51 protein-coding genes, 1 tRNA gene and 5 pseudogenes (1 of these 57 only partly in view) are annotated in these 55710 nt (G+C 63.4%); 16 read left to right on the top strand and 41 right to left on the bottom strand.

Features of this window, described 5'->3' with window-relative positions:
- Positions 1-18: 18 nt before the first annotated feature.
- Positions 19-1515, bottom strand: coding sequence for a CoA-acylating methylmalonate-semialdehyde dehydrogenase (locus tag NMG70_RS22905; protein WP_254026633.1), 1497 nt, complete (start codon positions 1513-1515; stop codon positions 19-21).
- Positions 1516-1885: 370 nt separating this feature from the next.
- On the opposite strand from NMG70_RS22905, the gene NMG70_RS22910 reads away from it, so the two are divergent.
- On the top strand, positions 1886-2767 hold the full coding sequence (locus NMG70_RS22910) for a LysR family transcriptional regulator (protein WP_254026634.1): 882 nt from the start codon (positions 1886-1888) through the stop codon (positions 2765-2767).
- Between the two features lie 137 nt (positions 2768-2904).
- Here the strand turns inward: NMG70_RS22910 and NMG70_RS22915 are convergent, their stop codons facing one another.
- The 8 genes from NMG70_RS22915 to rsfS all read right to left on the bottom strand — a co-directional run bounded on the left by NMG70_RS22915 (position 2905) and on the right by rsfS (position 11234).
- On the bottom strand, positions 2905-4161 hold the full coding sequence (locus tag NMG70_RS22915; protein WP_254026635.1) for a D-amino acid dehydrogenase: 1257 nt from the start codon (positions 4159-4161) through the stop codon (positions 2905-2907).
- Between the two features lie 163 nt (positions 4162-4324).
- The gene (alr, locus tag NMG70_RS22920) at positions 4325-5476 is read right to left on the bottom strand and encodes an alanine racemase (protein ID WP_254026636.1); all 1152 of its coding nucleotides are present in this window, start codon (positions 5474-5476) and stop codon (positions 4325-4327) included.
- Between the two features lie 89 nt (positions 5477-5565).
- Entirely contained in the window at positions 5566-6087 is a 522-nt protein-coding gene (locus NMG70_RS22925) for an RNA pyrophosphohydrolase (protein WP_254026637.1), read from the bottom strand.
- A gap of 2 nt (positions 6088-6089) precedes the next feature.
- Positions 6090-7286: a divergent polysaccharide deacetylase family protein gene (locus NMG70_RS22930; RefSeq protein ID WP_254026638.1), complete on the bottom strand. Its 1197-nt coding sequence runs from the start codon at positions 7284-7286 to the stop codon at positions 6090-6092.
- Positions 7287-7434: 148 nt separating this feature from the next.
- Complete coding sequence (locus NMG70_RS22935; RefSeq protein WP_254018651.1) at positions 7435-8760, bottom strand: S41 family peptidase; 1326 nt, start codon at positions 8758-8760, stop codon at positions 7435-7437.
- Between the two features lies 1 nt (position 8761).
- A complete protein-coding gene (locus NMG70_RS22940) occupies positions 8762-10123 on the bottom strand; it encodes a murein hydrolase activator EnvC family protein (RefSeq protein ID WP_254026639.1) in 1362 nt (453 codons plus the stop codon).
- 144 nt (positions 10124-10267) lie between these two features.
- Entirely contained in the window at positions 10268-10750 is a 483-nt protein-coding gene (gene rlmH / locus NMG70_RS22945) for a 23S rRNA (pseudouridine(1915)-N(3))-methyltransferase RlmH (protein ID WP_254026640.1), read from the bottom strand.
- A gap of 106 nt (positions 10751-10856) precedes the next feature.
- Positions 10857-11234, bottom strand: a complete 378-nt coding sequence (gene rsfS, locus NMG70_RS22950) for a ribosome silencing factor (protein ID WP_023800052.1) — start codon at positions 11232-11234, stop codon at positions 10857-10859.
- 240 nt (positions 11235-11474) lie between these two features.
- Here rsfS and NMG70_RS22955 point away from each other — a divergent pair, with 240 nt between their 5' ends.
- Positions 11475-12329: a mechanosensitive ion channel family protein gene (locus NMG70_RS22955; protein WP_254026641.1), complete on the top strand. Its 855-nt coding sequence runs from the start codon at positions 11475-11477 to the stop codon at positions 12327-12329.
- Between the two features lie 22 nt (positions 12330-12351).
- Here the strand turns inward: NMG70_RS22955 and NMG70_RS22960 are convergent, their stop codons facing one another.
- The 5 genes and pseudogenes from NMG70_RS22960 to obgE form a co-directional block, all read right to left on the bottom strand.
- Positions 12352-13632 carry an MFS transporter gene (locus NMG70_RS22960; RefSeq protein WP_254026642.1) on the bottom strand — a complete coding sequence of 427 codons (1281 nt, stop codon included), beginning with the start codon at positions 13630-13632 and terminating at the stop codon, positions 12352-12354.
- A gap of 94 nt (positions 13633-13726) precedes the next feature.
- Positions 13727-14314: a nicotinate-nucleotide adenylyltransferase gene (locus NMG70_RS22965; protein ID WP_254026720.1), complete on the bottom strand. Its 588-nt coding sequence runs from the start codon at positions 14312-14314 to the stop codon at positions 13727-13729.
- A 264-nt stretch (positions 14315-14578) separates the two neighbouring features.
- A complete protein-coding gene (locus NMG70_RS22970; RefSeq protein ID WP_254026643.1) occupies positions 14579-15865 on the bottom strand; it encodes a glutamate-5-semialdehyde dehydrogenase in 1287 nt (428 codons plus the stop codon).
- Positions 15866-15997: 132 nt separating this feature from the next.
- Positions 15998-17134, bottom strand: a pseudogene (gene proB / locus NMG70_RS22975) (glutamate 5-kinase); the annotation flags it as partial.
- A gap of 2 nt (positions 17135-17136) precedes the next feature.
- The gene (gene obgE / locus NMG70_RS22980; RefSeq protein ID WP_254026644.1) at positions 17137-18168 is read right to left on the bottom strand and encodes a GTPase ObgE; all 1032 of its coding nucleotides are present in this window, start codon (positions 18166-18168) and stop codon (positions 17137-17139) included.
- Positions 18169-18298: 130 nt separating this feature from the next.
- Here obgE and NMG70_RS33040 point away from each other — a divergent pair, with 130 nt between their 5' ends.
- Positions 18299-18643, top strand: a complete 345-nt coding sequence (locus NMG70_RS33040) for an endonuclease/exonuclease/phosphatase family protein (protein ID WP_367185578.1) — start codon at positions 18299-18301, stop codon at positions 18641-18643.
- Between the two features lie 121 nt (positions 18644-18764).
- Positions 18765-19166 (top strand): annotated as a pseudogene (locus tag NMG70_RS33045) (endonuclease/exonuclease/phosphatase family protein); the annotation flags it as partial.
- A gap of 284 nt (positions 19167-19450) precedes the next feature.
- Here the strand turns inward: NMG70_RS33045 and NMG70_RS22990 are convergent.
- From NMG70_RS22990 to NMG70_RS23000, 3 genes are all read right to left on the bottom strand, one after another.
- Positions 19451-20038, bottom strand: a complete 588-nt coding sequence (locus NMG70_RS22990) for a GNAT family N-acetyltransferase (protein ID WP_254026645.1) — start codon at positions 20036-20038, stop codon at positions 19451-19453.
- 119 nt (positions 20039-20157) lie between these two features.
- Entirely contained in the window at positions 20158-20427 is a 270-nt protein-coding gene (gene rpmA / locus NMG70_RS22995) for a 50S ribosomal protein L27 (RefSeq protein ID WP_254026646.1), read from the bottom strand.
- A gap of 99 nt (positions 20428-20526) precedes the next feature.
- Positions 20527-21216: a 50S ribosomal protein L21 gene (locus NMG70_RS23000; RefSeq protein ID WP_254026647.1), complete on the bottom strand. Its 690-nt coding sequence runs from the start codon at positions 21214-21216 to the stop codon at positions 20527-20529.
- 322 nt (positions 21217-21538) lie between these two features.
- Here NMG70_RS23000 and NMG70_RS23005 point away from each other — a divergent pair.
- A tRNA-Ser gene (locus tag NMG70_RS23005) sits at positions 21539-21628 on the top strand.
- A 38-nt stretch (positions 21629-21666) separates the two neighbouring features.
- Here the strand turns inward: NMG70_RS23005 and NMG70_RS33315 are convergent.
- Positions 21667-21850 (bottom strand): annotated as a pseudogene (locus NMG70_RS33315) (hypothetical protein); the annotation flags it as partial.
- Between the two features lie 206 nt (positions 21851-22056).
- On the opposite strand from NMG70_RS33315, the gene NMG70_RS23010 reads away from it, so the two are divergent.
- The 3 genes from NMG70_RS23010 (at position 22057) to NMG70_RS23020 (ending at position 24672) form a co-directional block, all read left to right on the top strand.
- On the top strand, positions 22057-23175 hold the full coding sequence (locus NMG70_RS23010; protein WP_254026648.1) for an alpha/beta hydrolase: 1119 nt from the start codon (positions 22057-22059) through the stop codon (positions 23173-23175).
- 123 nt (positions 23176-23298) lie between these two features.
- Positions 23299-23652: a cyclophilin-like fold protein gene (locus NMG70_RS23015; protein WP_254026649.1), complete on the top strand. Its 354-nt coding sequence runs from the start codon at positions 23299-23301 to the stop codon at positions 23650-23652.
- A gap of 126 nt (positions 23653-23778) precedes the next feature.
- Entirely contained in the window at positions 23779-24672 is an 894-nt protein-coding gene (locus NMG70_RS23020; protein WP_254026650.1) for a LysR family transcriptional regulator, read from the top strand.
- Positions 24673-24924: 252 nt separating this feature from the next.
- Here the strand turns inward: NMG70_RS23020 and NMG70_RS23025 are convergent, their stop codons facing one another.
- Positions 24925-25905, bottom strand: coding sequence for a Tim44 domain-containing protein (locus NMG70_RS23025; protein ID WP_254026721.1), 981 nt, complete (start codon positions 25903-25905; stop codon positions 24925-24927).
- Between the two features lie 308 nt (positions 25906-26213).
- Between NMG70_RS23025 and NMG70_RS23030 the strand changes: the two are divergent.
- Both NMG70_RS23030 and NMG70_RS23035 read left to right on the top strand, forming a co-directional pair.
- Positions 26214-27004, top strand: a pseudogene (locus tag NMG70_RS23030) (alpha/beta hydrolase).
- A 120-nt stretch (positions 27005-27124) separates the two neighbouring features.
- Positions 27125-27454 carry a hypothetical protein gene (locus tag NMG70_RS23035; RefSeq protein WP_254026651.1) on the top strand — a complete coding sequence of 110 codons (330 nt, stop codon included), beginning with the start codon at positions 27125-27127 and terminating at the stop codon, positions 27452-27454.
- 104 nt (positions 27455-27558) lie between these two features.
- Here the strand turns inward: NMG70_RS23035 and NMG70_RS23040 are convergent, their stop codons facing one another.
- The 3 genes and pseudogenes from NMG70_RS23040 to NMG70_RS23050 form a co-directional block, all read right to left on the bottom strand.
- Entirely contained in the window at positions 27559-27906 is a 348-nt protein-coding gene (locus tag NMG70_RS23040; RefSeq protein ID WP_254026652.1) for a type II toxin-antitoxin system PemK/MazF family toxin, read from the bottom strand.
- Positions 27903-28130, bottom strand: coding sequence for an antitoxin MazE family protein (locus tag NMG70_RS23045; protein WP_436798444.1), 228 nt, complete (start codon positions 28128-28130; stop codon positions 27903-27905). The genes NMG70_RS23040 and NMG70_RS23045 overlap by 4 nt, the downstream gene beginning before the upstream one ends.
- A 193-nt stretch (positions 28131-28323) precedes the next feature.
- Positions 28324-29376, bottom strand: a pseudogene (locus NMG70_RS23050) (hypothetical protein).
- Between the two features lie 178 nt (positions 29377-29554).
- On the opposite strand from NMG70_RS23050, the gene NMG70_RS23055 reads away from it, so the two are divergent.
- Positions 29555-30514 carry a DUF1186 domain-containing protein gene (locus NMG70_RS23055; RefSeq protein WP_254026654.1) on the top strand — a complete coding sequence of 320 codons (960 nt, stop codon included), beginning with the start codon at positions 29555-29557 and terminating at the stop codon, positions 30512-30514.
- 36 nt (positions 30515-30550) lie between these two features.
- Here the strand turns inward: NMG70_RS23055 and recQ are convergent, their stop codons facing one another.
- The 10 genes from recQ to uxaC form a co-directional block, all read right to left on the bottom strand.
- On the bottom strand, positions 30551-32395 hold the full coding sequence (gene recQ / locus NMG70_RS23060) for a DNA helicase RecQ (RefSeq protein ID WP_254026655.1): 1845 nt from the start codon (positions 32393-32395) through the stop codon (positions 30551-30553).
- Entirely contained in the window at positions 32395-32523 is a 129-nt protein-coding gene (locus NMG70_RS32695; RefSeq protein WP_301555176.1) for a hypothetical protein, read from the bottom strand. Before NMG70_RS32695 ends, recQ begins: the two co-directional genes overlap by 1 nt.
- A gap of 300 nt (positions 32524-32823) precedes the next feature.
- Positions 32824-33162 carry a cupin domain-containing protein gene (locus tag NMG70_RS23065; RefSeq protein ID WP_254026656.1) on the bottom strand — a complete coding sequence of 113 codons (339 nt, stop codon included), beginning with the start codon at positions 33160-33162 and terminating at the stop codon, positions 32824-32826.
- An 18-nt stretch (positions 33163-33180) separates the two neighbouring features.
- Positions 33181-33948: a 2-dehydro-3-deoxy-D-gluconate 5-dehydrogenase KduD gene (gene kduD / locus NMG70_RS23070; protein WP_254026657.1), complete on the bottom strand. Its 768-nt coding sequence runs from the start codon at positions 33946-33948 to the stop codon at positions 33181-33183.
- A complete protein-coding gene (gene kduI / locus NMG70_RS23075; protein WP_254026658.1) occupies positions 33945-34802 on the bottom strand; it encodes a 5-dehydro-4-deoxy-D-glucuronate isomerase in 858 nt (285 codons plus the stop codon). The genes kduD and kduI overlap by 4 nt, the downstream gene beginning before the upstream one ends.
- A 27-nt stretch (positions 34803-34829) precedes the next feature.
- Positions 34830-35606, bottom strand: coding sequence for a FadR/GntR family transcriptional regulator (locus tag NMG70_RS23080; protein WP_254026659.1), 777 nt, complete (start codon positions 35604-35606; stop codon positions 34830-34832).
- 9 nt (positions 35607-35615) lie between these two features.
- Positions 35616-36896, bottom strand: coding sequence for a TRAP transporter large permease (locus NMG70_RS23085; protein ID WP_254018672.1), 1281 nt, complete (start codon positions 36894-36896; stop codon positions 35616-35618).
- A gap of 4 nt (positions 36897-36900) precedes the next feature.
- Positions 36901-37428: a TRAP transporter small permease gene (locus NMG70_RS23090; protein ID WP_091600171.1), complete on the bottom strand. Its 528-nt coding sequence runs from the start codon at positions 37426-37428 to the stop codon at positions 36901-36903.
- 102 nt (positions 37429-37530) lie between these two features.
- Complete coding sequence (locus NMG70_RS23095; protein WP_254026660.1) at positions 37531-38508, bottom strand: TRAP transporter substrate-binding protein; 978 nt, start codon at positions 38506-38508, stop codon at positions 37531-37533.
- 36 nt (positions 38509-38544) lie between these two features.
- On the bottom strand, positions 38545-39954 hold the full coding sequence (gene uxaC, locus NMG70_RS23100) for a glucuronate isomerase (RefSeq protein WP_254026661.1): 1410 nt from the start codon (positions 39952-39954) through the stop codon (positions 38545-38547).
- Positions 39955-40116: 162 nt separating this feature from the next.
- On the opposite strand from uxaC, the gene NMG70_RS23105 reads away from it, so the two are divergent.
- Positions 40117-41601: a mannitol dehydrogenase family protein gene (locus NMG70_RS23105; protein ID WP_254026662.1), complete on the top strand. Its 1485-nt coding sequence runs from the start codon at positions 40117-40119 to the stop codon at positions 41599-41601.
- 207 nt (positions 41602-41808) lie between these two features.
- Here NMG70_RS23105 and NMG70_RS23110 read toward each other — a convergent pair whose 3' ends face one another.
- The 6 genes from NMG70_RS23110 to NMG70_RS23135 form a co-directional block, all read right to left on the bottom strand.
- The gene (locus NMG70_RS23110; protein WP_254026663.1) at positions 41809-42216 is read right to left on the bottom strand and encodes a F0F1 ATP synthase subunit epsilon; all 408 of its coding nucleotides are present in this window, start codon (positions 42214-42216) and stop codon (positions 41809-41811) included.
- 117 nt (positions 42217-42333) lie between these two features.
- Positions 42334-43917 carry a F0F1 ATP synthase subunit beta gene (atpD, locus tag NMG70_RS23115; RefSeq protein ID WP_254026664.1) on the bottom strand — a complete coding sequence of 528 codons (1584 nt, stop codon included), beginning with the start codon at positions 43915-43917 and terminating at the stop codon, positions 42334-42336.
- Positions 43918-43990: 73 nt separating this feature from the next.
- Positions 43991-44875, bottom strand: a complete 885-nt coding sequence (locus NMG70_RS23120; RefSeq protein WP_254026665.1) for a F0F1 ATP synthase subunit gamma — start codon at positions 44873-44875, stop codon at positions 43991-43993.
- 33 nt (positions 44876-44908) lie between these two features.
- Entirely contained in the window at positions 44909-46438 is a 1530-nt protein-coding gene (atpA, locus tag NMG70_RS23125) for a F0F1 ATP synthase subunit alpha (protein ID WP_023800086.1), read from the bottom strand.
- Positions 46438-46998 carry a F0F1 ATP synthase subunit delta gene (locus NMG70_RS23130; RefSeq protein ID WP_254026666.1) on the bottom strand — a complete coding sequence of 187 codons (561 nt, stop codon included), beginning with the start codon at positions 46996-46998 and terminating at the stop codon, positions 46438-46440. The genes atpA and NMG70_RS23130 overlap by 1 nt, the downstream gene beginning before the upstream one ends.
- 246 nt (positions 46999-47244) lie before the next feature.
- Entirely contained in the window at positions 47245-47640 is a 396-nt protein-coding gene (locus NMG70_RS23135; RefSeq protein ID WP_254026667.1) for an AGROH133_08824 family phage infection protein, read from the bottom strand.
- 343 nt (positions 47641-47983) lie between these two features.
- On the opposite strand from NMG70_RS23135, the gene NMG70_RS23140 reads away from it, so the two are divergent.
- On the top strand, positions 47984-48217 hold the full coding sequence (locus NMG70_RS23140) for a type II toxin-antitoxin system Phd/YefM family antitoxin (RefSeq protein WP_436798445.1): 234 nt from the start codon (positions 47984-47986) through the stop codon (positions 48215-48217).
- Positions 48214-48669, top strand: a complete 456-nt coding sequence (locus NMG70_RS23145) for a type II toxin-antitoxin system VapC family toxin (protein ID WP_254026669.1) — start codon at positions 48214-48216, stop codon at positions 48667-48669. Before NMG70_RS23140 ends, NMG70_RS23145 begins: the two co-directional genes overlap by 4 nt.
- A 122-nt stretch (positions 48670-48791) precedes the next feature.
- On the opposite strand, the gene NMG70_RS23150 is transcribed toward NMG70_RS23145, so the two are convergent.
- Positions 48792-50975: a primosomal protein N' gene (locus tag NMG70_RS23150; RefSeq protein ID WP_254026670.1), complete on the bottom strand. Its 2184-nt coding sequence runs from the start codon at positions 50973-50975 to the stop codon at positions 48792-48794.
- Positions 50976-51065: 90 nt separating this feature from the next.
- Between NMG70_RS23150 and fsa the strand changes: the two genes are divergently transcribed.
- Positions 51066-51719 (top strand): fructose-6-phosphate aldolase, encoded by a 654-nt coding sequence (gene fsa, locus NMG70_RS23155; protein WP_254018684.1) that lies wholly within the window; start codon positions 51066-51068, stop codon positions 51717-51719.
- 159 nt (positions 51720-51878) lie between these two features.
- Here the strand turns inward: fsa and lptE are convergent, their stop codons facing one another.
- Together lptE and leuS are read right to left on the bottom strand one after the other, a co-directional pair.
- Positions 51879-52466 carry an LPS assembly lipoprotein LptE gene (gene lptE, locus NMG70_RS23160; RefSeq protein WP_254026671.1) on the bottom strand — a complete coding sequence of 196 codons (588 nt, stop codon included), beginning with the start codon at positions 52464-52466 and terminating at the stop codon, positions 51879-51881.
- Positions 52453-55077 (bottom strand): leucine--tRNA ligase, encoded by a 2625-nt coding sequence (leuS, locus tag NMG70_RS23165; RefSeq protein WP_254026672.1) that lies wholly within the window; start codon positions 55075-55077, stop codon positions 52453-52455. Before leuS ends, lptE begins: the two co-directional genes overlap by 14 nt.
- A 144-nt stretch (positions 55078-55221) precedes the next feature.
- Between leuS and NMG70_RS23170 the strand changes: the two genes are divergently transcribed.
- Positions 55222-55710 carry the 5' portion of a YggS family pyridoxal phosphate-dependent enzyme gene (locus tag NMG70_RS23170; protein WP_254026673.1) on the top strand. Its footprint extends 174 nt past the window's final position, so 489 of the gene's 663 nt are visible here — the first part of the coding sequence; the start codon lies at positions 55222-55224; its stop codon lies off the right edge, out of view.

Raw genomic sequence — 55710 nt, forward strand, 5'->3', positions numbered from 1 at the left:
ACCTGAGCGTCCGACGCTCTAGTTCATCGTCGGGATGACGAATTCGGCGCCGTCCTTGACGCCGGACGGCCAGCGCGAGGTCACCGTCTTGGTCTTGGTGTAGAACCGGAATGCGTCCGGTCCGTGCTGGTTGAGGTCGCCGAAGGAAGACGCTTTCCAGCCGCCGAACGTATAGTAGGCGATCGGCACCGGGATCGGCACGTTGATACCGACCATGCCGACCTGAACCCTCGAGGCGAAGTCGCGGGCGGCATCGCCGTCGCGGGTGAAGATGGCGACGCCATTGCCCATTTCATGGTCGTTGGCGAGCTTGATCGCGTTCTCGTAAGTCGGCGCGCGCACCACCGAGAGCACCGGCCCAAAGATCTCTTCCTTGTAGATGCGCATGTCAGCCGTCACGTTGTCGAACAGGCAGCCACCCATATAGTAGCCGTTCTCATAGCCCTGCATGGAAAAGCCGCGTCCGTCGACGACCAGCTTGGCGCCTTCCCTAACGCCGGTATCGACATAGGACTTGACCCGCTCCAGTGCCTGCGCCGTCACCAGCGGCCCGAAATCGGCGGACGAATCCGTCGACGGGCCGACCTTCAGGCTTTCGACACGTGGCACCAGCTTTTCCATCAGCCGGTTGGCGGTATCGTTGCCGACCGGGACCGCCACCGAGATCGCCATGCAGCGCTCGCCGGCCGAGCCGTAGCCGGCGCCGATCAGCGCGTCGACGGTCTGGTCCATGTCGGCGTCGGGCATGATGATCATGTGGTTTTTGGCGCCGCCGAAGCACTGCACACGCTTGCCGGCCGCGCAGCCGCGCGAATAGATGTACTGGGCAATCGGCGTCGAGCCGACGAAGCCGATGGCCTTGATGTCGGGATCATCGAGGATGGCGTCTACCGCCTCCTTGTCGCCGTTGACGACGTTGAGAATGCCCGCTGGCAGGCCGGCCTCGATGAACAGCTCGGCGATGCGCATCGGCACTCCTGGGTCGCGCTCCGAAGGCTTCAGGATGAAGGCGTTGCCGCAAGCGATGGCCGGCGCGATCTTCCACAATGGGATCATCGCCGGAAAATTGAACGGCGTGATGCCGGCAACGACGCCGAGCGGCTGGCGCATCGAATAGACATCGATGCCGGGGCCGGCGCCGTCGGTGAACTCGCCCTTCATCATGTGCGGCGCGCCGATGCAAACCTCGACCACTTCCAGGCCGCGCTGGATGTCGCCCTTGGCGTCGGCGATGGTCTTGCCGTGTTCGCGCGCCAGAATGTCGGCCAAGGCATCATACTCCCGGGCGACCAGTTCGAGGAACTTCATCAGGACGCGCACGCGCCGCTGCGGATTGGTCGCCGCCCAGCTGGGCTGCGCCGCCTTGGCGTTTTCCACCGCCGCACGCAGTTCCGCCTGCGAAGCCAGCGCCACGGTGCCGCGCACCGTTCCGTCCATCGGCTGCATCACGTCCTGTTTGCGGCCGCTGGTCCCAGCGACACGCTTGCCGCCGATGAAATGACCGTATTCGATCATGGTTTCTCTCCCTGTATTTGTGATGCGGCATTGTCCGCCTTTGCGCCGCCGATGGCAACGTGAGCGGAAACGCAACCGTTGTGCGGAAAATAGATAGCGGTTGACTTAGGAGCATCAATTCCCGCAAATGGTAGTGCCCCCTCAAGGAATGACAGGTTGAGTTCCTTCGCGCCCCCCTCTGTCCTGCCGGACATCTCCCCCACGAGGGGGAAGATTGGCTGTCATCCCCGCTTTCGCCGACCCGCAACGTTGCAAGAAAGTCGCCGCCGGAGGGGTCGGCCGATCTCCCCCCAAGTGGGGGAGATGTCCGGCAGGACAGAGGGGGGCGCCGTAGAGCGCTGCCGTAATCCTCGTCATCCGGACCATCCTCATGAACTGGGATGACGTCCGCATCTTTCTTGCGGTGGCGCGTGCCGGCCAGATTCTCGGCGCCGCAAAGCGGCTGGAGCTCAACCACGCGACCGTCTCGCGCCGCGTCGCCGCACTCGAGGATGCGCTGCGCACAAAACTCTTTCGCCGGCTGACCACCGGCAGCGAGCTGACACCGGCGGGCGAGCGCTTCCTCGACATCGCCGAGCGCATGGAAGGCGACATGATCGCCGCACGCTCGACCGTGGCGGGCGAAGGCGACGACGTCTCCGGCACCGTGCGCATCGGCGCGCCTGATGGTTTCGGCGTCGCCTTCCTGGCCAAACGCCTCGGCGCACTGACGGCGCTTCACCGCGAACTCACCATCCAGCTGGTGCCGGTGCCGCGTTCCTTCTCGTTGTCCAGGCGCGAGGCCGACATCGCCATCACCGTGGAGCGACCGACGGAAGGCAGGCTGGTGGCGGGAAAGCTGGTCGACTACACGCTCGGCCTGTTCGCGTCCCGCGCCTATGCCGACGCGCATGGCCTGCCCCATGCGCCGGCCGAGCTTGGCCGGCACACGCTGATCGGCTATGTCCCGGACCTCATCGTCAGCCCCTCGCTCGACTATGCGGCCGAGTTCAGCGCCGACTGGCGCACGAGCTTCGCCATCTCCTCAGCGCTCGGCCAGGCCGAAGCGGTGCGCTCCGGCGCCGGCATCGGCATCCTGCACACCTTCGTCGCCCGCTCGATGCCGGAACTGGTGGCTGTCGACATCGTCGCGCCCATTCGCCGTGCCTACTGGCTGGTCTATCACGAATCGGTCCGGCCGCTGCGCCGCGTCCAGATCGTCGCGAGCTTCATCACCAAGGCGGTGGAACGGGAGCGAAGCCTGTTCGTCTGACGATATTCATCTGCGCACTTTAATTGTCATTGTCCTCAAAAACCGCTGCGCGGTTTCGGGGAAGTGTGTTGAACCTTGATCCCAAATTACGCGGCAAGTTTCTCACCCGCTCACATGCGTGAAGGATCCTTCCGATCTTACCGCTGGTATCGCTCCGGTCCGAGATCGCGGACATTGATGTCCGGCACCCGGCTGGAAATGATGTCGGCCAGGACCCTGGCCGAGCCGCAGGCCATGGTCCAGCCAAGCGTGCCGTGGCCGGTGTTGAGATAGAGGTTGGAAAACTCGGTACGGCCGATCAGCGGCGGCCCGTCCGGCGTCATCGGCCGCAACCCGCACCAGAAGGTCGCCGACCGCATGTCGCTGCTGCCTGGAAAAAGGTGGCCGAGCGAATGTTCGAGCGTGCGCCGCCGCGATTCATGCAGCGTCAGGTCAAAGCCGGAAATCTCCGCGGTGCCACCGACCCGGATGCGATCGCCGAGCCTGGTGATCGCCACCTTGTAAGTCTCGTCCATCACCGTCGAGACCGGTGCTGCGGCAGCATCCTTGATCGGCACGGTGATCGAATAACCCTTGACCGGATAGACCGGGATGGGTCGTTTCAGGCTGCGCATGAATTTTGCCGAATAGCTGCCCATCGCCATCACATAGGCGTCGGCGGCCTTCCAGCCTTTGCTCGTATTGATGTTGGCGATATGGTTGCGCTTGCGGACGATGCGCCGTATCTCCGTGTCGTATTCGAAGGTGACGCTGCGCGCCACGCAGAGCTCGGCCAGACGGTCAGTGAACATCTTGCAGTCACCGGTTTCATCGCCCGGCAGCCGCAGGCCGCCGACGAACTTTTCACGCACGGCTGCCAAGCCAGGCTCGGCCGCGATGCAGCCGTCGCGATCGAGGATCTCGTAGGGAACGCCATATGTCTTCAGCACCTCGACATCGCCTGAAGTGCCGTCGAGCTGCTGTTGCGTACGAAAAAGCTGCAGCGTTCCCTTGGTGCGCTCGTCATAGGCGATGCCGGTCGCCTCGCGCAGCGCTTTCAGCGTGTCGCGGCTGTATTCGGCCAAAGGCACCATCCGCGCCTTGTTCACCGCATAGCGCTCGGCCGTGCAGTTGCGCAGCATCCTGACCAGCCATACCCACATATGCGGATCGAGGGTCGGCCGCACCACCAGCGGACCATGCTTCATCAGCAGCCATTTGATCGCCTTCAGCGGGACGCCGGGGCCGGCCCAGGGTGAGGCGTAGCCGGGCGAGATCTCGCCGGCATTGGCAAAGCTGGTTTCCAGTGCCGGGCCCTTCTGGCGGTCGATCACCGTCACTTCATGGCCGGCCTCGGCCAGATAATAAGCAGTGGTGACCCCGATGACGCCGCCGCCCAGCACGAAGATCTTCATCGCATAGCTCTCCAGAACGATGTCTTGTCAGGGGTTTTGGGGGGCGGGGGCATCGTGGCTTTCTGTCTGCCGGATTTTACCGCGTCCGCCAAGTGCCCAAGCATGTCGCCCAGACCTACGCAGGCGGTTTTGGGACAACGACATGCCTGAAAAAGCCCGCGCGCTATCCATTCACATAGCGGCGGTGAAAGCGGCGTCCGAGGCTGGTCAGGATTTCATAGCCGATGGTGCCGGCATGGCCGGCCGCCTGGTCGACCGTCTGCGACGGGCCGATCAGTTCGACGAGGTCGCCCGCCTTCAGCCTGCCGGGCGGCAGGGCCGAAATGTCGAGAACGATCGAATCCATCGACACACGGCCCAGGAACGGCAAGCGCACATTTTCGAACCAAGCGGCCGAGGCCGCGCGTCGATGCCAGCCATCGGCATAGCCAAGCGAGATCGTTGCGGCGACCAGCGAATCGGTGACGTGAAAAAAGTGGCCATAGCCGACGCCGGCTCCCCTATCGAGGCTGCGCGTCTGGATGATTTTTGCTTGAAGCCGCACCACCGGCAGCATCGGATTTTCCTGTGCTGGCGTCGGATTGATGCCGTAGAGCGCTGCACCGGGCCGGGCGAGGTCGTAGTGAAAGGGCTGCCCAAGAAAGATGCCGGAGGAATTGGCGAGCGAGGCCGGCGCCTTTGGCAGCATCTTGCGCAGCCGCTCGAATTCCAGCCGCTGCTGCCCGTTGGCCGGATGCTCGGGTTCGTCGGCGCGAGCGAGATGGCTCATCACCAAGGTGACGTCGATGCCGTCGAAAGCCTGCGGGTCGGCAGCGACGGCCTCCACCTCGGCTGCCGCCATGCCGAGCCGCGACATGCCGCTGTCGACCTGGATTGCAGCCTTGAGCTTGCGGCCGGCCTGCTGCGCCGCCGCGCGCCAGGCGGCGAGTTGGCCGGCGCTGTTGATGACCACGCCCAGCTCCGCTTCGACGGCTTCGCTTTCAGCGCCCGGCTGAATGCCGTTCAGCACATGGATCGCCGCCCGTGCGCCGAGCGCCTGGCGCAGCAAGACCCCTTCGGTCAGATGCGCGACGAAAAAAATAGCGCAGCCTTCGGCCGCAAGCGCCGCCGCCACTCGCGCCCCGCCGAGCCCGTAGCCGTCGGCCTTGACGACACCGGCGCAGCCGACGCCGCCCAACCGCGCCTTGAGCCGCCGGTAATTTTCGCGGATGGCGCCCAGATCGATGGTCAATATGGCGCCGGCCGCCGCTTCGCTGATCGGCGCGGCTTTGACGGCGACCCTTTCAGAAAGAGATTTTTTGGAAGTGCCGTTCATGCCAATCCCGTCTGCAGCGGATTGGCCATCAATAAGGCCACCGCGGCGACGCAGCAACCGTGGTCGGCGCGAGCGCGGCTTGCGCCAAGCTACGCAATCAGATGCCGGAATGCCGCAACCACATCCTCATAGACCTGACGTTTGAACGGCACGATCAGGTCGGGCAATTCCTCCATTGGCCGCCAAGCCCATCTGTCGAACTCGGCGGTGTGGCCGCCCGGCGGCGGATTGATCTCTATCTCGCTCACGGCGCCGTGAAAGCGGAAGGCGAACCATTTTTGCGTCTGGCCGCGATACTTTCCCTTGAAGGCGATGCCGACGAGATGGGCCGGCAGGTCGTACAATATCCAGTTCGGCGCCTCATCCAGCAACGAGACGCTGCGCATGCCGGTTTCTTCGTAAAGCTCCCGCTGTGCCGCCTGCAGCGGCTCTTCGCCCTTGTCGATGCCACCCTGCGGCATCTGCCAGAGCTGCGTCGTGCCGGCGAATTCGCTGTCCGGCTCGGCAATGCGATGCCCGACCCAGACCAGCCCCTCTCCGTTGAGGACCATTGCTCCGACGCAGCGACGATAGGGCAGCGTCTCGGGGTCGACCGGTTTTTTCTTCGCCATGCTCAACCTTTTTCCGGATCCACCGCCACTGCCGAAATCGGCACGACCTCGATGCCGCGCTTCTTGGCCTCGATCATCCAGGATGCCACGGTATCGACCGTCAGGTCGAAGGCCGAGCCGATGCCGACGGCAAAGCCTTTCGCCCGCGCGGTGGCTTCCAGTTCGTCCAGCTTCTTCAATATGGCGCCGCGGTCCCGCACGGCGTCGATCGAAATGTCGCCGGCGGCGAACGGCACACCGTTCTTCAACGCCAGTTCGGGCGCCAGGCTGCGTGCCGACGAACCGTCGTCGACATAGGCTAGGCCGCGCCTGCCAAGCTCGGCCATCAGCGGCCCCATCGCCGCAGCATCCGCCGAAAAACGCGCGCCCATATAGTTCATGACGCCGGTGTAATTGGTCGTCCGCGACAGCGCCCATCGCAAATTCTCCAAATTCTCGTCCGGTGTCGCCACGACCGTCAGCGTGTTGCGGCCGGGATTGACATTCGGATAGTCGAACGGTTCGAGCGGCACCTGCATGACGATCTCATGGCCGCTCTGCCGCGCCGCCTGCATCCAGCGGCCGATGCTGTTGCCCTGCGGCGCGAAGCCCAGCGTCACTTCGGCCGGCAGCTTGGCGATGGCCGCCTGCGTGCCGGTCTGTGACACGGCAAGCCCGCCGATGATGATTGCCACGCGCGCACCTCGCGCACCGGACCACGGTCGCGCATAGACATCGAACGGCCGCCTGCCGTCGGCAGCACGAACCGGCAATGGACCGGTATCGCCGGATTCGACCAGCGCCCTGTCGGGAATATGCGCGACCCTCAGGTTCTGGCCGATCGTCGAAGGGTCGTGGATGACGATGGCCGCCCTGGGGGGTCCGTCGCCCGCTTCGGTCTGCATGTGGATGATCTGCGGCCCCGTCTTGGACCCGCCTGTCTTGGATATGCTCGCCTCGGACGCGGCTTCGGCGTTTGGCGCCGGCTCAGTGACCGGCGCTGCGGGGTCGACCGCCTCTATCGCCTTCGGCGTCGAAACGGCGACTTCTTCCGGCTTTCGAAACGGCCTTTCACGCAGCGCAATCGCGCCGGAGACGCCGATCACGGCCACCACCACGAGAGTTGCCGCGACCACACCAGCGCTGATCCTGCGGGCCGCGCGCGGCGGCCGGACGGCCTGCCCGAGTGGGCGTTCGATGTCACTACCGATGTCAGCCAAGCCGCATCCCCAGCCGCGGTCCCCGAATCAAACTGCCGAGGCCTTGCGGCCCCGGCAGCATTGCATCGCTTCGATCAGGCAGCCAGACCTGTTGTCCGGCTGATCGACGTTTCCTGGTTCAGCACAGCCCTACTGGTTCAGCACAGCCCTACTGGTTCAGCACGGCCTTGTCCGGATTCGGCGGGAACGCCGGATCGGTCTTCTCGCCGCGCAGCAACTGCTGGGCAAAGATGAGCTGCAGATCGTCTTTCGGCTCCGGCGGCACATAGGCTGCCGAGCCCGAACCGGCATCGCCCTCCTCGCTGCCCTTGATGTGGCCCTTGAGGTCCGACTCACCGCGCGTCAGGTCCCTGCCTTGCAGGTCCGGCGGCAACGGCTGGTCGACCTTGATGTCAGGCGTGATGCCCTTACCCTGGATCGACTTGCCGGACGGCGTGTAATAGAGCGCCGTCGTCAGGCGCAGCGCGCCGTTCTCGCCGAGCGGGACGATGGTCTGCACCGAACCCTTGCCGAAGGACTGCGTGCCGACCACCGTGGCGCGGCGCAGATCCTGCAGCGCGCCGGCGACGATTTCGGACGCACTGGCTGAGCCGCCATTGACGAGCACGACCAGCGGCTTGCCGTCGATATCGTCGCCCGGCCGCGCGTCGAAGCGGGTGACGTCCTTCGGATCGCGGCCGCGGGTCGAGACGATCTCGCCACGGTTGAGGAAGGCGTCGGACACGCTCACCGCCTGATCGAGCAACCCGCCCGGATTGAGGCGCAGATCAAGCACGTAGCCCTTGAGCTTTTCGTTCGGCACCTGCTTCTTGATGGTTTCGATGGCGCTCTCGAGATCATCATGGGTCTTTTCGGTGAAAGAGGTGATCTTGATGTAGCCGATGTCGTTCTCGACCCGGAACTTGACCGCCTTGACCTTGATGATGTCGCGCACCACCGTCAGCTCGATCGGCTTATCGGCGCCCTGACGCAGGATGGTGAGCTTGATCGGCGTGTTGACCAGCCCGCGCATCTTCTCGACCGCATCGTTGAGGCTCAGGCCGCGAACCTCCTCGCCGTCGATCTTGGCAATATAGTCGCCGGCAAGCACGCCCGCTTTGGCAGCCGGCGTATCGTCGATCGGCGTGATCACCTTGACCAGGTCATTCTCCATGGTGACCTCGATGCCGAGGCCGCCGAACTCGCCCTTGGTCTGCACGCGCATGTCCTGCGCCTCTTCGGCGTTCATATAGGAGGAGTGCGGGTCGAGCGAGGTAAGCATGCCGTTGATGGCGTTTTCGACCAGCGACTTGTCGTCGGGCGGCGTCACATACTGCGCCCGCACCCGCTCAAAAATATCCCCGAAGATCGCCAGTTGCTTATAGGTCTCGGAGCCCGCAGCGTTCGCCGTCGAGCCGGGCGCGCCATAGACCAGGCTCATCGCGGATGCGCCCATCAGCGCACCGGCAAACAGAAGCGACAGTTTCCGCATCATCTCACGTCCTTCCAGACAAACGGTCCGCCCACCATGGGGTCGGATCGACGGGTTTTCCATCCTTGCGGAACTCAACATAGAGTTCCGGCGTGGTATTTCCATTCTTCGATGCCGAGGTGCTCGCCACCCGGGCCTCTCCCATCGCGCCGACCGGCTCTCCTGCGAGCACCGACTGGCCAGACGCGACGCTGATTCTGCTCATCCCCGCGAGAACGACATGATAGCCGTCACCTGCGTTCAGGATCAAGAGTTGACCATAAGAGCGAAAAGGTCCCGCATAAAGTACATTTCCGTCCGCTGGCGCGGTGACGATGGCTCCCGATTGTGTCGCAACCATGTCACCGAGCATCACTGCGCCGTTACCGTCGCTGGCCCCGAACCGCCGCTTGATCTTGCCGGTGACGGGCAACGCGATCTGCCCCTGAAGCGCCGAAAACGGTGCAGCGGCAGCGAGCCGGTTGGCTTCTGGCACCGGCAGGGCCGCCAGTTCCGTCTGTGCCGGGGCCTCCTGGGCCGGGGCCGTCTGCGCCGGAGCCTTGTCGGCGTCCGCGGCCTTCTGCTCGGCTGCCTTCGCCGCGTCCGCCGCCTTGCGGGCGTTGTCGGCCTCGATCGAGGCGATCAGGTCCTTCAGGCTGCCGGCCTTGGCCGCCAGTGCTGCGGATCGCTGCTTTTCCGCCGCCACTGCCGTTTGCGTCTCGGCCTCGAGCTTCTGCTTGGCTTCGAGCAGCATGCCGAGCCGCTTCTTTTCCGCCGCCTGCTCGCCGACTGCCGCCGTCAGCCGCGCCCGCTCCGCCTCGATCGAGGCCGTCACCCGCGACTGCTCCTTGAGGTCCGCCAGCAATATCTCGGTCTGCTGGCGCAGTTCCGGCACCACGGCGCCGAGCAGGATGGCGCTGCGCACCGACGACAGCGCGTCCTCCGGCTTGACCAGGATGGCCGGCGGCGGATTGAGCCCCATGCGCTGCAGCGCGGCCAGCACCTCGGCCAGAACGTCGCGTCTGGCAGCCAGCGAGGCGCGGATTTTCTGCTCCTCGCCCTTAAGCCGTTCCAGCTTGGCGCCGATGTCCTCGATGTCCTGACCGAGCTTCTGCTCGGTCATCGCCGACTGGATCAGCGCCGCGGTGATCGAGGCATGGTCTTTCTTGACCGTCGCCATGTCGGCGGCGAGCTTGGCCAACCGCTCCGACGACAGCGTGATCTCCTTCGCTACCCGTTCGTATTCGGCGCGGCTCTGGTCCGGGTCAGGCGCCATGTCGAGCCTGTTCTGCGCCCACGCGGCACTGAACGACAGCATAAGCACCGCCGCTGCCAAGCCGCAGCCTGCGCGCCAAAAGCCCGTTCGCGATTTCCAACCCTCAGCCATGAAGCCCGACTCTATGCGTGGCTTCGTTAACGAACCATCAACCATGTTCGAGAGCCCGCCGACCGTAGTCAGCCTCATGACGCATTGAGGCGAAAATCCGGGCGACTCACGCCAATCCACCGATTCGGTTGAACCTGCAACGGTTCACGAGCGATGATAGGGATGGCCGGACAGGATTGTGGCTGTCCGGTAAAGCTGCTCGCCCAACATGACACGGACCAGCTGGTGCGGCCATGTCAGCGCGCCGAACGACACCATCAGGTCGGCCTGATCTCGCAGCGACTGGTCGTGACCGTCGGCACCGCCGATGGCGATGACAAGCGCCTTGCGGCCGCTATCACGCAACAGGCCGATGCGCCCAGCGAAATCCTCGGAGGAGAAGTTCTTGCCGCGTTCGTCGAGCAGCATCAGCGCGGCGCCAGGCTGCAACTGCGCCTGCAGTTTCTGGCCCTCTTCGCGGCGACGCTCGTTGGCGGTCTGGGCGCGGCCCTCCGCAATCTCAACGATCCCTGAGAATTCGAGCCCCACGGACTGGCCGCTCTTGGCGAAGCGCTCGAAATACCGGTCGGCGAGCAGCTTCTCGGGGCCGGCTTTCATCCGGCCCACGGCATGAACGACGATTTTCATCCCTGCCTCGAAGAGCCGCTAATGCATGTCACCAAAGCATGCCCTCGGGCCTGACCCGAGGGTGGTCACCGGTTTTGGGAAGCGACATGCATCAACCAAATACGGCTCAGTGGAGGGTCTCCTCCTCGAGGTCCGGCGCTTGCCACATCTTTTCGAGATTGTAGAAGTCGCGAACTTCGGGGCGGAAGACATGGACGATGATGTCGCCCGAATCGATCAGGACCCAGTCGGCGCCGGCCAGTCCCTCGACGCGCGCCGTGCCGAGCCCGGCATCTTTGAGCGCCTTGAGGAGATGATCGGCGACAGCCGAGACATGACGGTGCGATCGGCCGGACGCGATGACCATATAGTCACCGAGGCTCGATTTTCCCTGAATGTCGATTGAGACGATGTTTTCGGCCTTGGAGTCTTCCAGACTGGCAAGGACTGTCTTGATGGCGCGGGACACGGCGTCGTTTACGCTGATCCCGGCCGGCGAAGGCACGATGTCGGCCTTCTTCCACAGTGCTGTTCTCAGTGTATTTCCTTTCGCAGCAAGAACAACCAAATCACCCTTCAAAGCAGGTGACACCCCTTAGATAGGCAGAGTTGCGTTGCAGTTTCAAGACGGCGGCCCTGCCGTAGCCAACGAAGAGCCGTTCTTCCGGTTCCGCAGTTGAAGAAAAATCGGAACTCTTGTCGCCTGGCGTGGGTTATCGGCGCATTGACCAACCGGATCCCCCTCATGCCTGTCGACCCTCAGAACGCTCTCCTCACCGTGCAGTCCGGCCTTGCGCAGCTCAGCGCACTGATCGTCTCCTACTCGTTCTCGGCCATCGGCGCCGTCATCCTGCTGGTCCTCGGCTATATCGTCGCCGGTCTCGCCCGGCGCTCGATTTATGCCGGCCTCGGCCATATCCATGGGTTCGACGCGACGCTGCGCCACTTCTTCTCAAGGATCGTCCGCTACGCCATACTGATCCTCGTTGTCGTGATGGTGCTCGGCCAGTTCGGCGTGCAGACGACCTCGATCATTGCCGCCATTGGCGCCATCGGCCTGGCCATCGGCCTGGCGCTGCAAGGCACGCTGCAGAACATTGCCGCCGGCATCATGCTGCTGGCGCTTCGGCCGTTCCGCATCGGTGAATATGTCGAGGTCGGCGTCATTTCCGGGACCATCGAGGAAATCGGCCTGTTCGCTACTCAGTTGCGGACAGTCGAAGGCGTCTACGTCCTCGCCCCCAATTCGACGCTGTGGAACCTGCCAGTCCGCAACTATACGCGCAACGGTGTCCGCCGCGCCGACATCACGCTGACCATCGGTTCCTGGAACGATATCGATCTCGCTCAAAAGGCCATGCTGGGCGTCGCCGCCGCCGACCGACGCGTCAGGCGAGAGCCGGCGCCGATTGCCTTTGTGGCGACCGTCGGCGACAGCAACGTCGCCATCACCTTGCGCTACTGGACCTCGGCTGCCGATTTCTTCGCCACCCAGATCGATCTCACCAAACGCGCCAAGCAGGCCTTCGACAGCGAAGGCATTTCCATACCCGCGCCACCGCCGGAAGCACCGCGGCAGGAAACCGTCACCAGACAGTGAGATGATCATCCGGCATAGCTACTTATCCGCGCGGCTGCTCTTCGGACGGAAAGGCAAGATCGACGGGCAGGGGTGCCTGCGCCGTCATCGGCGCGAAATTGCCGGTCTCGGCCGCGGGAACAGGCGACATCGCCACCACACGCCACAGCACGAACAGGCAAAAAACGGTGGCAATGACGACGGCCACATGGATGAAAGCTTGCGTTCCGTAGACGGCAGAAAGCCCGGTCACGATGCCGGGCACGACGAAGCCGGACAGCGACCACGCAAACAGCAGCGAACTGGACAGCGCCACCATGTCGTCCTTGCCGGCGCGGTCGGCGGCATGCGCGCTGGCCAACGAATAGATCGATTCCGACGCGCCGGCCCAGACCACATAGATGACGACCAGCGCCGCCAGCGCACCACCATCGAAGCCGAGGGCAAACAGGCCCGCCGCCATGGCAAGCGCCGAGGCGGCGACCAGCACAAAGCGCCGGTCGGTGCGGTCGGAAATCCATCCGAGCGGGATCTGCAGGATCAATGTACCGATCGGCATTGCCGACAACAGCAGTGCCACATCGGCCTGGCTGTAGCCCTTGGCCGTAGCATGGATCGGCGCAAAGCCTGAAATCGTCATCGACAGGCCGCCGACGGCAAGCATGCCGGCGACGCCGACCGGCGAAATCCGCCAGGCCCGGCCAAGCGCCACCGACGCCGCCTGCGGCGGCGGCGGCTGGGCGAGCCGCGTCAGCCCGACGGGGAGGATCGACAGCCCGGTGAAGGCGATGCCGACCAGCGGCGCGTCCGCAGCCCTTATGTCGATCAGCGCCAGTGTCGAGTAGCCGACACCGAGCCCGGCGACATAGGCGACGTAGAAGAAGGCCATGACCCTGCCGCGTATGGTGTTGGCGATGACGTCGTTCAGCCAGCTCTGCGCCACGATGAACAGGCCGCATATGGCAAAGCCGTAGAGCGCGCGTGCCGCGATCCACGACAGCGGGTGCGGTCCGGCCCCAACGGCGGCGTTGGACAGCACGATCAACGCCGACAGCACCATGAACGCGCGGGCATGGCCGACGCGCCGTACCAGCGGACCGGTCAGGATGCAGCCTGCCAGGCCGCCGGCCGAAAGTCCGGTGACGATCAGCCCGGCCCAGGTCGGATCGAAGCCCTCGGCGCCGAGCCGGACCGGGATATAGGCGAACATCAGTCCGTTGCCGACGGCTACCAGCGCCATCGACAGGACGATGCTGGCAATGGCGATCGCCGGGGTTGGCGGGTTGCCCTGCGCCGGGTCGCGTCTGGTCTGGAGAATCGTCATGCCCGCGCAGGATCGCCTACTCGGCGGCGAATGGCCGCCGCAAAAGCGACATCAGCGGTCTTCCCTTCTCCCCTTGTTGTGGGAGAAGGAGACCCTATCCTTTCGCCATTTTGCGGATCGCGGTCGACGACAGCGACGAGCGCGGGCCGTGGATGAAGGTCCAGGCCGGCGCCTTCATGCGGGCGAGCCGCGGCGCGTCGCCTTCGTCGACACGCGCGTAGTCGAAGGTCTTGGCGACGACCGACGACAGGAACGACAGCGTCGCGCCAGGGCGGTCGACAACCGCGATCGGAAACGTCATCACGATCTGGCGCCAGCGCTGCCAGCGATGGAAATCGCGAAGCGAATCGGCGCCCATGATCCAGACGAAGTCGACGCCCGGGTTGCGCGCCTTGACCAGGGCCAGCGTGTCGGCGGTGAAGCGGACATGATGGGTCGCCTCGAAGGCGGTGACCTTGACCTTCGGGTTCCGGGCGATCTGCTCGGACAGGCGCAGCCGCTCGGCCAGCGGCGCCAGTTCCCGCGCGCTCTTGAGCGGATTGCCCGGCGTCACCATCCACCAAAGCTGATCGAGCGCCAGGCGTCTGAGCGCGATCTCTGCGACCAGCGCATGGCCGGCATGGGCAGGATTGAACGAGCCGCCAAACAGCCCGACGGCCAGGCCCTTTTCGGCATGCGGCATTTTTAGATAGTGGGAGGGGACGGTGGGGTCGGAAGGGGAGAGCATCGTGCTAGGCGCCCCCCTCTGCCCTGCCCTCTTTGCCAAACATTGGCATCTCCCCCTCAAGGGGGGAGATTGGCGGCTTCATCACAGGCGCAAATCTTGCAGCGCCGGCGATTGGCGAAAACAGAAACGACAGCCAATCTCCCCTCTTGCGGGGGAGATGTCCGGCAGGACAGAGGGGGGTGGCTGGGCGCAAACTTCAAGCCCCAGTAGCGAAAAAGCTCAAGGCCTCACCTGTCCTGTCCCGCGCACGCGGTACTTGAACGAGGTCAGTTGCTCGACACCGACCGGGCCGCGGGCATGCATCTTGCCGGTGGCGATGCCGATCTCGGCGCCCATGCCGAATTCGCCGCCATCGGCGAATTGCGTCGAGGCATTGTGCAGAAGGATCGCCGAATCGATCTCGTTGAAGAACCGTTCGACAGCGTCGGCATCCTCGGCGACGATCGCCTCGGTGTGGTGCGAGGAAAAATTCTCGATGTGCTCGATGGCGCCGGCAACGCCATCGACCAGCTTTACCGCGATGATGGCATCGAGATATTCGCTCACCCAGTCGGCGTCGGTCGCAGGCCGTGCGTCAGCAAACACTTTCAGCACCTCGCCGTCGGCGTGGATTTCGCACCCGGCGGCGCGCAATGCTTCGAGGATCGGCGTGAGATGGGTGGCGGCAACAGCGCGGTCGACCAGCAGCGTCTCGGCCGCGCCGCAGACGCCGGTGCGCCGCATCTTGGCGTTGACCGCGATCCTGACCGCCATGTCGAGATCAGCCGAGCGGTCGATGTAGAGATGGCAGATGCCTTCGAGATGAGCAAAGACCGGCACCCGAGCCTCGTTCTGGACGCGTTCGACCAGGTTCTTGCCGCCGCGCGGAATGATCACGTCGATGTTGCTGGAAAGTCCTTTCAGCATCTCGCCGACGGCGGCGCGGTCGGCGGTCGGCACCAGTTGGATGGCATCCTGCGGCAGCTTGGCCGCATTCAGCCCTTCGACCAGGCAGGCATGGATCGCCGCCGAGGAGTTGAGCGAATCCGAGCCGCCGCGCAGGATCACCGGATTGCCGGCCTTGAGGCAGAGCGCGCCGGCATCGGCGGTCACGTTCGGCCGGCTTTCGTAGATGACGCCAACAACGCCGAGCGGCGTGCGCACGCGCTCGATATGCAGGCCGTTCGGCCGGTCCCATGCGGCAATGACATCGCCGACCGGATCGCGCAACCCGGCGATTTCACTGATGCCGTCGGCCATGGCACGGATGCGGGCGGGATCAAGCTTCAGCCGGTCCATGAAAGAAGCCGAAAGCCCCGACTGCTCGCCATTTTTGATGTCGATGGCGTTGGCGTCGAGAATATCCTGCTCGTGGCGAAGGATCGCCTGCGCCATACCGATCAACGCGGCGTGCTTGCGCTCGGCTGTGGCGACGGCCAGCGGTCGGGCGGCAGCGCGGGCGCGGCGGCCGATATCGGCCATCAGCGCCACCGTATCGTCCCGGGATTTTTCATGCAGCTTCAGCATGGCTCATTCTCCGCTATGCTCCTCGTCACTGACCGCTTGCTCAGCGGCCTGTACTTGGTCGCCGGCCCCTACTTGGTCGCCGGCCCGTACTTGGTCACCGGCCCGTACTTGGTCACCGGCCCGTACTTGGTCACCGGCCCGTACTTGGTCACCGGAATGGCTCACCACAAGGTCGTCGCGGTGGATCATCGCCGATCGCGCTTCATAGCCGAGCACCGTTTCGATCTCGGCTGTTTTCAAGCCAGCGATCCTTACGGCATCGGCGGCATCGTAGGCAACCAGTCCGCGCGCGATCTCACGGCCTTCGGGCGACAGGATCGCCACCGTGTCGCCGCGCGAGAAATTGCCGCTGACCAGCTTGACACCGGCCGGCAGCAGCGATTTGCCCGACAGCAGCGCGCCGATGGCGCCGGCATCGACGGTCAGCCGGCCTGCCGGTTCGAGCTGCCCGGCGATCCATGTCTTGTAGCCCTTGACCGGATTGGCGCTCGGCCGGAAGAACGTCGCCCGCTCGCCACGCTCGATCGCCATCAGCGGCGACAGCCGCGTGCCTGATGTGATGATCATGGCGGTGCCGGCGGCGGTGGCGATCTTGCCGGCGTCGAGCTTGGTGCGCATACCGCCGCGTGAAAACTCCGAAGCAGCCGCACCCGCCATCGCCTCGATGTCAGGAGTGATGCGGTCGACGACAGCAATGAACCTGGCATGCTGGTCGCGTGCCGGCGGCGCCGTGTAGAGCCCGTCAATGTCGGAGAGCAGCACCAAAAGGTCCGCGCCCATCATCGTCGCCACCCGCGCCGCCAGCCGGTCATTGTCGCCATAGCGGATTTCGGAAGTCGCCACCGTATCGTTCTCGTTGATGACCGGCACCGCCTTCATTTTGAGCAGCGTCGAGATCGTCGCGCGCGCATTGAGATAGCGGCGGCGCTCTTCGGTGTCGCCGAGCGTCAGCAGGATCTGGCCCGATTTCAGGCCGCCCTTGCCGAGCGCATCCGACCAGGCGCCGGCCAGCGCAATCTGCCCGACCGCCGCCGCCGCCTGGCTTTCCTCGAGCTTCAGCGCCCGCTTGCCGAGGCCCAAAATAGTGCGGCCAAGCGCGATGGCGCCGGACGACACGACGAGGATCTCGGCACCGCCTTCGGCCAACACACCGATGTCGTCGGCAAGCGAGGCCAGCCAGTCGCGCTTCAGGCCGGTCGTGCGGTCGACAAGCAGCGCCGAGCCGATCTTGACGGTGATGCGCCGGTATTTTTTCAGCTGCGCGGCCATAGCTATTTGTTCCAGCGCGTCTCGACCGGAGTGGCGACAGCTTCGCGCGCCTCGGCGACGACCGCCATCAGCGCGCGCAGAACCGCCTCGACGCCTTCGCCGGTGACGGCGGACAAAAGCATCGGCGCGCGGCCGACGGCGCGTTTCAGCGAAGCGACCTTCGTCTTGCGTGCGTCGGCATCGAGCGTGTCGACCTGGGAAAGTGCTACGATCTCGACCTTCTCGACCAGCCCATGGCCATAGGCGTCGAGTTCGGCGCGCACGGTCTTGTAGGCCTTCCCCGGATTTTCTTCCTGCGCGGAGACGAGGTGCAGGAGGACCCGCGTGCGTTCGACATGTCCGAGGAAACGGTCGCCGATGCCGACGCCTTCATGTGCGCCTTCGATCAGGCCGGGAACATCGGCGATGACGAATTCGCGCCCGTCGATACGGGCCACACCGAGGCCCGGATGCAGCGTGGTGAAGGGATAGTCGGCAATCTTCGGCTTGGCTGCGGTCACGGCTGCCAGAAAAGTCGACTTGCCGGCATTGGGCAGGCCGACCAGGCCGGCATCGGCGATCAGCTTGAGCCGGAGCCAGATATTGAACTCTTCGCCCGGCTGACCCGGATTGGCGCGGCGCGGCGCCTGGTTGGTCGAGGTCTTGAAATGCTGGTTGCCAAAGCCGCCATTGCCGCCCTTGGCCAGCAGGAAGCGTTGGCCGACCACGGTCAGGTCGCAGATCAGCGTCTCGTTATCCTCGGCAAAGACCTGCGTTCCCGCCGGCACTTTCAGCGTCACGTCGGCGCCCTTGGCGCCGGTCATGTTGCGGCCCATGCCGTGCGTGCCGGTCTTGGCCTTGAAATGCTGCTGATAGCGATAATCGATCAGCGTATTCAGCCCATCGACCGCCTCCACCCAGACATCGCCGCCGCGGCCGCCGTCGCCGCCGTCCGGACCGCCGAATTCGATGAACTTTTCGCGCCGGAACGACACCGAACCGGCGCCACCGTCGCCGGAGCGGACATAGACCTTGGCTTGATCGAGAAATTTCATCGTATTGCTGAGTTTCTGCTAGTGGCCTTGCGGCATTGCTCTAACGTTCGGCACTGCTCTAAACCAAGGCGGGGCGAAGGGCGAGGCTGTTTATCAACATGGCCCCAGTCTGAACATCGCCGGAGTCGCAATGCAGCTTGTAACCTACAACATCCACTACGGCGTCGGTCTTGACGGCCGCTACGATGTCGGCCGCATCGCCGATGCCGTGCGCGGCGCCGACGTGATCGCGCTGCAGGAGGTCTCGCGCAACAATCCCAACAATGGCGGCCGCGACATGGTGGCCGAGCTCGGCGACGCCCTGCCCGAATACTTCGCCGTCTACGGCAGCAATTTCGAGGCCGATGTCGGCTCGCGCCTGGAAAACGGCCGCGCCGTCACCACCACCTTCCAGCTCGGCAACATGGTGCTGTCAAAACCCCCGTTCATCTGTCGCGCAATCTCCTCTTGCCGCGCAGCCGCAGTTTCGAAGTGATGAATTTCCAGCGCGGCGCGCTGGAGGCGCTTATCGAGACGCCGCTTGGTTTCATCCGCTTCTATTCCACCCATCTCGACCATCGCAGCCCGGTCGAACGCGCCAGCCAGATCGCGTTTCTGCGCCGGCGCCTGTTGAACTATGCGATCGAGGCGGCGCGCTGTCGGGCGTCGCCGAAGTCGGCCTGCCGGACCTGCCTTATCCCGAAGGCTTCGTCGTCATGGGCGACTTCAACATGCTGGCCGGATCGCCGGAATATGTCGAACTGGCCGGCCGCCTGGATCACGAGTTCGGCATGCCGGTGACCGCCGATCTTGCCGTCGATGTGGCCCTGCGCCTTGCCGCCGCAGACGCCGATCTCGTCACCTGGGTCGACCCCAAGCGGCCTGACGACGCCAGCCGCCACAAGCGCATCGATTATGTCTTCACCAGCGCCTCGCTGGCCAAATCGCTGAAGCGCCGGTGGGTCGACCGGCAAGCAGTCGGTTCGGACCACCTGCCGGTCTGGGTCGAGATGGTTTGACCTCATGTCCGGTCCGAATGTTTGGTTTCAGCGCAATGCGCCGAGGTGTGTTGAGATTCAGGTCAGGCCGCGCCGAGAGTGGTGGCTTCCGAGAACCGGAGCGGAGCGTACTTAGAGTACGTGAGCCCGCGCATGACCCCGAAATCGAGATCGATTTCGGAAAGGTCATGCGCAAAAATCAAAGTTCTACAGCGTCCTTTGCGCGCCCCATAGGGCGCGCGGCGCTGTAGGGAAGCGCAGGAAACCGCCATTCGCAGGCCGGCCTCACCTGAATATCGACATGCCTAGAAATGGACCCAGTTCCTGAGGCTGGTCCAGGTCTTGCGATCGAGACGGTAGCGCTCGACCGGCACCTGGCCGGCGACGATCGAGTTCAGCATGCCCTGGCCGGCATATTGGAAGCCGCATTTGTGGATGACCCGGCGCGAGGCCGGATTGATGACCCGCGTCGAGGCATGCAGTACCTGGACAGCCGTCCTCTGGAAGGCGAGGTCGACGAGCGCATGCGCGGCCTCCGTCGCATAGCCGCGCTTCCAGTAGGGCTCGCCGATCCAGTAGCCGAGCTCCAGCCCGCGATCGGTGGTGTTGAGGCCGGCACAACCGACGAAAGTTTCGGTACCGGCAAGCGTCAAGGCATAGGCGATCCCGGCCCGGCGCGACACCGTCATCGCCAGGAAGACGCGTGCCTCGGCCTCGCCATAGGGGTGCGGCATGCGGGCCAGCATTTCGGCGACGTGGCGGTTGTCGGCGAGCACCACCAGTTGCTCGATATCGCTTTCGCGCGGCGGCCGCAGGACCAGCCGCTCGGTCACCAGGACCGGACAATCTATCGCGTAACTTTCACCGTCTGTGTCTTCCGCTTCGGCAACCATGTCAGTCCTCCAGGCACAAGAAAAAGGGGGAAATGGAAACCCATCTCCCCTGATCCATTTCCTGGCTTGGCCAGACACCGGTTCCCGAGATGGGTGCCGGTGTTCTCGTACGGAACCGGCTACTCCGCGGCCTTCGTCATCGGGTTCACCGATACGTAGGTTCGGCCATTGGCTTTTTTGTTGAAGGTGACTGCGCCAGCTTCGAGCGCAAACAGCGTGTGATCCGTGCCAATGCCGACATTGGTGCCAGGATGCCACGTCGTGCCACGCTGACGAATAATGATGTTGCCCGGAATCACGGTTTCGCCGCCGAACTTTTTCACGCCGAGCCGCTTGGAATGGGAGTCGCGACCATTGCGCGACGAACCGCCAGCTTTCTTGTGTGCCATTTAACTAACTCCGATGCGCCGCTAGGCGCTTGAAAGGTCTTATGAACGCGTTCGCGTTCCGTTTCAAGTCCGATCCGGCGACGATTGCGCCGGCTCGCTTTACTTCTTCGCCAATTCCTTGGCCTGCTCGCGCCAGTCCATGATCTGGTCGGCGCTGAACGGCATATGCTCGTCGATCCTGGCGACATCCTTGTCGGACAGCTTGGCGATCTGGGCGAAGGTCGTGATGCCCTGCTCGTTCAACTGGCCGGCCGCAACCGGGCCGATGCCCTTGATCACGGTCAGATCGTCCGCCTCGCCCTTCGGCGCCTTGAACAGCGGAGCGGCGGTTTCGGTTGCCTTGGCCTCGGCTTCCTTCGGCGCAGCCTCTGCCTTGGCTTCCTTCTTCGGCGCGGCTTCAGCCTTGGCCTCGGCCTTTGCAGAAACTTCGGCCTTCGCCTCGGTTTTGGCCGCGGCCTTCTTCGTCGGCTTGGCACCATCCAGCAGGATCTCGGCGATCCGCACGGTGGTCAAAAGCTGGCGATGGCCGATCTTGCGGCGCGAATTCTGCCGGCGGCGCTTCTTGAAGGCGATGACGGTGCGGTTCTTGCCCTGTTCGACGACTTCGGCGGTGACCAAGGCGCCGTCGACGAACGGCGCGCCGAACGTGACATTCTCGCCCTCGCCATGCGCGAGCACGTGGCCGATCTCGACGATATCGCCGACCTGGCCTTCGACTTTTTCGATCTTCAAGAGATCGTTGGCGGCGACGCGATACTGCTTGCCGCCCGTTTTGATGACTGCGAACATTTTTTGCCTTTCGCTGTTCGGTCGGCCTTGATGAACCGCTTCAGGCGGTTCGGCCGTCTTTTTGTCAGTCTGCGGGTTCAAAAAACAAGCGGCGCGGAAGAACCCTCCACGCCGATTGCGCCCTGTCCCTAACCGAAGGTTCGGCGCGAGTCAAGGCAAGCGGCCGAAAGCAAGACGGTGCCGGTAGCACAGGCGGCGGAGGTGTCGAAGAACGAGCGATACGGCCCGAAGAGAAGCCCGATATCAGGCAGATTGGCCCTTGTAACCTGTCCGCCCAGCCGTTATCTAGTGCGCCGCGCCGGCAACGGCGGACCATGACCGCGGAGAGGTGGCAGAGTGGTCGAATGCACCGCACTCGAAATGCGGCATGGGTGCAAGCCCATCGGGGGTTCGAATCCCTCCCTCTCCGCCATTTACCGCCGGGTCCATTCTGGACACATAGGTTACGGTTCATACCGGGGACATGGGTGACATCCTCGTGCCGAACGGGTTGTCGTTTGGTTGCAATGCCCTCTGCTCCAGGTCGAAATATTCCAGATCATAGTGTATGAAGCCAAATGCCGTCGTCGAACTCGGTGATGCCGAGCCTTTGACCGGCGAGCACGGTGATCTTCGTCCTGTGCATGCAGACGCGGCGGTGGTGAACCTGTTCACCTTCGAGACCGGCCCTTGCGCTAGCTGCGATTGATGAATCTTCCTCATGACGGCATGCGGATTTTGCCGCCTAATCGATCGCCGCCGTCGTCGCTATTCTATTTCAGACATTCGCAACACTGCCGCGCATGCCGAGGAAATGAGCGGCATGCCTGCGACAGTTCAGGACGATCAATGGAGACAGGCATGAACAAGCAGATCGAAATCGAGAGCACGGCGCAACCGCAGTCCAGTGTCGACTTTGGCCGGCGTGATCTGCTGAAGCTGACCGGCGCCGGCGTTGCCGCCCTCGGTGCGGCGTCGCTGTTCAACATCCCCTTCGCAAAGGCTCAAGACATGTCCAACGGCGCCAACAACTTCTACACCAGCGATAAGGTGACGCTCGAAAAGATTGGCTTCAAGAGCCAATACGAGATGAACGTCGCGGGCAATCTGTTCATTCCCAAAGACCTCAACCGCAATGCGCGCCATCCGGCGCTCGTCGTCGGACATCCGATGGGGGCGGTGAAGGAGCAGAGCGCAAATCTCTATGCCACCAAGATGGCCGAACAGGGCTTCGTCGCCATGTCCATCGACCTGCCGTTCTGGGGCGAAAGCGAGGGCGAGGCTCGCCAGATCGTTTCGCCTGACGTTTACGCCGAAGCGTTCAGCGCCGCGGTCGATTTCCTGGGCACGCGACCTTTCGTCGACAGAAATCGCATCGGCGCGATCGGCGTCTGCGGCAGCGGCAGCTTCGTCATCAGCGCGGCCAAGATCGACCCGCGGATCCGCGCCGTCGCGACCGTCAGCATGTACGATATGGGGGCCGCCAACCGCAACGCGCTTAACCAATCGCTGAGCGTCGAGCAGCGCAAGCAGACCATTGCTGCAGCTGCCGAGCGGCGCTGGGCCGAGTTTGAAGGCGGCGCGGTCGAATATACCAGCGGCACGGTGCATGAGCTGACCGCCGACACCCATCCGATCCAGCGGGAATTCTATGACTTCTACCGCACGTCGCGGGGTGAATTCACGCCCGCCAGTGCAAACCCGCAGATCACCACGCATCCGACGCTGACCAGCAATGTCAAGTTCATGAATTTTTACCCGTTCAACGACATCGAGACGATCTCGCCGCGTCCGATGCTGTTCATCGCCGGCGATCAGGCTCACTCCCGCGAGTTCAGCGAGGATGCCTACAAGCGAGCGGCCGAGCCGAAGGAGCTTGTGTGGGTTTCCGGCGCCGGGCACGTCGACCTCTACGATCGCGTCGATCTGATCCCGTTCGACAAGCTGACCAGCTTCTTCAATCAGCACCTCTCCGCGTGAGCGGCGCGATGGAGCCTGTACCGGACGGAACAGGCTCCATCAGCATAGATCGGGAGATACCACGGCATGCTGAAACTATTGCTGAGCTCCGCTGTTATCGCACTCGGAACGGTTGGATCTGCCATGGCTCAAGAACGCATTCGCATTTCTTCGGATTGGGGCGAGGTCACAGCCGATCTCGCCGATAACGAGGCCGCAAAATCTCTGGCGCAGATGCTGCCGCTCACGATCGAGATGTCTGATCATCTGCGCCAGGAAAAGACCGGCAATCTGCCTTCCGCCTTGCCCGAGCTGGCGCGGCAGCGCGACTTCTCCGTCGGCACGCTTGGGCTGTGGAGTTCCGATCATTTCGTAATCTACTATCGCAGCGGTCGCCTCCCGGCGCCTGGCATCATTGTGCTCGGGCAGGTCGCTGGCGACGCCTCGATATTTGATCGTCCCGGCCCCGTCACTGTCCGCGCCGAACGCGTCGACTGAACCTGCGCAATCCGCTCCCAGCTCGTCGCCGGAGGGCGAGCGGCGGATCTGCCGCTAAATAAAGTCTCTGTGTTCGCCTTCGTTTATCCGGTATAATCGAGTTCCGGCTATCAGAAGGATTCATGAGTGTCGCGGCAGAATGTCAACGATCTGCTCGCGTTCCTGGCTGTTGCTCGGGAGCGCAGCTTTACGCGCGCCGCAGCCCGGTTCGGCATATCGCAATCGGCGCTAAGCCACACTATCCGTCAACTCGAAGCGCGCCTTGGCGTTCGCCTGCTCACACGCACGACGCGCGCGGTGGCTCCCACGGAGGCGGGAGAAAGACTTTTGCAGCGGATTGGGCCGCACTTTGACCAGATCGAAGTCGAGGTCGATGCCCTGAACGAACTGAGAGAAAAGCCCGCCGGAACCATCCGGCTCTCAGCGCCTGACTATGCCATCAGCAGCATCCTTTGGCCCAAGCTGAAACGCTTTCTCCCGAAATATCCCGACATCAAGGTGGAACTCCTGCTCGACAACGGCCTCACCGACATCGTGACGGAGCGCTTTGACGCCGGGATCCGCATGGGCGAGCAGCTTGCGAAAGACATGATTTCCGCTCGCATCGGACCGGATTTCCGGTTCGCGGTCGTCGGCGAAAAATCCTATTTTGCCGAGCATCCCGCGCCGGAGAGGCCGCAGGATCTCGTGCAGCACAATTGCATCAACTACCGTTTTCCAACGTCCGGGGCTCTTTATGTGTGGGAGTTCGAGGAGAACGGCCGCGAGATCAAAATTCGCGCCGATGGGCAGCTCGTCTTCAACAACATCTTTCATGTCCTGGACGCCGCGCTCGCCGGCCGCGGCCTCGGCTATGTTCCGGAAGAAATAGCCCTTCCTCACATCGCCAAAGGCCGGCTGGCGCGGGTCCTGGAAGGTTGGTCGCCATATTGGGATGGCTACCATCTCTATTATCCGAGCCGCCGGCAATCCTCGCCTGCTTTCGTTACCCTGGTCGATGCGCTGCGCCATCGCGAGTAACTATCGCTGCCGCGGGCTCCGACGTTCTTGCCACTGAAAGTCACACAACGAAGGGCGACGACAACCGTCGATACATCATGGCTCGCAAAAGGACGTGAACGGCCGAGGCTGCAGCGTATCAGCTAATGCATGTCGCGCAAAAGCATGCCCTCGGGCCAGGACCCGAGGGTGCGCAGCGGTTTTGCGATGACGACAAGCATAAAAACAACAAACTAAAGCGCGTCGCATGAGGCCGCTCAAACGCGACGCGCTTTAGGGCTGCTGTATCGCCGCGAGCTTCCAGTCGCCGCCGTTCTGGCGGGTGAAAGTCCACAGTTCGGTTGTTTCCGTCGGCCGATCGGCTTCGCCGGCGACGATCTTGCCGCTGGCGCGATCGCGCGTCACGTCAACAGACTCATAGCGCAAGGCAGCCGTCGCGTAGTCGCGACCATCTTCCCGCCAGCTCTCCGCAATATCGGCCTCCAGCAGGCTGACGTTCGACACCTCGTTCCTGATGCCCTTTTTAGCATTGTCGGCAAGTTCTTCGGACAGGTACGACACCATCTCGGGGGTCGCCAGCCGCCGCAAGCCGGCATGGTCTTCACGCCCGAATGCTTCCTGAACTTCGGTCAACCGCTGCTGGAATGTGTCGAGGTCGGTCGGCGTCATTGTAATTTCATCGGAGGCTGGTGCTGTCCGGCCAAATCCAGACCCGATGCCTGGAATGGGGAAAGACGAGACGTTGTCCGCCTCGCGCTGGGCTGCCGCGTTTCGCCCAAAGTTGTCCATGCCCCGCGGAACACCGGCCATGGCGGGCGCCTGGTTGCGTGCCGATTGCGACCGGAAAAAGCGGATGGCCAGCATGATCGCGCCGCCGATCAGCAGCCCTTGCAGCAGCAGGCCGAAAATGCCGGCCAAGCCGCCGAACCCCTGGCCCAAAAGAAGTCCGATCAGACCGCCGAGCAGCAGCCCGCGCATCATCGAACCGCCGAGGCCGCTGAACAATCCTGGTCGTTGGGCTGCCGGCGTCTGGCGGGCAGCATTGTTCGTAGCGGTGTTAGGCGTCATCGAGCGCTCGACCGGCGCGGTCGGCTGTGGCGCCGTCCTTGTCGGCGGGACCGACTGGAAAGTACGCGTGCCGCGGCTGCCGAAGCTGCCGCCACGCCGCGCCTCGGCGTAATCAGCCGTGACCATGGAAAAAGCCAGGAACAGTCCTGCAAACAAAACGGCAAACCGGCTCGAACGCGAAATCATCATGGCATACCCTCAAGCGACACTCTGGCGCTCATATGGGGTGCGCCGATCCAAATATCAGTGGCCGCACCTTCCGTATTCAGCAATTGAGGAGAATTTCAGAACCTGCTCTCCACCCGGCACGGCAGCTGACCGTGATCCTTCTGGCACCTTGTGCGTTGTTGCCGGAGGCTCCCGAGGGAGACGAACCGTGTTTGCAGGTTTCACAGCGACCAGCTTGCAACTGGACGACACGACCATTTTCGCAAGGGTCGGCGGGACCGGTCCCACCGCTGCTGCTCCTTCATGGTTTTCCCGAAACGCATCTGATGTGGAGGGATATCGCAGTGGCCTTGGCGCACAACTTTACGGTGATTGCCGCCGATCTTCGAGGCTATGGGCAAAGCGGCTGCCCGGTTTCCTCTGCCGATCAAGCCCATACGCCAAGCGCGCCATGGCCGGAGACATGGTTCAAGTCATGCAGCAGCTGGGATTTGAGCAGTTCATGATTGCCGGACACGATCGTGGCGGGCGGGTCGCCTATCGCCTGGCGCTCGATCACCCCAATGAGATATCCAAGGTCGCGGTCCTCGACGTCATCCCGACCGCCGCCGCGTGGGACAGGGCGGACGCCAGACTGGCTCTCGGCTTCTGGCCCTGGAGCCTTCTTGCGCAACCGGAACCGCTGCCGGAGCGACTGATAGGCGCGGCGCCCGATGCCATCGTCGACAATGCGATTGTGCAGTGGGGATCGCCGGCAGAAATGTTCTCTGCAGAGGTCAGGGAGGCCTATGTCAAGGCGCTTCGCGATCCCGTTCATATTCATGCGATTTGCGAAGACTATCGGGCCGCTGCCACGATCGATCGTGAACATGACGCGCTGGACCAGATAGACGGCCGTCGCATTACGTGTCCGCTTCTGGCACTGTGGAGTAGCCAAGGCGGCCTGGAGACCTGTATGCGGAGAAAGGCGGACCGCTGGCTATCTGGAGGAAATGGGCCGACAGCGTTGCAGGGGGCCCGGTTCCGGGCGGGCACTTCTTTCCAGAAGAGCACCCTCGCCAGACCGCAGCGGCTCTCTCGAAATTCTTCGAGGATGAATAGGAGGAATGACGCGTAGAACAGAGTGTTGTAGAGCTTCACAATGCTTCAATTATGCAGAACCTCGGGAGTGCTCGGCGGTCCGGGATCGAGGATTTCTCTGGTATTCGCCCGCCCGGCGTCAAATCTGCTGAGAAAAATGAAAGTCATCTCGCCAGCCACGCCTCTGATCTGCAGCCTCGCCCTCGCCCTTCTCGGAGGTTGCGCGTCGCCCTTCCATGCATCCTTTGATGCCGCGAAATACGACAGAATGAGTTGCGTCGAGCTCAACGTGGCCATGGGCGAAGTCGCCAAGGAGCTGTCGGCGACAGCGATCACCCGGGGCAAAGTCGCGAAAACCAACATTCCGAACTGGCTATGGGGCGCCCGGCGCGTCGCCACTACCGTCACTGCCCGCCAGAGCGCGAGAATTGAGCGCTTGCGGCAACAGCAGGCTGCGATCACGGCGGTGAGACGGAGCAAGTGCTGATTGCGGCGCCGGCGTGAGAGCCTGCAGCCGAAAATGACCGATTTCGCAGGACATGGCATTGCAGCCGAGGCTCGACGGCTCCGTGAATTCGATCATCCTCGCCGTCACGGCTTCAGTCTCGGCGACACGGCCAAGCCGAGGAAAACGATAACGGCCTGGTTGAGGCGCAGGATGTCCGCGTCATCCAACCGCCCGATATTTGCGCCTATCCTGGACTTCGGGACCGTGGTGATCTTGTCCACCATCAGTCGGCAGACGGCGAGCAGCCCGTTGCGCTCGTTCGGTTCGACGGCCAGACGGAACAATGGGGCGTCCGTCTCGTCGGTGGTGAAGCCGCAGATGGTGATCGAATCCGTCGCATCGAAACTGTCATCCTGGATGACGACGACAGGACGCGGTTTGCCGGCGTAATCCTTGCCGCCGGCGACCGTCCAGATATCGCCACGCTTCATTCATCACCCAAATCCGATATCGCGTCCCAATCCGAAATCATGTCCCAATCTGAAATCACGTCGATGAACGCCTGATCCTCGTTTGAATGGGCGCTTGCCGCGACCGCCAGCGACTGGCGATGCGCTTCCGAACGGAAGGCCGGCGCACGCACGTCAGGCACCCAGATCTGTATCGGGCGCAGACCTTGCCGGCGCAGACGTTCACGATGTTCCCGCACCTTCATGCCTGACGACTTAGGCTTCGATGCCGAGGCCATGACGATTCTCCCTGCTAATAGTTACATGTAACCTATTGCAGAGGGCGAGCTTTGACCAGTCCTCATCGGAAAGCCACACCGGGGCTACGACAACGGCTGTGACTCGCTGCTATTGCGTGCCAAATTATCCTATTGGCTTCAGCCGTTCGATGAAGCTTCCCTAGCGGCTATGCCGTTCGCGGATCGCCTGCAGCCGGCGGGCGAAGTCGCCAATCGTGCCCCGCTCCTCGGCAATCGCCTTGAGGTCGAGCAGAAGACCGGCGGCCGTATCGTAGCCGGAAGCGTTGCGGCGCTCGATTTCGGTCTCCACCTCGCGCCACACGATTTCGCCGCGCCGCATGATCGCATCGAGCCGGGCGGCGGGCGCGTGGCTCTTCCGCCTGCCGCCGTTTCCTTTCGGCCTCCGGGGCGCGCAGTTCGCCGGCCGAGCGCGGAGCGTCGGCGGGTCGAGCCGCCGAGGTCTCCTGGCGATCCCGAACGAGCGCCCGAAGCTCGTTTCCAACATGCGGATCGCCCTCGAGCACGCGAGCAAGCAGCGCCGTTTTCACACGGTCAGGCAAGGCGGCAACGGAACGACGGATGACATCCGGTGACAATCGGTCCTCCGCCGTCGCGCCGGCGGGACGTTCGGCCGCCGCCTCGACGAGATCGGCATCGAGACGGAAGAACCGCGCGAAAGCGTCGAGCGCGCCAGTCATCGGGCCGATCCCGGGCAACGGTTCCGCCTGGTTCGGCTCGATAGAACCGGCCTCGACCGCCATCAGCCAAAGCAGATAGAAAAGCCTCAGGTCGCCGCCAAGCACGTCGACGCGCAGCGGTGCGAGCGCTGCAAGCCAGTCCACTTCGTCGTCCCAATAGTGCTCGGGCTCCAGCTCCTCGCACTCGATGTCGACGATCAGATCTCACCCGATGTCGTGACATCGACGCAATCGGCCGCTTGCAAAAATCCGTCGAGACGCCGCCGGTCGACCAGTCGAATCGGCAGGCGGATCATCAGGCGGTGCGTGCCCCAATTGGCCAGATAGAGATGGAGATCGAACCAGCGCTCCATCAACTCGACCGGATTGCCTTTGAAGTTGCCCCAGTCGTAGGAATTCGTGAAGCTCGTGGCGGTGATCCGCGCCCGCGTCGACAAACCGCGCAAGACCTGACGATCCGCTTCGCTGAGCGGACGATCGACCGCCTGAAACTCGTAATATTGGTATTCGCTCATAGCAGCTTCATAGCCGATCCTCGTCTCACAAGTCAGTTCAGGGACTGAGCTTTGTCGAAGCGATCCCGCGAGTCTGAGACCTTCTGCACAGGTATTTGCCGTTCATGCGGCGGATGAACTGTTGAAAGGCAGCCGGTCTGTCGTAGATTTGCCAAGTGCGAACGACAGCGAGGATGCCATGAAGAAGGAAGAGCTGGAAACGATCCTTGGCAGTGGCAGGCCCGGCTTCGATCTGGGTCCGATAGAAGATCAACTGCGTGCCGTGGCAAGCGAACAGCAACTGCCGGACGTCGCAATCATTCACTGCATCACAAGGATCGAAGAATCCGCTCCCGCGCTGCGGGCCGTCCTCACAAGAGCGGCCGAAGGAAAGCATCTGTCGCGGGATGATGAGATGCTGCTCTTGCGAGGCATCTACATTCTGGGCGGCGCTCGCGACACTAGAACGTTCGGGCCCTTGTTGCGCCTGCTGCGCCGGCCGGGACGCGACCTCGATGACCTGCTCGGCGACGTGGTGACCGAGAGCATGGCGCGTATCGTCGCCGGCGTATTTGATGGCGACGCCGACGCTTTGTTCAGCTTGATCAGCGACCGCTCTGTCGATGAATTCGTCCGCGATGCAGTATTGGGCGCAGCGACCTTCCTGACCTGGGAAGGCCGCATCGAGCGTGACCAAATGCGAGATTTTCTCGAGAGATTCCACACCGAGAGGCTGGCCGATGACGACGATTTCGCCTGGATCGCCTGGCTGGAGGCAATCGCCCGGCTTGGCTTGCGCGATCTGGCGTCGCTTGTTTACAGCGCATGGGACGACGGCCGCATCCCCGAAGGGATAATCGACCGCAGTGATTTCGAAGACGATCTCCTGACCGCCGAGCAAAGCCCGAACGACATCGATCGATTCGAGCGCGCCGGTCTCGGCTATATCGACGATGTGCTTGAAGCGTTGGAATGGACCAGCCACCTTGAGTATTTTGGTGAGGAAGATTTGCAATCGCCCTTGCCGGAACAAACTTGGCTCGACGAGCTGTCGAGCCTGACAGCGCCGGTCACAAACCCTTGGCGCCATGTCGGACGAAATGATCCGTGTCCCTGTGGAAGCGGCAAGAAAGCGAAGAAATGCTGTCTCGCAAACTGACCTGCTGCAGCACCGCGGATTTGATCTTTGGCTGTCTCAGACCGAAACCCCGGATTGGTGCGCAGCGATTGCGCCGAGGAAGATCTCGCCGAATTCCCTGAGCTTTGCGGCGCCGACGCCGTTGACCGCGGCGAAGGCGTCGAGGTCGCGCGGGCAGCGTTCGGCCATATCGATCAGTGTACGATCGGAGAAGATGACGAAAGCCGGCACCTGGCGCTCCCGGGCCAGACGCAGCCGAACCGCCTTGAGCGTGGCCAAAAGCGCGGTATCCAGGCCTTCCGTGCCCGCGGCAGCATTCGGGATGGGACGAGTCTTGCCTCGTGCCGCGCGGTTCCGCACCTCTACGCGATATCGGAACGGGACCTCGCCACGGACCAGCTCACGGCCCTTTTCGGCTATGGCAAGGCCGCCATGGCCGCCTGGGTCCAAGGTCAGAAACCCTCCCGCGACGAGCTGGCGGATCAGCGACTGCCAGACATCCTTCTTGTGCGCCACACCGGTCCCGAAGCTGGCAAGCCTGTGGTGGTTCCTGGCGAGGACCTTCTCGCTTTCATGGCCAAACAGAACATCGACGATATGGCCAGCACCAAAGCGCTCGCCGGTCTGCGCGATGGCAGCAAGGATGATCCGCGCCTCCGCCTCGCCATCCGAATGCGGCGTCTGGTCAAGACAGTTGTCGCAATTGCCGCAAGGCATTGCTGATTCGCCGAAATAGCCAAGCAGGATCTGGCGACGGCACTGGGCCGTTTCGCAATAACCGATCAGCGTATCGAGCCGACCATGCGCGCGCCTTTTATGCTCCGCCGGCGCGTCCTCGTCGTCGATGAAAAGCCGCCGCATGCGAATGTCGCCGAGACCGAAGAGCATATGTGCCTCGGCGGCCCGCCCGTCGCGGCCGGCGCGCCCGATTTCCTGATAATAGGCTTCGAGGCTGCCCGGCAGATCGGTATGGAAGACATAGGCGACGTCAGGCTTGTCGATCCCCATGCCGAAGGCGATGGTCGCCACCATCACCACGCCCGACAAGGTCATGAATGCGTTTTGATTCGCTTCACGCGCGTCCTTGCTCATGCCGGCATGATAGGCGAGCGCGCGCACGCCGTTCTTCTCGAGGAACGCCGCCATCTCCTCGGTTTTCTTGCGCGACAGGCAATAGACGATGCCGCTGCGGCCGGCATGGCGCTGCACGAAGCTCAGCAATTGGCGCTTGCTGTCCTGCTTGGCCTCGATGCCAAGCTTGATGTTCGGCCGGTCGAAACCCAGCACCAGGGTTTCGACGCGCCCGGCGAACAGCTGTCCGGCGATATCGGTGCGCGTCGCCTCGTCCGCCGTCGCCGTCAGCGCAATGATCGGCACATAAGGGAAAATGTCGCGCAGCCGCGACAACTCTTCATACTCACGCCGAAACGCCGGGCCCCATTGGGAGATGCAATGCGCCTCGTCGACGGCGATCAGCCGGATGTCGAGCCTGGCAAGCGCCTCGAGCATCCGCGCGGTCATGAGCCGCTCCGGTGCAAGATAGAGCAGGCGCGTCTGGCCCGCCGCAACGCGGCGCCAGGCGGCGACATTGGCATCGCGGTCGAGTGAGGAATTGATCGTATCGGCCGCCACGCCGGCAAGACGCAATGCGGCGATCTGGTCCTGCATCAGCGCCACGAGCGGCGAAACGACAATGGTGAGACCGCCCAGGACCAGCGCCGGGACCTGGTAGCAGAGCGATTTGCCAGCGCCGGTCGGCATGACGGCCAGCACGTGGCGCCCGGCCAGCAGCGCCTCCGTCACGGCGTCCTGGCCGGGACGAAAATCGTCGAAGCCGAACACGTCCTTCAGGACGCGCCGCTTGGGATCCTCCGCCGGGACGCTCGCCGCCGCTACCTGCATCAGGGAAATTCTACGATCGGCGCCGCCCAAAAAGGCAGCGTGGGAACGGCTGCGAGCAGCGGCGGCGTGACCTGCCAAAGCTCCCTGGCGAATCGCCGGGTGACTGCCTGGATGGCCGAGTCGAACATTCGAACGCTCCTCAAGTCCTGTCTCGGTCGCCACCGTCTGAAAAGGTATCCCCCCCATTGGCGGATATGCCAGCCTGATTCCAGGCTCTATTCGATTTGGCTGTGAATATCGCGCAACGGCTCGGGCCGATTAATCCTATCTTCACCATGATCCGGCAGGTTCAGGTCCTGCGGTGATGTTCTGAGTACCGCGGCGCCACAAGCGCCCAGGCAACACGCCCGCGTCTCTCCGGAGGCGCGGGCTTTTCGTTTGCGGAATATGCTGCCGCTGCGCAGTGACCTGCGGGCGTTCTCGTACTGTCAGTCAGTAAAATCGGCGCGGTGCGGTGTAAAACTGTCGATGAGGCGGCCGGCCTCGAGCGCCTTGACGCCATGGACCAGATTGGAAGGGACGATGAAGCTGCTTCCCGTTTCCATGATCTCGGTGGTGCCGTCGATGGTGACCTCGAAGCGACCTTCGGCGACATAGCTCGCCTGGACATGCGGGTGCGACTGCAGCGCACCGACACCGCCCTTCTCGAAACCGAACTCGACCATCATCAATTCGTCCGTGTGCAGCAGCACACGCCGGCGGTTGCCATCCGGGGTCGGCGTCCACGCGGCCTCGCCGGCATGCGCAAAGATCTTCGTTCCGGTCATTGCCAAATCCTCATTGCCTCATCGGGCCAGCCAGCCGCCGTCCACCGGCACCACTGCGCCGTGCATGTAGTTTGACGCCGGCGCCAGCAGGAAGACGGCCGCGTCGCCGATGTCTTCCGGCCCGCCCCAGCGCCCGGCCGGAATGCGCGCCAGAATGGCGGCGCTGCGGTCCGGGTCGGCACGCAGCGCCTCGGTGTTGTTGGTTTCGATGTAGCCGGGCGCAATGCTGTTGACGTTGATGCCTTTCAACGCCCATTCGCAGGCGAGCAACCGGGTGATGCCGAGCACGCCATGTTTCGAGGCGGTGTAGGAGGCGACGCGGATGCCGCCCTGGAAGCTCAGCACCGAGGCGATGTTGACGATTTTGCCGCGCCGTCCGGGATCGACAAGCACGCGCCGGGCAAAGCTCTGGCTGAGAAAAAACACCGTCTTCAGGTTGACGTCTAAGACATCGTCCCAATCGGCTTGCCCCAAATCGACGGCGTCGGCGCGCCGGATGATCCCGGCATTGTTGACCAACCCGTCGAGCGGCCCGGTTTCGTCCCAGATGCGATCGAGCATCGCCTGGGCGGCGGCATGGTCGGCAAGATCGCAGCGCACCGCCTCGAAGCCGCCGCCCGCCGCGCCGATCTTTTCCGCGGTCTCATCCATCGCCGAGCGGCCGACGCCGACCACAGCACCACCGGCGCGCGCGATCGACAGGGCGATGCCTTGGCCAATGCCGGTGTTGGCGCCGGTGACGAGAATGCGTTTGCCGGCCAGGCTGAAAGCCGAGAGGTCGCTCATCGCAGCTCTTCCATCGCTACCGGGTCGACATCCGTATAGTCGACATTATCGCCCGCCATCGCCCAGATGAAGGCGTAGTTGGAGGTGCCGGCGCCCGAATGGATCGACCATCCCGGCGACAGCACCGCCTCCTCGTTGCGCATGACGAGATGGCGTGTCTCATCCGGCTCGCCCATGAAATGGAATACGCGCGCCGTCTCCGGCAGGTCGAAATAGAGATAGGCCTCCATGCGCCGATCATGCAAATGGCACGGCATGGTGTTCCAGACCGAGCCTGAGGCAAGCTCGGTCATGCCGACGACGAGCTGGCAGGTTTTCACGCCTTCGGCATGGATGAACTGGAAGATCGAGCGCTCGTTGCAGGTCTCCTGGCTGCCGAGGTCGAGGCGCTTGGCATCGCCGATGCGGATCAGCTGGCTGGGATGGCTCTGATGCGCCGGCGCGCTGAGCAGATAGAACTTGGCCGGCTCGGCTGGGCTGGCTGAGGCGAACGATACCTCATCGGCGCCCATGCCAAGATACAGCATGTCCCGCGGCTGCAGCTCGTAGGACTGGCCGCCGGCTTTCACGATGCCGGCGCCGCCGATGTTGACGGCGATCATCTCGCGGCGATCGAGAAAATTCTTGGTCCCGATCGGCTTGATCGCCTGCAGCGGAAGCGGTGTCCCGACAGGCATGGCGCCGCCGACGATCATGCGGTCGTAATGGGTATAGGTCAGGCCGATGCGGCCCGGCTGGAACAGGCCTTCGATCAGGAAATTGTGACGAAGCTCGTCCGTCCCCATCGCCGCGGCGGTGACAGGGTCGATGGCGAAGCGCGAGGTGAAGTCGGTGTGATTGTCAGTGTGATTCATTGCTGTCCCATTGGGCTGCCTCATTGATCATTCCGTTGCCGCGGCCTTGACCGAATCGGCATAGAAAATCTGACGTGCTTGCAGGCGCTCGCGATAGCGCTGCTGGCTGGCGCTGAGATGCGCGCGCATCGCTTCGCGCGCGGACTCGGCATCGCCTGATGTAATGGCGTTCAGGATCACCAGATGCTCGCCTTGCAGCCCGCGCTGATAGGTGTCGGATTGGGCGAGTTCGGTCGACCACGGCGATGTCACGTCGCAAGGAATGGCGCGCCGGCCGAGCACGTCGAGCATCTCGACATAAAACGGATTGTTGGTGGCGCTGGCGATCGCCCGGTGGAAGGCAAGGTCGGCCGGACCTGTCGGCTCGCTGTTCAAAAGCAGCCGCTCGAACTCGAAGAACGCCTCCTGGATCGCTGCTTCCTGCGCGGCGTTGCGACGGATAGCGGCGAGCCCGGCGGATTCGATCTCGATCGCCAGGCGCACCTCAAGCACGTTGAGCGCGATCGAATCCTTGCTGCCCATGTCGGCGGCAAGCGCGCCGAACATCGTCGACATATGCTCGGTGACGAAGACCCCGGCGCCCTGGCGCGGCTCGACCAGACCGTCGGCGGCAAGCTTGGCCAGCGCTTCGCGGATGACGGTGCGGCTGACCCCGAAGGTTTCGGTCAGCTGGCCCTCGGTCGGCAGCTTTTGGCCCGGCTGGATCTCGCCCGCCTGCAACTGCTTGCGGATCGCCGCGACCACGATCTCCGACAGCTTGGGCTTGCGTTCGATCTTTAGGCTGATCGCCGTATCCGATGCCATTGCCAACCCCTATTTGAAGACGCTCGGCAGCCACAGCGAGATGGCCGGAATGTATGTGACGAGCCCCAGCACCAGGAGGCCGGCCCCATAGAACGGCCAGATCGAGCGCATCGCTTCCCAGACGGATATCTTGCCCACTGCGCACGCCACGAACTGCACCGCGCCCACCGGCGGCGTGTTCAGCCCGATGCCGAAGTTGAGGATCATGATGACGCCGAAATGCACCGGATCGACGCCGTAGGCCTGCGCCACGGGCAGGAAGATCGGCGTGCAAATGATGATCGTCGGCCCCATGTCCATGAAGGTGCCGAGGAACAGCATCAAGAGGTTGAGCAGGAGAAGCACGACCAGCGGATCTTCCGAGATCGCATTCATGGAGGCTATCAGCGCTGCCGGCACTTTCAGGAAGGCCATCAACCACGAGAACGCCGCTGCCATGCCGATGATGAGCAGCACCATGGCCGTGGTGCGCACGGCACCATGGGTGGCATGAACGAAACCTTCCCAAGTCATCTGCCGGTAAACCAGGACAGTAACGAGCAACGCATAGATGACGGCGATGCAGGAACTCTCGGTAGCCGTGAAAACGCCCGACCGCACGCCGCCGAAGATGATCGCGATCAGCAGCAGGCCGGGCACCGCGACAGCGAAGAGGTGAGCGACGGCGGCGAAGCCTGGAAACGGCTCGGTCGGATAACCGCGGGAGCGCGCCACGAAATAGGCGGTGATCATCAGTGCCAGAGCCAATAGCAGGCCCGGGATGATGCCGGCCGTGAACAGGTCGGCGATGGAGATCTTTCCGCCTGCCGAGATCGAGTAGATGATCATGTTGTGCGACGGCGGCAGGAGCAGCGCGATCAGCGCCGCCATCGAGGTGACGTTGACGGCGTAATCCGCTCCATAGCCACGCGCCTTCATCTGCGGGATCATCAAGCCGCCGACCGCCGCTGCCTCTGCCACCGCGGAGCCCGAAATGCCGCCGAACAGTGTAGCGGTCGCGATGTTGACCTGCCCGAGGCCGCCGCGCACGTGGCCAACGAGCGAGCCAGCGAAGGCAACGATCTTGCTGGCGATGCCGCCGCGCACCATCAAGTCGCCGGCGTAGATGAAAAACGGAATGGCCAGCAGCGAAAAGACGCTCATGCCGGAATTCAGGCGCTGGAACACGATGAGCGGCGGCAGGCCCATGTAGAGGACGGTGGCAAAGCTTGCGACGCCGAGGCAGAAAGCGATCGGCGTGCCGATAAGCATCAGAACGGTGAAGACGCCGAAGAGTATCCAGAGTTCCATTGCGTCAGACCTTCACGTTCGCTGTGTCGAGTTCAGCTGCGACTTCCGCCGGCGGCAGTTCATCGAGCGCGTCGTCAATCGGCGCACCGGAGAGTCGAAGCACGATGCGCTCCAGCGTGAACAGCACAATGAGCGCGCCTCCTGCGACAAGCGGGACGTAGTCCCAGCCCCCCGATATGCCCAGCGACGGCAAGGTGGCGCCCCAGGTCAATGCGACCAGTTGGCTGCCGTACCAGATCATGCCGATGCCGAAGGCGAGCGCGACGAGGTCCGAGATCATCCTCAGCCAACGCTTGCCGCCTTTCGGGAGCACGTAGAGCAGGACGTCGAAGCCGAGGTGATAGTTCTCGCGCACCCCGACGGCAGCGCCGAGGAAAATGAACCAGCTCATCAGCATCACCGAGCCCTGCTCGGTCCAGCTCGGCGAGCGGTTCAGAACATAGCGGCCGAACACCTGCCAGGCGACGAAAGCGGTCATCAGCACCAGCCCGATGCCGGCGATCCACAGCGCCGCCGTGCTGACGCGCGACATCACCCGCGCGATGCCGGACAGGGACGGTCTCTGTTCTGAGCTGGAGGTCACTGGTTCTCTCCGCAAGAGGTGGCGGCGCGGAATGCCCGCGCCGCCGCTTGCTCACTGCACGGCCCTGATGGCCTCGACCATCGCCTTCAGCTTGTCGTCCTTGACGTGCTTTTTGTAGACCGGGCCCATCGCGTCGATGAAGTGCTGCTTGTCCGGCGTCGTAATCTTCGAACCGGCCGCCTCGACCTTGGCACGCGATTCCTTGACCTTGGCGGCCCACAGCTCACGCTGCTTGGCGACGCTTTCCTTGGCGGCCGCCTTGAAGATCGCCTGGTCTTCCGGCGTCAGCTTGTCCCAGCTCGACTTCGCCATGACGAAGGCTTCCGGCACCATCGTGTGCTCGTCGAGCGAATAGAACTTGGCGACTTCCGCATGCTTGGCGGTGTCGTAGCTCGGAAAATTGTTCTCCGCGCCGTCGATGACCCCGGTTTCGATCGCCGAATACACCTCGCCATACGGCATCGGCGTCGCGTTGGCGCCGAGTGCCGCCACCATGTCGACGAAGATGTCGGATTGGATGACGCGGAATTTCATGCCGGCCATATCGGCTACAGAGTTGATCGGCTTCTTCGAATTGTAGAAGGAGCGCGCGCCGCCGTCATAAAAGGCGAGCAGCACCAGCCCGACCTGTTCGAACGCCGCCGCGATCTGGTCGCCGACCGGTCCGTCCATGACCTTGTGCATATGGTCTTCCGAGCGGAATATGTAGGGCAGCGAGGGCACCGTGGTTTCGGGGATGAGCCCATTGAACGGCGCCATCGAGACGCGGTTGAGGTCGATCACGCCAGAACGCACCTGCTCGATCGTGTCCTTTTCTTCGCCGAGCTGCGCGGAATGATAGACATCGACCGAATAGCGGCCGGCCGTGCGCTCCTTGACAAGCTCGCCAAAATATTTGACCGCCTCGACCGTCGGATAGCCGTCCGGGTGGGTGTCGGACGAGCGCAGAACCGTCTGGGCGCTTGCCGTTCCGGCCATCAGTGCGGCGGCCAGTAGCGTAGCTCCCGCCAGTCTAGAAAAATGCAGCATTGGTTCCTCCCGTTTGAACGATGGCGGCAAGCGCCGTTAGAGCCGGTACGCCTTTTTCGCGAGCGTATAGGCAAGTTCCTGCGCCAGTTCGTGCGCCTCGTCCTCGCGGAGCCGGTGCTCGGCGACGAGACGCGCAAGAAAGGCGCAATCGACCCGACGCGCCACATCGTGGCGAGCCGGGATGGATGGAAAGGCGCGGGTGTCGTCGTTGAAGCCGACGGTGTTGTAGAAGCCTGCTGTCTCGGTGGTCATCTCGCGGAACCGGCGCATGCCCTCCGCGCTGTCGTGGAACCACCAGGCCGGCCCGAGTTTCAGCGCCGGATAGACGCCGGCGAGCGGCGCCAGTTCGCGCGCATAGCTGGTCTCGTCGAGCGTGAAGAGGATGATGGTGAGGTCGCGCTCCAGGCCGACGCAGTCGAGCAGCGGCTTCAGCGCCGTCACATAGTCGGTTCTGGTCGGGATATCGAAACCCTTGTCCCTGCCGAACTTGTGGAAGACGGCAGGCGAATGGTTGCGCCAGGAGCCGGGATGGATTTGCAGCACCAGGCCGTCGTCGCGGCTCATCTTGGCCATCTCGGTCAACATCTGGGCGCGAAACAGTTTTCGCTCGCGCTCGTCGTCCGAGCCTCGGCGAATGCGGTTGAACAGCTCTTGCGCGGCGGCATCCGACAGATTGGCGGTCTCCGCCGTCGGATGACCGTGGTCCGACGCGGTCGCACCGAAACTCTTGAAGAAGGCACGCCGCCGCCGATGGGCGTCGAGATAGCCGGCCCAGGTGCCGGTGTCGCAGCCGGTGATGTCGCCGAGCCGATCGAGATTGGCAGAAAAGCCTTCGAAATCAGGATCGACGACGGCGTCCGGCCGATAGGCGGTGACGACGCGGCCCTCCCAGCCGCTGTCGCGGATCATCTGGTGCCATCTGAGATCGTCGAGCGCGCCTTCGGTCGTCGCGATAACCTCGATGTTGAAGCGCTCGAACAGGGCTCGCGGGCGAAAATTCTCCCACTGCAGCAAGGCAGAGATCTTGTCGTAATGGCGGTCGGCGGTTGCCGCCGTCAGCGGCTCTTCGATGCCGAACAGATGGGCCAGCACATGGTCGAACCACAGCCGCGTCGGCGTGCCGCGGAACAGATAATAGTGCTCGGCGAAGCGGCGCCAGATCGTCCTGCCGTCGGTCTCCACCGGTGAGCCATCGAGCGTTGGCACGCCGAGATCCTCGAGCCCGACGCCCTGACTGAACAGCATGCGGAAGATGTAATGGTCCGGCACAACAAGCAGTTGCGCCGGATCGGTAAACGCCTCGTTGAGCGCATACCAGCGCGGATCGGTGTGACCGTGCGGGCTGACGATCGGCAGATGCTTGACAGCTGCGTAAAGATCGCGGGCGAGCGACAGCGGACGCGCCTCCGAGGGAAACAGCAAATCCGGATCGGTCAATGCGGCCACGTCGTTCCTCCCAACCCGGCCATCGGTAGGATCGGAAAGAAATAATGTCAACATACAAAAAATAGATTGTTGTATGATGACTTTAACGCAACGTCAGCCCATTGTGCGGGAACGAAACGGATGTTACGCCGCATGCCGGCCACGCCCGGCACGAGCTCGACGATGACAGACAGACGCCTTTCCAACAGCACGCGGCAGGCATTGCCGGCCTCGGTCGCGGTCCTCGGTTACGACCGCAACCGTGTCGTGCCCGGCATCGTCCACCTCGGCGTCGGCGCATTCCACCGCGCCCATCAGGCAGCCTATGTCGACGAGTGCCTGGCGGCGGGAGAAATGGCTTGGGGCATTGTCGGCGTCTCGCTGCGCAGCGCCGACACACGCGATGCGCTGGCGCCGCAGGACGGGCTCTACACGCTGGCGGTCAGGAGCAGCGACAGCGAAAGCCTGCGCGTCGTCGGCTCGATCCTGTCGATGCTGGTGGCCCCGGAAAATCCGGATGCGGTGCTGGCCGCGCTGACTGACCCGGGCACCGCCATCGTCACGCTGACGATCACCGAAAAAGCCTATCTCAGGGCGGCGGGTGGCGGACTGGACGCAGCCCATCCCGACATCGTCCACGATTTGGCCAACCCGCAAATGCCCCGAACGGCGCATGGTTTTCTGGCCGAATCGCTTGCGCGCCGCCGCGCCGCCGGTATCCAGCCATTCACCGTGCTGTGCTGCGACAATCTCCCGGCCAACGGCGCCACGCTGCACCGGCTGCTGGTCGAATTCGCCGCGTTGCGCGGCACCGATCTCGCCCGCCACATCGCCGACGAGGTGGCATTTCCGTCGAGCATGGTCGATCGCATCGTGCCGGCGACCACCGATGCCGACCGGTCACGGATATCAGGCCAGCTCGGCGTCGAGGATGCCTGGCCTGTCATGACCGAGCCGTTCTGCCAATGGGTGGTCGAAGACGATTTCCCGGCAGGCAGGCCGGCCTGGGAAAGGTTCGGGGTCACCATGGTCGGTGATGTCGGGCCGTTCGAGGACATGAAGCTGCGCCTGCTCAACGGCTCGCATTCGGCCATCGCCTATCTTGGCCTGCTCAGCGGCTTTGAGACGGTCGACCGCGCCTTCGCCGATCCGGCGATCCGGCAATTCGTCGACGGATTGTGGGCCGAGGCCGTCACGACGCTGCCGAAAGACGTTGGGCTCGATACGGCCGACTACACGGCCCAGCTCGCCAAGCGTTATTCGAACACCGCCCTCGCGCATCGGACGGCGCAGATCGCCAACGATGGCAGCCAGAAACTGCCGCAGCGCATCGTTGCCTCGGCCATGGAGCGGATGAGCGGCGGTGCCCCGCCCGCCTATCTGATGCTGGTGGTCGCCGCCTGGATCGCCGCCTGCGAGACGCGTGGCGAAGCCTTGCCGGAAAACCATTTCACCGACCCGCTCGACCAGGCATTAGCTGCACTCGACACTCGGCATCTGTCAGCCGGCGAAGCGGCGGCGGCGGTGTTCGACCTGACCGGCTTCGCCAAGGGCGGCGCTGAGCGCCTGACGCTGATCGACCTCGCGGCCGCCCATCTCGAACGCCTGCGGCAGGGCGGGGTGGCTGCTGCTTTCACAGCGCTGGGCATTGAGGGCGACACGCCGTAGGAAGATCTGGTGCCTGCTCGAATCGGGTTGCCGAAGATCAGAGCCGTGTCGGCGGCCAAGATCGTTGACGCCCGCGGGACAGAGGGTGGCGCGAAGGATCGCGACGGAACCGCTTTTATGCTGGGCCGTCGTACTATTTGGCTGACGTCATTGAATCCCACGCGGACTACGTTCCGCCTTGGCATGGCTAAGGGATAGCCCCGCCCTCTATGCCGGCAAAATCGCGCCTTCGAGTGTGGTGAGCTGGCTAAGGAACTGCTCGGCCTTGCTGCGCGTCTCGTCGTCCTTGGCGTCGGCGACGTCTTCCCTGGCTTCCTGGATACGGCGGGCAAGGTCGGCGCGGTCGATGTCGGCGACATGCACCGCCGATTCGGCGAGCAGCGTGCAGCCGGCCGGAACAATGTCGGCGAAGCCGCCGAACACGACGTAGCGCTCTGCCTTGCCTTCCGCTGTCTTCACCGTGACGACGCCCGGCTTGATCGTGGTCATGACCGGCGCGTGATGGGCCATGACGGTCATTTCGCCTTCGGCGCCCGGAATAACGACGGATTCGACCTGCTCGGAAACCAGCAGGCGCTCCGGCGAGACCAGTTCGAATTTGAAAGCTTCAGCCATGCCAATTTAGCGAGTAGGGAATAGCGAGTAGCGAATAGTCTAAGAATTTCGCCTGCTCATATGCCCTATTCGCTACTCCCTATTCGCTATTCGCTATTCGCTTCTTAGTTCGCTTCTTTACGCCGCTTCGGCCGCCAGGCGCTGTGCCTTCTCGACCGCTTCTTCGATGCCGCCAACCATGTAGAAGGCGGCTTCCGGGAGGTGGTCGTAGTCGCCGTTGCAGAGGCCCTTGAAGCCCTTGATGGTGTCGGCGAGATCGACCAGCTTGCCCGGCGCGCCGGTGAACACTTCGGCGACGAAGAAGGGCTGCGACAGGAAGCGCTCGATCTTGCGGGCGCGGGCCACTGTCTGCTTGTCCTCTTCCGACAGCTCGTCCATGCCCAGGATGGCGATGATGTCCTGCAGCGACTTGTAGCGCTGCAGGATCGATTGCACCTGGCGGGCGACCTGGTAGTGCTCTTCGCCGACGACCATCGGGTCGAGCATGCGCGAGGTCGAATCGAGCGGATCGACGGCCGGATAGATACCCTTTTCCGAAATCGCGCGGTTGAGCACGGTCGTCGCGTCGAGGTGGGCGAACGAGGTCGCCGGCGCCGGGTCGGTCAGATCGTCGGCCGGCACGTAGATCGCCTGCACCGAGGTGATCGAGCCCTTGGTCGTCGTCGTGATGCGCTCCTGCAGCGCGCCCATGTCGGTGGCCAGCGTTGGCTGGTAGCCCACGGCCGAAGGAATACGGCCGAGCAGCGCCGACACTTCGGAGCCAGCCTGCGTGAAGCGGAAGATGTTGTCGACGAAGAACAGCACGTCCTGGCCCTGGTCGCGGAAATATTCGGCAACTGTCAGCCCAGTCAGGCCGACGCGGGCGCGCGCGCCCGGCGGCTCGTTCATCTGGCCGTAGACGAGCGCCGCCTTGGATCCTTCGCCGCCGCCCTTTTTGTTGACGCCGGACTCGATGAACTCATGATAGAGGTCGTTGCCTTCGCGGGTGCGCTCACCGACGCCGGCGAACACCGAGAAGCCGCCATGCGCCTTGGCGACGTTGTTGATCAATTCCTGGATCAGCACCGTCTTGCCGACGCCGGCGCCGCCGAACAGGCCGATCTTGCCGCCGCGGGCATAGGGTGCCAGCAGGTCGAGAACCTTGATGCCGGTGACCAGGATCTGCGCTTCCGTCGACTGCTCGACATAGGTCGGAGCCGGCTGGTGGATGGAGCGCATCTCGATGCCGTCGACCGGGCCTGCCTCGTCGACCGGCTCGCCGATGACGTTGATGATGCGGCCGAGCATGCCCGGGCCGACCGGCACGGTGATCGGCGCGCCGGTGTCATAGACGTCCTGGCCGCGAACCAGACCTTCGGTCGAGTCCATGGCGATGCAGCGCACCGTGTTCTCGCCGAGATGCTGAGCCACCTCGAGCACGAGACGATTGCCGACATTGGACGTTTCCAGGGCGTTCAGGATCGCCGGCAGATGTTCGCCGAACTGCACGTCGACAACGGCGCCGATGACCTGGCGAACCTTGCCGGCCAAGCCGGTCTTCTTGATGGCAACGGTCGGCGCCTTCGCCGCGGCAGCCTTGGCGGGCGCTGCCGCCTTCTTCGCCGGAGCCGCCTTCGCTGCCGCTGCCGGAGCCTTTGCTGGTGCTGCCGCCGTCGCGGCGGTCTTCGGGGCCGCCTTCTCTGGGGTCGCTGCTTTCGCCATCGTCTTTACCCTTTTCGTCTCTTTGTTTCTCACGCGATCCGCCTAAAGGTTGCTGACCTTCATCGGAGCGCGCCTAGAGCGCCTCGGCGCCCGAAATGATTTCGATCAGTTCCTTGGTGATCTGCGCCTGCCGCTGGCGGTTGTAGGTGATCGACAATTTGTTGATCATGTCGCCTGCGTTGCGCGTCGCATTGTCCATTGCGCTCATCTTGGCGCCCATCTCGCCGGCGGCGTTTTCGAGCAGAGCGCGAAAGACCTGCACGGAGATGTTGCGCGGGATGAGGTCGGAGAGGATTTCGCCCGGCTCCGGCTCGTATTCATAGACGGCACTGCCGCCGTCCGTCGCTTCGGCGGTAGCGGTAGGCACGCCTGCCGGGATGATCTGCTGCGTCGTCGGGACCTGGCTGATCACCGATTTGAACTGCGAATAAAACAGCGTGCAGATGTCGAAGCCGCCCTCGTTGAAGAGCTGGATGACTTTCTTGGCAATGGCATCGGCATTGACGAAGCCCAGCGTCTTCACCTCGCGCAAATCGACGCGCTCGAGGATCAGCGCCGCGTAGTCGCGACGCAGGATGTCAAACCCCTTCTTACCGACGCAGATGATCTTGACCTGCTTGCCGTCTGCCAAAAGCTTGCGGATGTGATCGCGGGCAAGGCGTGCGATCTGCGAATTGAAGCCGCCGCATAGACCACGCTCGGCGGTGCAGACGACGAGCAGATGCACGTCGTCCTTGCCGGTGCCGGTCATCAGCGCCGGGGCCTCGCCGCCGCCGCCGATCGCCTGTGTGATGTTGGCCAGCACCGCGCCCATGCGCTCCGAATAGGGGCGCGCCGCTTCCGCCGCCTCCTGCGCGCGGCGCAGCTTCGCCGCGGCGACCATCTGCATCGCCTTGGTGATCTTCTGCGTCGCCTTGACCGAGGCGATACGGTTACGAAGGTCTTTTAATGAAGGCATGCTTCAAACCTGATCCCGTCCGTCCGGCTTCGTTCAAGCAAAGGTCTTGGCGAAGGTGTCGATCTCCGCCTTCAGCTTGGCGCGCAGATCGTCCGACAGCGCCTTCTCCTTGCGGATGCCGTCGAGCACCTCCTTGCCGGCCGAGCGCATATGGCTGAGCAAGCCATGCTCGAATTTGCTGACCTGGTCGATTGCCAGCTTGTCGAGATAGCCATTGACTCCGGCGAAGATCACCGCGACCTGTTCTTCGACCCTGAGCGGCGAGAACTGCGGCTGCTTCAGGAGTTCGGTCAGGCGCGCACCGCGGTTGAGCAGGCGCTGCGTGGCGGCGTCGAGATCGGAGCCGAACTGGGCGAAGGCCGCCATTTCGCGGTACTGCGCGAGCTCGCCCTTGATCGAGCCGGCGACCTGCTTCATCGCCTTGATCTGCGCCGAGGAGCCGACTCGCGACACCGACAGGCCGACGTTGACCGCCGGGCGGACGCCCTGGAAGAACAGGTTGGTTTCCAGGAAGATCTGGCCGTCGGTGATCGAGATGACATTGGTCGGGATATAGGCCGACACGTCGTTGGCCTGGGTCTCGATGATCGGCAGCGCCGTCAGCGAACCGCCGCCATTGTCGTCATTGAGCTTGGCGGCCCGCTCGAGAAGGCGCGAATGCAGGTAGAAGACGTCGCCCGGATAGGCTTCGCGGCCGGGCGGGCGGCGCAGCAGCAGCGACATCTGACGGTAAGCGACGGCCTGCTTCGACAGATCGTCGTAGCTGATCAGTGCGTGCATGCCGTTGTCGCGGAAATATTCGCCCATGGTGCAGGCAGTGAACGGCGCCAGGAACTGCATCGGCGCCGGATCGGAAGCGGTGGCGGCGATGATGATCGAATAATCGAGCGCGCCGCGCTCTTCGAGCACTTTCACGAACTGCGCGACGGTCGAGCGCTTCTGGCCGACGGCGACGTAGACGCAGTAGAGCTTTTCCTTCTCCGGCCCGTGCTCGTGCACCGATTTCTGGTTGAGCATCGTGTCGAGGATGATCGCGGTCTTGCCGGTCTGGCGGTCGCCGATGACCAGCTCGCGCTGTCCGCGGCCGACCGGGATCAGCGCGTCGATGGCCTTGAGGCCGGTCGACATCGGCTCGTTCACCGATTTGCGCGGAATGATGCCGGGCGCCTTGACGTCGACGCGCTTGCGCTCGGTCGCCTGGATCGGGCCCTTGCCGTCGATCGGATTGCCGAGCGCATCGACGACGCGGCCGAGCAGGCCCATGCCGACCGGCGTGTCGACGATGGCGCCGGTGCGCTTGACAATATCGCCTTCCTTGATGTCGCGGTCGGCGCCGAAGATGACGACGCCGACATTGTCGGCTTCGAGGTTGAGCGCCATGCCGCGGATGCCGCCGGGGAACTCGACCATCTCGCCGGCCTGGACATTGTCGAGGCCATAGACGCGGGCGATGCCGTCGCCGACGGACAGAACCTGGCCGACTTCGGAGACCTCGGCCTCCTTGCCGAAATTCTTGATCTGGTCTTTCAGAATTGCGGAAATTTCCGCGGCGCGGATGTCCATCAGCCGACCTCTTTCAGTGCAAGCTTGAGCGAATTGAGTTTGGTTTTGAGCGACGTATCGATCTGGCGCGAGCCTATCTTGACCACCAGCCCGCCGAGCAGCGACGGATCGACGGTCACAGTAATCGCGACATCCTTGGCGGCAACGCTTTTCAGCGCCGCCTTCAGCTCGGATTGCTGGGCGTCGGTCAGCGCATGCGCCGAGGTCACTTCTGCGGCGGTCTCGCCACGATGCTCTGCGGCGATCTGGCGGAATGCCTTGATCATGCCAGGGATGGCGAACAGCCGGCGGTTCTGGGCGACGACGCGCAGGAAATTGCCGGTGAGGCCGGTGATCCCTGCCTTATCGGCGATCGCCGCGATCGCCTTGGCCTGATCGTCGCTGGAGAACACCGGGCTGTTGATCAGGCGGGTCAGATCGGCACTGCCTTCGACCATCGCCGCGAAACTGTTGAGGTCGGCTTCAACCTGGGCGACCGAATTCGCCTGGAGCGCGAGCTCGAACAGCGAACCCGCATAGCGCTCTGCGACACCTGAGATTGGCGATGACGATTGGGCCACGGACCGTCTTTTCTCTTGTCTGACAGGCCGCAGATTATTGGCGCGAGCGAAAACTCTGGCTAAATCTTTGACCTTACTGCATTTTTCCAAGCACGGAGGCGCGGCTTCCGCTATCCCCGGCCGAAAGTCGATTGCCGTCTAGCACAGGCATTTTAAGACCGCAATGCGTCCTCCCGCATGGTTTTCAGGCACTATTGTCGCATCCGGCGTTGCGGTTTGACCGCCGGTCCCGAATTAGCCTTTGATTCAAGGCACAAAGCCGAAGGCGAAGGCAAGCGGCAGTGCCGCCAGCACCAGTTCCACCACGATGGAAGCCCAGTTGAAAGGTGTGTTGGCGCCGTCCGACATCATCGACAGCAGGCGGCCGAAGGCGGTGAACAGCCAGGAAAAGCCAAGCGCCATGTAGAGCAGCGGTTGCGCAAGCAGAACACAGCACAGTCCGACGCCGAGATAAAAACCTGACATCCTGCCGCGCGCTTCGGCGATCGCCGCCGCCTTCTCTGGCTTGACCTGCAGTCTGAGTATCCGGAAAGCCAGCGCCGGCGCCAGGAACAGCAGCAGGCCCAGCAGCAAGGTCACGACTGCGCTCGACCACGCCAGCCACTCGCCCTGGCTCATCGGCCACGGAAACGCAAATTCCATACTGTCCCCTCGCAAATGGCTGTTTCGAAATTTCGGGCATTCTAGCGAAGCAAGAAACCTGCGCCAGATGCGCGTAGGCGATTTGCCGAAACACGCAAGCCCAGCAGGGACCACCCGCCGCCTCGGTATGGATGCGCGTCGTATCGAAGACCGGAGTGTCGAGGTCCTGCTGGCAAAGCAGAATGGTGAACTCGATGCCGCCCATGATGGCATGGCGATGGTGGATCGTCGTTAATTCTCATGCTGCCAAAGAGGCCAAGAGCTTCATGACTGCTGTTCCTCCGCTGTGGAATGCTATATATTATGACCACATGAGACCACAAGGAGAACCAATGTGAGAACCATGCAGGTTAGAGAGGCTAAAGCAGGCTTCTCGGCACTCATCGAAGCTGCCGAGAGCGGCGAGCCTACAATTATCACGAAGCACGGTAAGCCAGCGGCGGCGATTGTTTCGGTGGAGGACATGCAAAAGCTTTACCCGGTCAAACGCCGGAACTTCGGAGAGTTTCTTTTGACCTATCCCGGTGGAATTGAGCTCGAGAGGAACGAGTCGCCGTCGCGGGAAATCGATCTTTGAGCCGCTATCTTATCGATACGTCTATTCTGTCCGCTTTCGCGCCTGGAAAGCCAGCCCTTGCAAAAAATATTTCCACCTGGATTGTCACCGAAGGTGAAAAGCAGACGCTATTCGTGCCTGTAGTAGCAATCACCGAAATAGAGAAAGGCATACGCAAGCTCGATCGCGCCGGGGCTACCAAACGGACAGAAAATCTCACTGACTGGCTCAACGATATCATCGAAGGATTTGCAGGCCAAATCCTAGCGATCGACGCCGATGTAGCTCGAAGGGCCGGCCAAATGGAGGAAGCAGTCTCTGCACAAGGGAAGAATCCACGCCTTGCGGACATATTGATCGCCGCTACGGCGTCAATTCACGAGCTTACAGTGGTCACAGCCAACGTCAGGCATTTTGAGGCGCTCGACGTGTCGTGTTGGAACATATTGCAGGACCCACCTGCGCCCGACTAATGTATGTCGCGCAAAAGTGTGCAGCGGTTTTGCGATAACGACATGTATAAACAACAATCTAAAGCGCGTCGCATGGGGCCGGTCAAACGCGACGCGCTTTAGACTAATGGACTCCAAGCACCTCACAAAAAACTCTGCGGGTCGATATCGACCTGCACGCGCACCGAGCCACGTAGCTTCGGTCCCTCGGCGAGCATGGTGCGAATGAACCCCTGCATGTCGGCGCGCCGCTCGCCCTGGATCAGCAGGCGAAAGCGGTGGCGGCCGCCGATCAGCGACAGCGGCGCCTCGGCCGGGCCGAGCACGAACAGATCGGCGGCCTGGGGCGCCGCCCGCCGCAGGCCGCGGGCGTGCCCTTCGGATTCCGCTCGCGTCGCCGCACTGACGATGACGCCGGCGAGCCGGCCGAAAGGCGGCAGCCCCGCTCGCTCGCGCTCGGCGATCTCGCGCTCGTAAAAGGCCTCGGCATCGCCGGAGACGATCGCCCGCATTACCGGATGGTCGGGCTGGAAGGTCTGCAGCAGGCCAAGGCTCTTCTTGCCGGTACGGCCGGCGCGGCCGGTCACCTGGCTGAGCAGCTGGAAGGTGCGCTCGGCGGCGCGCGGATCGCCATTGGCCAGGCCGAGATCGGCATCGACCACGCCGACCAGGGTCATGTTTGGGAAATTGTGACCCTTGGCGACAAGCTGCGTGCCGATGACGATGTCGGCCTCGCCGTTGGCGATGGCTTCAAGCTCCAGCCTCAGCCGCCGCACGCCGCCCATCAGGTCGGACGACAGGACGATGGTTCGGGCGTCGGGGAAATGCGCGACGACCTCTTCGGCGATGCGCTCGACGCCCGGCCCGCAGGCGACCAGATGGTCGAGCGTGCCGCATTCCGGGCAGGCCTCGGGCCGGCGCTCATTGTGCCCGCAATGGTGGCAGACGAGCTGGCCGCGAAAGCGGTGCTCGACCAGCCAGGCCGAGCAGACCGGACAGCCGAAGCGATGGCCGCAGACCCGGCATAGCGTCAGCGGCGCATAGCCGCGCCGGTTGAGGAACAGCAGCGACTGTTCCTTCTTCTCCAGCGTCTGCCGCATATGGCCAAGCAGCACCGGCGACAGGAAACCGCCGCGTGCCGGCGCGGCGCGGCGCATGTCGATCGTCTTCAGGTCGGGAAGGGCCGCCTCGGCAAAGCGCGCCGAAAGCACCGCCCTGCTGTAGCGGCCCTGGCTCGCATTGACCCGGCTTTCGACCGACGGCGTCGCCGAGGCGAGCACCACCGGAAAGCCGCCGATATGGCCGCGCACCACCGCCATGTCGCGGGCATTGTAGAAGACGCGGTCTTCCTGCTTGTAGGCGGGGTCGTGCTCCTCGTCGACGACGATCAGCCCGAGTTCCCTGAACGGCAGAAACAGCGCCGAACGCGCGCCGGCGACGACGCGCACGCCGCCTTCCGCCACTTGCCGCCAGACACGCTCGCGCATCCTTGGCGGCAGGTCCGAGTGCCATTGCGCCGGCTTGGCGCCGAACCGTTCCTGGAAGCGCTCGAGGAAGGCGTGGGTCAGCGCGATCTCCGGCAGCAGGATCAGCACTTGCTTGCCGCGGTCGAGCGCCGCCGCCACCGCCTCGAAATAGACCTCCGTCTTGCCCGATCCGGTCACCCCGTCGAGCAGCGTGACGCCGAATATGCCGGCCGCGACATTGCTGCGCAGCATCTCGGCTGCATCGCTCTGGTCCGGCATCAGCGATGGCTGGGCGTAGCCGGTGTCTGGTGCTGCGACCACCGGTCGCGGCGGGATCATGACCGTCTCGAACACGCCTTGCGCTTTCAGCCCGTCGATGACCGTCGACGACACGCCGGCCGCATGCGCCAGCCCGGATCGCGTCCAGGCGAGCCCGCCTTCTGCGGTCTCCAGCACGCGCATCCTCGCATCCGTCATCCGGTCGGGTTTGGCCAAGGTGCGTTGCAGGCCTTCGATCCACGGTTCCGGGTCGAAGGCCTCCGGCGCCCGCAGCAGCATGCGGGCCACCATGCCGGGCGGCGACAGCGTGTATTGCGCGATCCAGTCGACGAAGTGGCGCATGGCGCGGTCGATCGGCGGGCAGTCGAAGACCTGCTCGATCGGGCGCAGTTTTTTGGCATCGACCTTTTCGACAACGCCGTCCCAGACGATCCCGGCAACCTGGCGCGGACCGAGCGGCACACGCACGATCGAGCCCGGCACCACGCGCATGCCGGCGGGCACGGCATAGGTGTAGGGCCGCTCGGCGGGCATCGGCACCAGCACTGGCGCGGCTGCGGCAAAGGGCGAATCTTCGATCATGAGGCGTGACCTTGCCCCGACTTTCGTCTAGATCAAAGTCCGACCCAAATGTGCATGACATGCACATGAAAAAATCTTCAGGAGACCGTCATGAAATTTTTTGTCGACACCGCCGATGTCAAGGAAATCCGTGAGCTGAACGATTTGGGGCTGCTCGACGGCGTCACCACCAATCCCTCGCTGATCCTCAAATCCGGCGGCAAGATCGCCGACGTCACCAGAGAGATCTGCGAGATCGTCAAGGGTCCGGTCTCGGCCGAAGTCGTCGCCACCGAATACAAGGACATGATGGCGGAGGCCAAGATCCTGGCCAGGATCGCCGACAATGTCTGCATCAAGGTGCCGCTGACGCTCGACGGCCTGAGGGCCTGCAAGGACATCCGCTCGGACGGCCGCATGGTCAATGTCACGCTGTGCTTCTCGGCCACCCAGGCGCTGCTCGCCGCCAAGGCCGGCGCCTCCTTCATCTCGCCCTTCGTCGGCCGCATCGACGACAGCGGCTGGGACGGCATGGAGCTGATTGCCGATATCCGCACCATCTACGACAATTATGATTTCCAGACCGAGATCCTGACCGCCTCGGTGCGCACAGTGAACCACGTCAAGCAGGCCGCTTTGATCGGCGCCGACGTCATCACCGCGCCACCGGCGACGCTGAAGGCGCTGGTCAAGCACCCGCTGACCGACAAGGGCCTGGAGCAGTTCCTCGCCGACTGGGCCAAGACCGGCCAGAAAATCAGCTGAAGCGAAAGTCGGCGGCCATCACGCCTTCGTCATCCCAGGCGGAGCAAGGAGCGAAGCGACGCGGCGCAGACCCTGGGATGACGAAGGGAGAGGTGTTTCGGCCAATTCTCGACGGCTTGTCACTGAAAGGATTATCGGCTGTCGTTGTGCCGAAACGCTCTAACCCGCCACCGTCTTGCCGTGCTTGACCAGATTCTGGGCGATCGACAGGCGCAGCAGGTCCGCCAGTTCGCGCGCCGCGCGGTTTTCGGCGTCGATTTGCGCCCGGTAGGAGGCGAACTCCTGACGGGGCCTGTCGAAGGACGACGCTATCGAGCGCCTGCCAGTCGCGATCGTCGTGCCGGTCTTGGCGTCGGTCAGCACATAATTCGCGGTCAATGTCACCGTGCCCGCCGTTGGCTCGTCGTCATCGGTCGTGACCTGCACGGTTGCAGCGGATTCAACAAGTTCGGTAACGCCGAGATCGAGCGAATAGGCGGGCGACGCCGGCTCGCCGGCACCCTGGCCGAGCGCGAAAATCAGATTGTTGCGGACCTGCTGAGCGTAGCGCGTGTTGACCGGCTTGACCGAAATGGACCCGAGTTCGGCGGCAGCGCCAACTTGCGAACCGGCCGACAGCGGCGCGCTCGAATAGAGCGGCCGCACCGTGCAGGCCGAAACCAGCGCAACAGATGCGACCAGGCCATACAGCGCGGCACGGCGCAGCAAATGCGTCACTTCTGTCTTCCTCGGATCAGGCAACGACATTGACGATCCTCTGCGGGACGATGATCACCTTGCGCGGTGCCTTACCTTCGAGCGCTTTCTGCACGAAGTCGAGAGCCAGAACCGCTTTTTCGACGGCACCTTGGTCCGCGTCGCGGGCAATTGTCAAATCGCCGCGCTTCTTGCCGTTGACCTGGACCGGCAGCACGATCTCGCTGTCGACGACAAGCGACGGATCATAGACCGGCCAGGGCCGTTCGGCGACCAGATCGATGCCGCCGAGCGTCTGCCAGCATTCCTCGGCCAGATGCGGCATCACCGGCGCAATCAGATGCACGAGGATGTCGACGGCTTGCCGGCACGCAGCCTGGAGCGCCGGATCGGCCTTGCCTTCGGCCGCCTCGTTGAGCGGCGTGGTGAGCGCATTGGCGAGCTCGTAGATGCGGGCTATGGCGCGGTTGAAGGCGAGTTTTTCGATGTCCTCGCCGACCGATTTCAGGATCTTGTGCGCGGCTTTGGAAACAGTCCCTGCCTCGCCCTGCTTTGCCGCTGCCGGCTGGATTCCGGCAAGCGATTCGGCAGCCGTCGACACCAGGCGCCAGATGCGCTGGATGAAGCGATGCGCGCCGGCGGCGCCCTCGTCGGTCCATTCGACATCGCGCTCGGGCGGCGAGTCCGACAGCATGAACCAGCGCGCGGTGTCGGCGCCGTAGCCGTCGGTGATCTCTTCAGGGCTCACCGTGTTCTTCTTCGACTTCGACATTTTTTCGAGCGGGCCAATCACCGCCTCTTCGCCGGTCGTGATTTCGAGGGCGCGGCGTTTGCCGTCGACGTCCTCCAGCCGAACCTCGCTTGGCGCAAGCCAGCGGCCGTTCGAGCCACTGCCGACCCGATAAGTCTCGTGCACCACCATGCCTTGCGTGAACAGGCCCTTGAACGGCTCGGCGAGATCGACATGTCCGGTCTCGCGCATGGCGCGAGTGAAGAAGCGCGAATAGAGCAGGTGCAAAATGGCGTGCTCGATGCCGCCAATATACTGGTCGACCGGCAGCCATTCGGTAGCTGCCTTGGGATCGGTCGGATCGTTGGCCCAGGGCGCGGTAAAGCGCGCGAAATACCACGACGAATCGACGAACGTGTCCATTGTATCGGTTTCGCGGCGTGCATCCTTGCCGCACTGCGGACATTTGACATGCCGCCATGTCGGATGGCGATCGAGCGGATTGCCCGGCCGGTCGAACTCGATGTCGTCCGGCAGCCTGACAGGCAGGTCCGCCTTCGGCACCGGCACCACGCCGCAATCCTCGCAGTGGATCATCGGGATCGGACAGCCCCAGTAGCGCTGGCGCGAAATGCCCCAGTCGCGCAGGCGGAAGTTGACCTTGCGCTCGGCCATCGGCCGATTGCCGAGGGTCCTTTGTTCCAGCAGCTTCGCCACCTCGTCGAACGCCTGATCAGGCTTCATACCGTCGAGGAAGCGCGAATTGATCATCACGCCATCGCCGACATAGGCCTCGTCGATGATCTGGAAGCTTCCCTGATTCTCGCCTTCCGGCATCACCACCGGAATGACCGGCAGGCCATATCGGTTAGCGAAGTCGAGGTCGCGCTGGTCACCGGACGGGCAGCCGAAGATAGCGCCGGTGCCGTACTCCATCAGCACGAAATTGGCGACATAGACAGGCAGCGTCCAGTTCGCATCGAACGGATGGACGACGCGGATGCCGGTATCGAAGCCCTTCTTCTCGGCCGTCTCCAGTGCGGCCACCGAAGTGCCCATGTGATGGACTTCATCGATGAACTTTGCCAGCGCCGGATTGCTTTCGGCGGCCTTCTTCGCCAGCGGGTGGTCGGCGGCGACCGCCATGAAGGAGGCGCCGAAGATGGTGTCAGGGCGCGTCGTGTAGACCTCCAGCTCATCTTCGCCATCGACTAAAGTGGCCAGCGGCCAGCGGATCAGCAGGCCTTCCGAGCGGCCGATCCAGTTCGCCTGCATCAGCTTCACTTTTTCCGGCCATTCGTCGAGGCCTTCCAGCGAGTCCAGCAGATCCTGCGCGTAGTCGGTGATCTTGAAGAACCACTGCGTCAGCTCGCGCTGTTCGACCAGCGCGCCCGAGCGCCAGCCGCGTCCGTCGATGACCTGCTCGTTGGCAAGCACCGTCATGTCCTCCGGATCCCAGTTGACCTTGGAGGATTTGCGCGTCACCAGCCCCTTCTCGACGAAATCGAGGAACAGCATCTGCTGGCGGTGGTAGTAGTCGACATCGCAGGTGGCGAATTCCCGTGCCCAATCGAGCGACAGGCCCATGACCTTGAGCTGCTCGCGCATGGCGGCGATGTTCTGATAGGTCCAGTCCTTGGGATGGACCTTGTTCTGCATCGCCGCGTTCTCGGCCGGCATGCCGAAGGCGTCCCAGCCCATCGGGTGCAGCACGTTGAAACCCTTGGCCCGCTTGTAGCGCGCCACCACGTCGCCCATCGTGTAATTACGGGTGTGGCCGATATGGATGCGCCCCGACGGATACGGGAACATCTCGAGCACGTAGTATTTCGGACGCGGGTCGTCGTTATCAGCCTCGAACAGCTTCTTGGCGTCCCAGACCTTCTGCCATTTGGGCTCTGATGCGCGCGGATTGTATCGTTCGGTTGCCATCGGGTGTTTTTCACTTAAAAGCATGCGCGAGCGGCCGGACATGACCGGCGGCTCAGGAAATGTCGTCGCGGTGTTCACCATGGATTGCCGGACCCGTCAACTGTGGCGGTCCGGTGAGGATAGAAACTCGAGGCAGATATAGGCATGGCGAGCGCCGTCGAACAGTTTTTCACGGTCAAGGCGAAGATCGCCGCCGCCGAGCGCGAGGCAGGACGGCAAGCCGGCGCGGTGACGCTGGTCGCGGTCTCGAAGACCTTCAGCGCCAACGATATCAGCCCGGTCATCGAGGCTGGGCAGCGCGTCTTCGGCGAGAACCGTGTCCAGGAAGCACAAGCCAAATGGCCGGCGCTGAAGCAAGCTTTCCCCGACATCGAGCTGCATCTGATCGGTCCGCTGCAATCGAACAAGGCGAAGGAAGCGGTCGCGCTGTTCGACGTCATCGAGACGGTCGATCGCGAAAAGATCGCCGCCGAACTCGCCAAGGAAATCGCCAGACAGGGCCGGTTGCCAAAACTCTACGTTCAGGTCAACACCGGCTCGGAACCGCAAAAGGCCGGCATCGAACCACGCGAAGCCGTACCCTTCGTTACGCGCTGCCGCGACGTCCATGGCCTTGCCATCGAGGGCCTGATG

The organism is Mesorhizobium ventifaucium (assembly GCF_935822925.1).
GTDB classification, from domain to species: Bacteria; Pseudomonadota; Alphaproteobacteria; order Rhizobiales; family Rhizobiaceae; genus Mesorhizobium; species Mesorhizobium ventifaucium.

Excerpts from the sequence above, each read along its gene's own strand:
- NMG70_RS22905 (WP_254026633.1), bottom strand. The coding sequence starts at position 1,515 with ATGATCGAATACGGTCATTTCATCGGCGGCAAGCGTGTCGCTGGGACC.
- NMG70_RS22910 (WP_254026634.1), top strand. The coding sequence starts at position 1,886 with ATGAACTGGGATGACGTCCGCATCTTTCTTGCGGTGGCGCGTGCCGGC.
- NMG70_RS22915 (WP_254026635.1), bottom strand. The coding sequence starts at position 4,161 with ATGAAGATCTTCGTGCTGGGCGGCGGCGTCATCGGGGTCACCACTGCT.
- alr (WP_254026636.1), bottom strand. The coding sequence starts at position 5,476 with ATGAACGGCACTTCCAAAAAATCTCTTTCTGAAAGGGTCGCCGTCAAA.
- NMG70_RS22925 (WP_254026637.1), bottom strand. The coding sequence starts at position 6,087 with ATGGCGAAGAAAAAACCGGTCGACCCCGAGACGCTGCCCTATCGTCGC.
- NMG70_RS22935 (WP_254018651.1), bottom strand. The coding sequence starts at position 8,760 with ATGATGCGGAAACTGTCGCTTCTGTTTGCCGGTGCGCTGATGGGCGCA.
- NMG70_RS22940 (WP_254026639.1), bottom strand. The coding sequence starts at position 10,123 with ATGGCTGAGGGTTGGAAATCGCGAACGGGCTTTTGGCGCGCAGGCTGC.
- rlmH (WP_254026640.1), bottom strand. The coding sequence starts at position 10,750 with ATGAAAATCGTCGTTCATGCCGTGGGCCGGATGAAAGCCGGCCCCGAG.
- NMG70_RS22955 (WP_254026641.1), top strand. The coding sequence starts at position 11,475 with ATGCCTGTCGACCCTCAGAACGCTCTCCTCACCGTGCAGTCCGGCCTT.
- NMG70_RS22960 (WP_254026642.1), bottom strand. The coding sequence starts at position 13,632 with ATGACGATTCTCCAGACCAGACGCGACCCGGCGCAGGGCAACCCGCCA.
- NMG70_RS22965 (WP_254026720.1), bottom strand. The coding sequence starts at position 14,314 with ATGCCGCATGCCGAAAAGGGCCTGGCCGTCGGGCTGTTTGGCGGCTCG.
- NMG70_RS22970 (WP_254026643.1), bottom strand. The coding sequence starts at position 15,865 with ATGCTGAAGCTGCATGAAAAATCCCGGGACGATACGGTGGCGCTGATG.
- obgE (WP_254026644.1), bottom strand. The coding sequence starts at position 18,168 with ATGAAATTTCTCGATCAAGCCAAGGTCTATGTCCGCTCCGGCGACGGT.
- NMG70_RS33040 (WP_367185578.1), top strand. The coding sequence starts at position 18,299 with ATGCAGCTTGTAACCTACAACATCCACTACGGCGTCGGTCTTGACGGC.
- NMG70_RS22990 (WP_254026645.1), bottom strand. The coding sequence starts at position 20,038 with ATGGTTGCCGAAGCGGAAGACACAGACGGTGAAAGTTACGCGATAGAT.
- rpmA (WP_254026646.1), bottom strand. The coding sequence starts at position 20,427 with ATGGCACACAAGAAAGCTGGCGGTTCGTCGCGCAATGGTCGCGACTCC.
- NMG70_RS23000 (WP_254026647.1), bottom strand. The coding sequence starts at position 21,216 with ATGTTCGCAGTCATCAAAACGGGCGGCAAGCAGTATCGCGTCGCCGCC.
- NMG70_RS23010 (WP_254026648.1), top strand. The coding sequence starts at position 22,057 with ATGAACAAGCAGATCGAAATCGAGAGCACGGCGCAACCGCAGTCCAGT.
- NMG70_RS23015 (WP_254026649.1), top strand. The coding sequence starts at position 23,299 with ATGGCTCAAGAACGCATTCGCATTTCTTCGGATTGGGGCGAGGTCACA.
- NMG70_RS23025 (WP_254026721.1), bottom strand. The coding sequence starts at position 25,905 with ATGATTTCGCGTTCGAGCCGGTTTGCCGTTTTGTTTGCAGGACTGTTC.
- NMG70_RS23035 (WP_254026651.1), top strand. The coding sequence starts at position 27,125 with ATGAAAGTCATCTCGCCAGCCACGCCTCTGATCTGCAGCCTCGCCCTC.
- NMG70_RS23040 (WP_254026652.1), bottom strand. The coding sequence starts at position 27,906 with ATGAAGCGTGGCGATATCTGGACGGTCGCCGGCGGCAAGGATTACGCC.
- NMG70_RS23045 (WP_436798444.1), bottom strand. The coding sequence starts at position 28,130 with ATGAAGGTGCGGGAACATCGTGAACGTCTGCGCCGGCAAGGTCTGCGC.
- NMG70_RS23055 (WP_254026654.1), top strand. The coding sequence starts at position 29,555 with ATGAAGAAGGAAGAGCTGGAAACGATCCTTGGCAGTGGCAGGCCCGGC.
- recQ (WP_254026655.1), bottom strand. The coding sequence starts at position 32,395 with ATGCAGGTAGCGGCGGCGAGCGTCCCGGCGGAGGATCCCAAGCGGCGC.
- NMG70_RS32695 (WP_301555176.1), bottom strand. The coding sequence starts at position 32,523 with ATGTTCGACTCGGCCATCCAGGCAGTCACCCGGCGATTCGCCAGGGAG.
- NMG70_RS23065 (WP_254026656.1), bottom strand. The coding sequence starts at position 33,162 with ATGACCGGAACGAAGATCTTTGCGCATGCCGGCGAGGCCGCGTGGACG.
- kduD (WP_254026657.1), bottom strand. The coding sequence starts at position 33,948 with ATGAGCGACCTCTCGGCTTTCAGCCTGGCCGGCAAACGCATTCTCGTC.
- kduI (WP_254026658.1), bottom strand. The coding sequence starts at position 34,802 with ATGAATCACACTGACAATCACACCGACTTCACCTCGCGCTTCGCCATC.
- NMG70_RS23080 (WP_254026659.1), bottom strand. The coding sequence starts at position 35,606 with ATGGCATCGGATACGGCGATCAGCCTAAAGATCGAACGCAAGCCCAAG.
- NMG70_RS23085 (WP_254018672.1), bottom strand. The coding sequence starts at position 36,896 with ATGGAACTCTGGATACTCTTCGGCGTCTTCACCGTTCTGATGCTTATC.
- NMG70_RS23090 (WP_091600171.1), bottom strand. The coding sequence starts at position 37,428 with ATGTCGCGCGTCAGCACGGCGGCGCTGTGGATCGCCGGCATCGGGCTG.
- NMG70_RS23095 (WP_254026660.1), bottom strand. The coding sequence starts at position 38,508 with ATGCTGCATTTTTCTAGACTGGCGGGAGCTACGCTACTGGCCGCCGCA.
- NMG70_RS23105 (WP_254026662.1), top strand. The coding sequence starts at position 40,117 with ATGACAGACAGACGCCTTTCCAACAGCACGCGGCAGGCATTGCCGGCC.
- NMG70_RS23110 (WP_254026663.1), bottom strand. The coding sequence starts at position 42,216 with ATGGCTGAAGCTTTCAAATTCGAACTGGTCTCGCCGGAGCGCCTGCTG.
- atpD (WP_254026664.1), bottom strand. The coding sequence starts at position 43,917 with ATGGCGAAAGCAGCGACCCCAGAGAAGGCGGCCCCGAAGACCGCCGCG.
- NMG70_RS23120 (WP_254026665.1), bottom strand. The coding sequence starts at position 44,875 with ATGCCTTCATTAAAAGACCTTCGTAACCGTATCGCCTCGGTCAAGGCG.
- atpA (WP_023800086.1), bottom strand. The coding sequence starts at position 46,438 with ATGGACATCCGCGCCGCGGAAATTTCCGCAATTCTGAAAGACCAGATC.
- NMG70_RS23135 (WP_254026667.1), bottom strand. The coding sequence starts at position 47,640 with ATGGAATTTGCGTTTCCGTGGCCGATGAGCCAGGGCGAGTGGCTGGCG.
- NMG70_RS23140 (WP_436798445.1), top strand. The coding sequence starts at position 47,984 with ATGCAGGTTAGAGAGGCTAAAGCAGGCTTCTCGGCACTCATCGAAGCT.
- NMG70_RS23150 (WP_254026670.1), bottom strand. The coding sequence starts at position 50,975 with ATGATCGAAGATTCGCCCTTTGCCGCAGCCGCGCCAGTGCTGGTGCCG.
- fsa (WP_254018684.1), top strand. The coding sequence starts at position 51,066 with ATGAAATTTTTTGTCGACACCGCCGATGTCAAGGAAATCCGTGAGCTG.
- lptE (WP_254026671.1), bottom strand. The coding sequence starts at position 52,466 with ATGTCGTTGCCTGATCCGAGGAAGACAGAAGTGACGCATTTGCTGCGC.
- leuS (WP_254026672.1), bottom strand. The coding sequence starts at position 55,077 with ATGGCAACCGAACGATACAATCCGCGCGCATCAGAGCCCAAATGGCAG.